46 protein-coding genes and 1 other RNA gene (1 of these 47 running past the window's edge) are annotated in these 57671 nt (G+C 48.0%); 23 read left to right on the top strand and 24 right to left on the bottom strand.

Annotation, left to right across the window (positions count from 1 at the left end; all coding sequences use genetic code 11):
* Positions 1-177, top strand: partial view of a hypothetical protein gene (locus tag H6F50_RS17590; protein ID WP_190429684.1) — the 3' end only. It extends 705 nt beyond the left edge of the window; the window shows 177 of its 882 coding nt (coding positions 706-882); its start codon lies beyond the left edge, outside the window; it ends in the stop codon at positions 175-177.
* 176 nt (positions 178-353) lie between these two features.
* Here the strand turns inward: H6F50_RS17590 and H6F50_RS17585 are convergent, their stop codons facing one another.
* Positions 354-959 carry a thioredoxin family protein gene (locus H6F50_RS17585; RefSeq protein ID WP_190429693.1) on the bottom strand — a complete coding sequence of 202 codons (606 nt, stop codon included), beginning with the start codon at positions 957-959 and terminating at the stop codon, positions 354-356.
* Between the two features lie 72 nt (positions 960-1031).
* Between H6F50_RS17585 and H6F50_RS17580 the strand changes: the two genes are divergently transcribed.
* Positions 1032-1436 carry an NIL domain-containing protein gene (locus tag H6F50_RS17580; protein ID WP_190412776.1) on the top strand — a complete coding sequence of 135 codons (405 nt, stop codon included), beginning with the start codon at positions 1032-1034 and terminating at the stop codon, positions 1434-1436.
* Between the two features lie 37 nt (positions 1437-1473).
* Here the strand turns inward: H6F50_RS17580 and H6F50_RS17575 are convergent, their stop codons facing one another.
* Positions 1474-3627, bottom strand: a complete 2154-nt coding sequence (locus H6F50_RS17575; RefSeq protein WP_190429683.1) for a HEAT repeat domain-containing protein — start codon at positions 3625-3627, stop codon at positions 1474-1476.
* Between the two features lie 78 nt (positions 3628-3705).
* Here H6F50_RS17575 and surE point away from each other — a divergent pair, with 78 nt between their 5' ends.
* From surE to H6F50_RS17555, 4 genes are all read left to right on the top strand, one after another.
* Positions 3706-4383, top strand: coding sequence for a 5'/3'-nucleotidase SurE (gene surE, locus H6F50_RS17570; protein WP_190429682.1), 678 nt, complete (start codon positions 3706-3708; stop codon positions 4381-4383).
* 100 nt (positions 4384-4483) lie between these two features.
* Positions 4484-4669, top strand: coding sequence for a hypothetical protein (locus tag H6F50_RS17565; RefSeq protein ID WP_190412893.1), 186 nt, complete (start codon positions 4484-4486; stop codon positions 4667-4669).
* A complete protein-coding gene (locus H6F50_RS17560) occupies positions 4666-4923 on the top strand; it encodes a hypothetical protein (RefSeq protein ID WP_190412779.1) in 258 nt (85 codons plus the stop codon). The genes H6F50_RS17565 and H6F50_RS17560 overlap by 4 nt, the downstream gene beginning before the upstream one ends.
* 11 nt (positions 4924-4934) lie before the next feature.
* Positions 4935-5870, top strand: coding sequence for an NAD-dependent epimerase/dehydratase family protein (locus H6F50_RS17555; RefSeq protein ID WP_190412780.1), 936 nt, complete (start codon positions 4935-4937; stop codon positions 5868-5870).
* 68 nt (positions 5871-5938) lie between these two features.
* On the opposite strand, the gene pgsA is transcribed toward H6F50_RS17555, so the two are convergent.
* From pgsA to H6F50_RS17535, 4 genes are all read right to left on the bottom strand, one after another.
* On the bottom strand, positions 5939-6466 hold the full coding sequence (gene pgsA, locus H6F50_RS17550) for a CDP-diacylglycerol--glycerol-3-phosphate 3-phosphatidyltransferase (protein ID WP_190412894.1): 528 nt from the start codon (positions 6464-6466) through the stop codon (positions 5939-5941).
* A 111-nt stretch (positions 6467-6577) separates the two neighbouring features.
* The gene (locus H6F50_RS17545; protein ID WP_347276560.1) at positions 6578-7216 is read right to left on the bottom strand and encodes a sugar transferase; all 639 of its coding nucleotides are present in this window, start codon (positions 7214-7216) and stop codon (positions 6578-6580) included.
* Between the two features lie 467 nt (positions 7217-7683).
* Complete coding sequence (locus H6F50_RS17540; RefSeq protein WP_190429681.1) at positions 7684-9600, bottom strand: hypothetical protein; 1917 nt, start codon at positions 9598-9600, stop codon at positions 7684-7686.
* A gap of 74 nt (positions 9601-9674) precedes the next feature.
* Positions 9675-13313 (bottom strand): hypothetical protein, encoded by a 3639-nt coding sequence (locus tag H6F50_RS17535; RefSeq protein WP_190429680.1) that lies wholly within the window; start codon positions 13311-13313, stop codon positions 9675-9677.
* A gap of 530 nt (positions 13314-13843) precedes the next feature.
* Here H6F50_RS17535 and H6F50_RS17530 point away from each other — a divergent pair.
* The 4 genes from H6F50_RS17530 (at position 13844) to cobT (ending at position 17196) form a co-directional block, all read left to right on the top strand.
* Positions 13844-14551, top strand: a complete 708-nt coding sequence (locus H6F50_RS17530; RefSeq protein ID WP_190412784.1) for a Crp/Fnr family transcriptional regulator — start codon at positions 13844-13846, stop codon at positions 14549-14551.
* A 58-nt stretch (positions 14552-14609) separates the two neighbouring features.
* Positions 14610-15137: a universal stress protein gene (locus H6F50_RS17525; protein WP_190412785.1), complete on the top strand. Its 528-nt coding sequence runs from the start codon at positions 14610-14612 to the stop codon at positions 15135-15137.
* A 114-nt stretch (positions 15138-15251) separates the two neighbouring features.
* Positions 15252-16007, top strand: coding sequence for a DUF2232 domain-containing protein (locus H6F50_RS17520; protein ID WP_190412786.1), 756 nt, complete (start codon positions 15252-15254; stop codon positions 16005-16007).
* 88 nt (positions 16008-16095) lie between these two features.
* Entirely contained in the window at positions 16096-17196 is a 1101-nt protein-coding gene (cobT, locus tag H6F50_RS17515; protein ID WP_190429679.1) for a nicotinate mononucleotide-dependent phosphoribosyltransferase CobT, read from the top strand.
* A 92-nt stretch (positions 17197-17288) separates the two neighbouring features.
* Here cobT and H6F50_RS17510 read toward each other — a convergent pair whose 3' ends face one another.
* Positions 17289-17702, bottom strand: a complete 414-nt coding sequence (locus tag H6F50_RS17510) for a hypothetical protein (protein WP_242029081.1) — start codon at positions 17700-17702, stop codon at positions 17289-17291.
* 454 nt (positions 17703-18156) lie between these two features.
* On the opposite strand from H6F50_RS17510, the gene H6F50_RS17505 reads away from it, so the two are divergent.
* Together H6F50_RS17505 and H6F50_RS17500 are read left to right on the top strand one after the other, a co-directional pair.
* Entirely contained in the window at positions 18157-18792 is a 636-nt protein-coding gene (locus H6F50_RS17505) for a phycobiliprotein lyase (protein WP_190429678.1), read from the top strand.
* A gap of 49 nt (positions 18793-18841) precedes the next feature.
* Positions 18842-19996, top strand: coding sequence for an extracellular solute-binding protein (locus tag H6F50_RS17500; RefSeq protein ID WP_190429677.1), 1155 nt, complete (start codon positions 18842-18844; stop codon positions 19994-19996).
* Here H6F50_RS17500 and H6F50_RS17495 read toward each other — a convergent pair.
* From H6F50_RS17495 to H6F50_RS17460, 5 genes are all read right to left on the bottom strand, one after another.
* A complete protein-coding gene (locus tag H6F50_RS17495; protein WP_242029080.1) occupies positions 19944-20618 on the bottom strand; it encodes a hypothetical protein in 675 nt (224 codons plus the stop codon). The genes H6F50_RS17500 and H6F50_RS17495 overlap by 53 nt on opposite strands.
* Before the next feature lie 99 nt (positions 20619-20717).
* Positions 20718-22517, bottom strand: coding sequence for an EAL domain-containing protein (locus tag H6F50_RS17490; protein WP_190429676.1), 1800 nt, complete (start codon positions 22515-22517; stop codon positions 20718-20720).
* Positions 22518-23036: 519 nt separating this feature from the next.
* Complete coding sequence (locus tag H6F50_RS27200; protein WP_242029079.1) at positions 23037-27269, bottom strand: PAS domain S-box protein; 4233 nt, start codon at positions 27267-27269, stop codon at positions 23037-23039.
* Positions 27270-27585: 316 nt separating this feature from the next.
* Entirely contained in the window at positions 27586-28713 is a 1128-nt protein-coding gene (locus H6F50_RS17465; RefSeq protein WP_190429675.1) for an aldo/keto reductase, read from the bottom strand.
* Positions 28714-28814: 101 nt separating this feature from the next.
* Positions 28815-29315: a bifunctional nuclease family protein gene (locus H6F50_RS17460; RefSeq protein WP_190412793.1), complete on the bottom strand. Its 501-nt coding sequence runs from the start codon at positions 29313-29315 to the stop codon at positions 28815-28817.
* 132 nt (positions 29316-29447) lie between these two features.
* On the opposite strand from H6F50_RS17460, the gene H6F50_RS17455 reads away from it, so the two are divergent.
* Together H6F50_RS17455 and H6F50_RS17450 are read left to right on the top strand one after the other, a co-directional pair.
* On the top strand, positions 29448-29618 hold the full coding sequence (locus tag H6F50_RS17455) for a hypothetical protein (protein WP_190412794.1): 171 nt from the start codon (positions 29448-29450) through the stop codon (positions 29616-29618).
* An 88-nt stretch (positions 29619-29706) separates the two neighbouring features.
* Positions 29707-30414 (top strand): riboflavin synthase, encoded by a 708-nt coding sequence (locus H6F50_RS17450; protein WP_190429674.1) that lies wholly within the window; start codon positions 29707-29709, stop codon positions 30412-30414.
* Between the two features lie 33 nt (positions 30415-30447).
* Here the strand turns inward: H6F50_RS17450 and H6F50_RS17445 are convergent, their stop codons facing one another.
* Positions 30448-32115, bottom strand: a complete 1668-nt coding sequence (locus H6F50_RS17445) for a M23 family metallopeptidase (RefSeq protein WP_190429673.1) — start codon at positions 32113-32115, stop codon at positions 30448-30450.
* A 119-nt stretch (positions 32116-32234) separates the two neighbouring features.
* On the bottom strand, positions 32235-33062 hold the full coding sequence (locus H6F50_RS17440; RefSeq protein WP_190429672.1) for a biotin--[acetyl-CoA-carboxylase] ligase: 828 nt from the start codon (positions 33060-33062) through the stop codon (positions 32235-32237).
* Between the two features lie 95 nt (positions 33063-33157).
* Between H6F50_RS17440 and pgeF the strand changes: the two genes are divergently transcribed.
* Entirely contained in the window at positions 33158-33949 is a 792-nt protein-coding gene (gene pgeF, locus H6F50_RS17435; RefSeq protein ID WP_190429690.1) for a peptidoglycan editing factor PgeF, read from the top strand.
* Positions 33950-34179: 230 nt separating this feature from the next.
* Here the strand turns inward: pgeF and H6F50_RS17430 are convergent, their stop codons facing one another.
* From H6F50_RS17430 to H6F50_RS17420, 3 genes are all read right to left on the bottom strand, one after another.
* The gene (locus tag H6F50_RS17430) at positions 34180-36759 is read right to left on the bottom strand and encodes a hypothetical protein (RefSeq protein ID WP_190429671.1); all 2580 of its coding nucleotides are present in this window, start codon (positions 36757-36759) and stop codon (positions 34180-34182) included.
* Between the two features lie 468 nt (positions 36760-37227).
* Entirely contained in the window at positions 37228-39381 is a 2154-nt protein-coding gene (locus H6F50_RS17425) for an iron uptake porin (RefSeq protein WP_347277177.1), read from the bottom strand.
* 444 nt (positions 39382-39825) lie between these two features.
* Complete coding sequence (locus H6F50_RS17420; RefSeq protein ID WP_190429670.1) at positions 39826-40518, bottom strand: RibD family protein; 693 nt, start codon at positions 40516-40518, stop codon at positions 39826-39828.
* Between the two features lie 263 nt (positions 40519-40781).
* Between H6F50_RS17420 and H6F50_RS17415 the strand changes: the two genes are divergently transcribed.
* The gene (locus tag H6F50_RS17415) at positions 40782-42953 is read left to right on the top strand and encodes an ATP-binding protein (RefSeq protein ID WP_190429669.1); all 2172 of its coding nucleotides are present in this window, start codon (positions 40782-40784) and stop codon (positions 42951-42953) included.
* A 178-nt stretch (positions 42954-43131) separates the two neighbouring features.
* Here the strand turns inward: H6F50_RS17415 and H6F50_RS17410 are convergent, their stop codons facing one another.
* The 4 genes from H6F50_RS17410 to rnpB form a co-directional block, all read right to left on the bottom strand.
* Positions 43132-44214 carry a Gfo/Idh/MocA family oxidoreductase gene (locus tag H6F50_RS17410; protein ID WP_190429668.1) on the bottom strand — a complete coding sequence of 361 codons (1083 nt, stop codon included), beginning with the start codon at positions 44212-44214 and terminating at the stop codon, positions 43132-43134.
* An 89-nt stretch (positions 44215-44303) separates the two neighbouring features.
* Complete coding sequence (gene rnc / locus H6F50_RS17405; RefSeq protein ID WP_190429694.1) at positions 44304-44933, bottom strand: ribonuclease III; 630 nt, start codon at positions 44931-44933, stop codon at positions 44304-44306.
* Positions 44869-46278, bottom strand: a complete 1410-nt coding sequence (locus tag H6F50_RS17400) for a DICT sensory domain-containing protein (protein ID WP_190429667.1) — start codon at positions 46276-46278, stop codon at positions 44869-44871. The genes rnc and H6F50_RS17400 overlap by 65 nt, the downstream gene beginning before the upstream one ends.
* A 414-nt stretch (positions 46279-46692) precedes the next feature.
* Positions 46693-47108: RNase P RNA component class A (gene rnpB, locus H6F50_RS17395), an RNA gene on the bottom strand.
* 175 nt (positions 47109-47283) lie between these two features.
* Between rnpB and H6F50_RS17390 the strand changes: the two genes are divergently transcribed.
* The 3 genes from H6F50_RS17390 to H6F50_RS17380 all read left to right on the top strand — a co-directional run bounded on the left by H6F50_RS17390 (position 47284) and on the right by H6F50_RS17380 (position 50293).
* The gene (locus H6F50_RS17390) at positions 47284-48162 is read left to right on the top strand and encodes a 6-carboxytetrahydropterin synthase (protein ID WP_190412802.1); all 879 of its coding nucleotides are present in this window, start codon (positions 47284-47286) and stop codon (positions 48160-48162) included.
* A gap of 264 nt (positions 48163-48426) precedes the next feature.
* The gene (locus tag H6F50_RS17385) at positions 48427-49485 is read left to right on the top strand and encodes a tetratricopeptide repeat protein (RefSeq protein WP_190412803.1); all 1059 of its coding nucleotides are present in this window, start codon (positions 48427-48429) and stop codon (positions 49483-49485) included.
* A gap of 421 nt (positions 49486-49906) precedes the next feature.
* Positions 49907-50293: a CAAD domain-containing protein gene (locus tag H6F50_RS17380; RefSeq protein WP_347275920.1), complete on the top strand. Its 387-nt coding sequence runs from the start codon at positions 49907-49909 to the stop codon at positions 50291-50293.
* A 293-nt stretch (positions 50294-50586) separates the two neighbouring features.
* Here H6F50_RS17380 and H6F50_RS17375 read toward each other — a convergent pair whose 3' ends face one another.
* The 3 genes from H6F50_RS17375 to H6F50_RS17365 form a co-directional block, all read right to left on the bottom strand.
* The gene (locus H6F50_RS17375; RefSeq protein ID WP_190412805.1) at positions 50587-51183 is read right to left on the bottom strand and encodes a pentapeptide repeat-containing protein; all 597 of its coding nucleotides are present in this window, start codon (positions 51181-51183) and stop codon (positions 50587-50589) included.
* Between the two features lie 168 nt (positions 51184-51351).
* Positions 51352-52188, bottom strand: a complete 837-nt coding sequence (locus H6F50_RS17370) for a pentapeptide repeat-containing protein (RefSeq protein ID WP_190412806.1) — start codon at positions 52186-52188, stop codon at positions 51352-51354.
* Complete coding sequence (locus H6F50_RS17365) at positions 52175-52366, bottom strand: hypothetical protein (protein WP_190412807.1); 192 nt, start codon at positions 52364-52366, stop codon at positions 52175-52177. The genes H6F50_RS17370 and H6F50_RS17365 overlap by 14 nt, the downstream gene beginning before the upstream one ends.
* 662 nt (positions 52367-53028) lie before the next feature.
* Here H6F50_RS17365 and ilvD point away from each other — a divergent pair.
* From ilvD to H6F50_RS17345, 4 genes are all read left to right on the top strand, one after another.
* Entirely contained in the window at positions 53029-54714 is a 1686-nt protein-coding gene (gene ilvD, locus H6F50_RS17360; RefSeq protein ID WP_190429666.1) for a dihydroxy-acid dehydratase, read from the top strand.
* 109 nt (positions 54715-54823) lie between these two features.
* Positions 54824-56155: a cytochrome P450 gene (locus tag H6F50_RS17355; protein WP_190429665.1), complete on the top strand. Its 1332-nt coding sequence runs from the start codon at positions 54824-54826 to the stop codon at positions 56153-56155.
* A 106-nt stretch (positions 56156-56261) separates the two neighbouring features.
* Complete coding sequence (locus H6F50_RS17350) at positions 56262-56750, top strand: hypothetical protein (RefSeq protein ID WP_190429664.1); 489 nt, start codon at positions 56262-56264, stop codon at positions 56748-56750.
* A 332-nt stretch (positions 56751-57082) separates the two neighbouring features.
* Positions 57083-57671: IS1634 family transposase (locus tag H6F50_RS17345; RefSeq protein WP_190429663.1), on the top strand; the 589-nt coding region annotated here is incomplete at its 3' end.

The raw sequence follows: 57671 nt of genomic DNA, 5'->3' as shown, positions 1-57671 counted from the left end.
ACTCCTAAGAACAAAGATCGTCCTACTTCGGAAAAATCTTCAGGATCGTTTTGGTGGTGGCTACCAATATTCCTCATTTTTTCCCTGTTCGGAAGTCGCGGCAATAACAGTGGTGGTGGTAGTAGTAGTGGTAGTAATGATAGTACGAACAACGGCTGCGGCTGTGGCTGTATGTGATCGGGCATCTGTTCAAGACTGGACAAGAAACATACAACTAGAGAAACCCTGTCCAAAACCCTTGCGTGGGCGTCATTTTTGGCGTTACCTTCAGCAATCAGATATCACCAGGATGGATTTCTGATTGATCAGTGCAAACCCCAAAAATCTTCTAACAGCGACTGTTCTCGTAATTCTTAATTGCTTTTTACTTGGCTACCGTGGCTGCGAGGATCATCCTGACTAACTTTGGCGGGTGTAACGGGTGATTGGAAGGCAGAAACCTGTCCCCCAGCTTGGGCGTAAGGCAGAGGTACAGAAGCAACAAGGGCGTCAATGTTTGCCTGCATGACGGGACGAGGTACCTCACCGATGGTTTGAGCGATCGCGTCTCCGTTATTGCCGAAATATACAAAATGGGGAATCCCATCAACGCGGTAGCGCGTCATCTCTGGCAACCACTTATTGTTATCCACATTCAGCATGACAAAATTCATCGAATCAGCATACTGCTCTTTGAGTTCGCCCAGATCCTTTGCCATCGCCTGACAGCTGGTACACCAGTTCGCATAAAATTCCATCAACGTCGGCTTGCCATTGCTCAAAGCCACTTCTAACGGTGTAGATTGCTCAGCTTGGGTGTCCAGGGAAACTGAACTTGTCTCAGTTTGCAGTCCCAAGAATAGGAAAACGCTGAGGACAATCGCTACTAAAGCAATCAAGAAGTTTGTGACACGTTTCGCGCCGGTTCCTGGCGACGGCGGCTGGGAGGTTGCAGTTGATTCAGATGAATTCACAGCCATCGAAGATTTTTTCACGATTGTTATAGATGAGCTACCTTTAGTGTACCAACTCCCTCCAGAGCTACCTTTGCCGTGAAAAAACGAGTAACGTTGACTTTTCCTAAACGAGCAATTCAGATGCCAGTGACTTATCGACTGGCGAAGGATTTTAATGTAGCGGCGAATATTATTCGTGCCCAAGTGGCACCCAATCAAATTGGGAAGCTAGTGGTGGAACTTTTGGGCGATATTGATGCAATAGATGCGGGAATCGAATGGATGCGATCGCAAGACATCAGCGTTTCTTTTGCCAGTCGCGAGATCGCGATCGATGAAGACGTTTGCGTTCACTGCGGGTTATGCACTGGCGTTTGCCCCACAGAAGCTTTGACGTTAGAACCGCAGACATTTCGACTTAATTTTACGCGATCGCGCTGTATTGTCTGCGAACAGTGCATTCCCACCTGTCCCGTAGAGGCAATTTCTACTAATTTTTGAATTGAAAATGCCTCTTTTTGGCGAATTGAGTCCAAGACTAGGCGATCGCATAATTGTAGTAACCGCACCGCTCTTGAATGGCAGCGATCGCATCAAGGATCGTGCTAAGAGCAACGCTATTCTCTGATTTAAATAGCATCTGGCGCAGATAAGGCAATGCTCCAGCGCTGCCGATTTTCCCTAGACTATAGGCAGCCTTCTCCCGAACGCTAACGTCTTCGTGGTTAACAGCTTGCCTGAGCGCCCCTACAGCCGACGGGCTATTGATTTGACCTAATGCCCAAGCAGCACTCCCTCGAACGCTAGCGTCTGGGTGGTTGAGAGCTTGTCGCAGTGCTGCTACCGCCGCTGGAGTGCCGATTTGACCTAATGCCCAAGCAGCGCTTCCACCCACAGTCGCGTCTTCATCGTTCAACGCCCCCAACAGCCCCACCACCGCAGCCGGAGAACCGATTTCCCCTAAAGCCTCCGCAGCCTTCTCGCGCACCCGATAGTCGGTATCGTGCAAAGCCTCCAGCAGCCCGGTTACGGCAATCTGGCAGCCAGTGCTACCTAAAGCAGAGGCAGCATTTTCGCGCACCCGATAGTCTGTATCGTGCAAAGCTTCTAGAAGTCCAGCTACCGCCGCCGGGGAGCCTATTTTTTCTAACGCAGCGGCAGCACTTTGACGAACTCCAAAGTCTTCATCATGTAACGCTTGTCGCAGTCCGACAACGCTGACTTCACTGCCGATTTTCCCTAAAGCCTCAGCAGCTTTTTCTCGAACATCAAAGTTTGGATGGTTTAAAGCTTTCAGTAGCGCCGCTACGCCTTCCTCCTTGCCCATAGAACCCAGGGCATAGGCAGCCATCCAACCCACCCACGAATCATCATCGTCCAAAGCTTCTAAAAGGCCAGCGACCGCCGCTTGGGCAGGTGCAGGATCGATGCCCTTTCTGCCGATTTTCCTTAAAGCATAGGCAGCACCCCTGCGAACATAAAAGTCACGATCCTTTAAAGCTTCTAGCAACCCTGACATTGCCGCCGGAGAGCCGACTAAACCTAACCCATAGGCAGCACAACTGCGAACCTCATAATCTTCATCTTTCAGAGCCTTCAGCAGCCCCGATACTGCCAACGGATTGCGGGTAAGACCTAAGCCGAATGCAGCCCTCTCGCGCACCCGATAGTCTCGATCCTGCAAAACTTCCAGCAGTGTCGCCACCGCCTCCTCGCTGCCAATTTTTCCTAAAGCATAGGCAGCTCTTCGGCGAACATCAAAGTCGTCATCGTTCAACGCTTGCCGTAGCGCCATCACCGTTTCTTGCGTGCCAATCGAACCTAATGCTTCGGCTGCTTTTTGACGCACCCGATAGTTTTCATCATTTAACGCTTGCAGTAGCGCTGATACCGCCTGCTGAGTGGGAATTTGACCTAAAGCATAGGCAGCATTGTAACGCACCCGAAAATCTGCATCGTTCAAAGCTTCCAGTAGCGCCGACACTGCTTCCTCGGTGGGGGTTTGACCTAAAGCGTAGGCAGCTCTCCCACGCACATCAAAGTCCTCGTCGTTCAATGCTTGCCGCAGCACCCCTACGGCTGCCTGGGTACCAATCGCGCCTAAGGCATAAGCTGCACTCTCGCGCACCTGAAAATCTTCATCGTTCAACGCTTGCCGCAACCCCATCACTGCGGCATCGGTGCCGATAGAACCTAATCCATAGGCTGCACTCAAGCGAACACCAGAGTCGTCATCGTTCAATACTTCCAGTAGCGCTGTCACGACTGCATCGGTGCCGATGGAAGCTAAGCCATAAGCTGCACTTTCACGCACCTTAGCGTCAGGGTGGTGAAGCGCTGGGAGTAGGCTGGGGATTGCACTATCAGAGCCAGTGATGCCTAAAAGTTGAAATTTCAACTCTTGAGGAACTTCTAAAGAAGCAACTAAACCGACGGTTGCGGCTTGAAACTCCGGTTTAACGGCTCCTGCCATCTGTGCGCCTAACCTCAAATCCACTTCTAAGGCTAACTTCACGACTCGCACTACCTGAGCTTTTTCCTCCAAGCGCTGTAACATCTGCACTATGGGGTCTGTCCATTTCAGATAATTTAAATACTCCTGTTTGAGCTGGTCATCACTCAGTGAGAGTACCTGTTGGAGGAGGTTTTCGGCGGTGTAAGATTCCTGAATCGGTTGGTGATGCAATTCCATCTAGTTGCCTTCTCACATTTGAATCAATGGGTGCTTGAGCAAACCGTCTAGGCTACGTCCGACTCAGCAAAAAAATATATGACTTTGATTTTAACGAACGACGACGGAATAGACGCTCCTGGAATCCGAGCGCTGCACAAGGCGATGAATGGCAAGGGGGTGATTGTGGCTCCTAAAGACCATTTATCCGGATGCGGTCATCAGGTGACGACGACTCAAGCGATTCATGTCCGGCGTCGCTCGGATTTTGAATATGCGATCGCGGGTACTCCCGCTGATTGCGTTCGCATTGCGCTTACGCATCTTTGCCCTACTGTCAAGTTTGTCCTTTCTGGCATCAACGCCGGTGGCAACTTAGGAGCCGATGTTTACATTTCAGGGACTGTCGCCGCTGTGCGCGAAGCAGCCTTTCATGGCATTCCGGGGATTGCCGTTTCCCACTATCGCAAAGGCAAACTGAATGTTGATTGGGATGTGGCGGCGAGGTGGACGGCTGGAATTTTAGCCGATCTACTCAACCGTACCATTGAACCGGGAACGTTTTGGAATGTAAATTTGCCGCATTTGTTACCCGGAGATCCCGATCCGGAAGTGGTGTTTTGCGAACCTTCTCGGCAACCCTTACCAGTTAACTATCGCGTTGAAGGCGATAATTTTTACTACGTCGGAGAATATGCCAAACGCGATCGCACGCCCGGTAGCGATGTTGATGTCTGCTTTTCCGGCAAAATTGCTGTAACTCAGCTGCGACTTTAAAAAAGGTGAGGTAAGATACCGCTCCCATAAGAGTTAGCGAAAATCCCTTAATGCAGTCCCTTCGTGTAAGATAGCCAAGGTTAAATTGAACTCAATAGTGGTGGAACCATCCGAAGCACAATACCTAATTCTCAACGCCTTAGATACCTTAGAGCTACTTAGCAATGCGGTGTATGATGAAGACACAGGAATTTGGGTAATTGAAACCCCTAGCAATGTCTTACCCTATGCTCGACTCCTGCAAAATAGCGATATTGTTCCTATCAAATGGGTATCGGAACGATGACAAAACCTACTGAGATTGAAAAGCAACAGTATGCAAGAATAAAAGAACTTTTTGCTTTATCTCGACAGCGCTACTTGGATGCAGGAGGCGATCCTCGAAAGCGCCCAAGTGGTCTTAAAGGTGATGATTACTTGACCGATGAAGAAAGGCAAGAACTATTTGCGATCGCTCGCGGTGGAGTTAAAATCATCGGGGACGAAGTTCACTGTGAAGGGCGGTCTTGGAAAATATCCGCAAAAGATATAAATAATTAGAATTAATCAAAATGCGAATTTTAATCATGGGCGGAACCCGTTTTATCGGGGTTTATCTAACAAAAATTTTGGCAGAACAAGGACATGAAGTGGTGCTGTTCAATCGGGGAAATAAACCAGCGCCCGTTGAAGGTATCAAACAAATTCAGGGCGATCGCACGGATGCTTCGCAACTAAAAGAAAAGTTATCTCAAGAAAAATTTGACGCAATTTTTGATAATAATGGTCGGGAATTGAGCGACACCCAACCTTTAGTAGAAATTTTTAAGGATCGGGTGCAGCATTTTATCTACATGAGTTCTGCGGGTGTGTATCAAAAGTCAGATCAGATGCCTCATGTAGAAGGGGATGCCGTCGATCCAAAAAGTCGTCACAAAGGTAAGCATGAAACGGAAGCTTACCTAGCACAACAGAAAGTGCCTTTTACGTCGATTCGTCCTACCTATATTTACGGCCCACAGAATTATAACGATCTGGAAGCTTGGTTTTTCGACCGGATTGTGCGCGATCGCCCAATTCTCATGCCCGGACATGGCTTCCATCTCACCCAACTCGGTCATGTAAAAGACTTAGCGGTGGCAATGGCAGCAGTTTTGGGCAATTCTCAGGCAGTGGGACAGATTTATAATGTGTCGGGCGATCGCTATGTTACTTTTGATGGTCTAGCGCGTGCTTGTGCGATTGCAGCCGGGAAGTCCCCTGAGAATTTACAAATTCTCCACTACGAACCCAAAAAGTTTGACTTTGGCAAACGTAAAGCTTTTCCTTTCCGACTTCAGCACTTCTTCGCCTCAGTAAATAAAGCCAAGACTGAACTAAGATGGCAACCAGAATATGACTTAATTTCTGGCCTAAAAAACTCGTTCCAGAAAGATTATCTTGCCTCTGGTCGGAACAAAGCCGAGATAGATTTCTCAATTGATAACGAAATTCTAGAAGCAGGCTAAATCAATCACAAACACCCGAAGACCCAAAAGAGCGATTAGTAGTAGAGATACGATTCATCGTGTCTCTACTAGCTAACCGCTGAGGGTTGCTCGGTTTTTTGGGGGAGAAGGTAAATAACTCCAGAAATCAAAGTAAAGGCAACGGAAATCCAGAAAGCAATTATGGCGGGAATTTCCCAAGAGACAGGCAGGGGTGCGATCAAAAGCGCGATCGCAATAATTTGACTGACTGTTTTTAACTTGCCCCAAATATTCGCTCCACTAATGGTCGTTTTGTTAACGCGCCAACCAGCGATCGCTAACTCTCTTGCCAAAATTAGAAATACGCCCCATGCCGGTACTTGACCGAGTTGAATGAGCGGCAATAGGGGAGCCAACACCAGTAATTTATCAACTAACGGGTCAAGAAATTTACCCAAATCTGTAACTTGATTCAATTTACGAGCCAAGTAGCCATCTAACCAATCCGTAGCCGCCGCAACCAGAAAAATTACCAATCCCACAGTGCGAGTTTCAGTTGTTGGGGTGTCCAGGCAATAAAGCAGAACTGGCAAGGCCAGTAAGCGAGATAAAGTAATCCAGTTGGGTAGCGTCATAACAAGCATCGATCTGATAAGTTAAAAAGACTGTAGACTCCGGACGGTTTCGCGTCCAGAGTCTACAGCCTGAAATTCTAAGTTTACAGTTAGGGATTCGCGATTCGCTTTTTAACAAGCACCTTTCTTCTTCACAACTGCCATCACTGTCTTGAAAATCAAGCTGAGGTCGTAAGCAACAGACCACTTTTGCTGGTAGTCAATATCCATGCGGACAATGTCTTCAAAGTCTTGGACGCTAGAACGACCATTCGCTTGCCACTCGCCAGTAATTCCCGGCTTAACATTCAATCTTTCCCAGTGATGAGCATCGTAGCGCATGACTTCATCAACGGTCGGCGGACGGGTTCCTACTAAGCTCATGTCTCCCATTAGAACGTTCCAAAACTGCGGGAATTCATCTAAGCTGGTGCGACGTAAGAACTTACCGATGCGGGTAATTCGGGGGTCATTTTCGTTTTTAAAAATATGCCCTTTCGCTTGGTTATCGACCAGATGCTTGAGCTTCTCTGCACCAACAACCATCGAACGGAATTTCCAGATGCGGAACTTGCGTCCATTCAAACCGCAGCGAATCTGACTGTAAAAGACAGGACCTGGGTTATCCAGTTGCATTGCGATCGCAACTGGAATTGTAATTGTCGCTGCGATCGCTAACCCCACGACGCCTCCCAAGATATCAATCAGGCGCTTCTCTTTGCTAGTGACAGATGGATGACAGCTTGGCTTTGCAACATCAACCAGGTAGATTTCATCAAACGCCGACGAAGCAACGTCGAGGGATTCGGGGAGGTGGGAAGTAGTAATCACTGTTTTTAAGTTGGCTTCTAGAATCAGGTTGCTCTTATGTCAATATAGGCAACACCCCTTACAGATGAATCGTTGAAAGCCCTTACTTTACCGAATCTTTAAGGGAATCGGTATTTTTTTAAGTTTTGTTAGAAGTACGGTTGACAAGCTACAGATTTCAATTATTTAATCCTCTGCCTGTAGGAGGATTGAGAATGGATAATTCTTTTTACCTGAAAGTACGTCGTTACGCGTCTCTTGCGGGTCAGAACTTACCCGGCAAGGATTGAGAAGGATAATTTTTCACCTTGAAGTACTCCTCCCCAGTCTTTTGCAAACAAAGATTTTTCCCGATTTTCCTCCGCACGTAGGGGGAATTGCGGAGGGATGTTCTTGTGACTGAATACAAGCAGTCTCGGATCTCATCGCTAAACTGTTGCCGGTACTAACAAGTCAAAAACTAATGGTTCTTCTAGTTTTTGATAAGTGCTTGTCAGGATAGTGTTTAAATAGCGAAGATAGCGATCGCCCTGCTGAGCATTCAGTCGATACATCTGCGTCGCTTCTTTCTCAAAAAGTGGAGCCTCTGCGATCGCTTGATAGTCAGGATTTTGCTCGGAGGTGGAACTCAGCAGTCCAAACTCGGCTTCCGACGGCACGATACCCGCAGGCAGCTTTCCTTCCAAGAGCGCCATGACGCGAGAATAACAAACCCGCGTATTAATGCCGCGATACTCTAATAACTGCATAATTTCATTCAGCGGCAGCGGTTCTTCTGGTAAAGCGCGTAAAAGTTCCAAAAGCAGAAAATAATCGCTGTACTGCTGCGTTTGTTGCTCCAACAGTTGAGGATACAGCGGTAACGTAGCCAAACCGTAAGCCACTGGACTACAGTTTAGGGTTGAGTCGTTTGCGCCAGTATCCCGAATCAGGACTGCTTTTGGGAGTTTTTGTCGCAGCCATTGAGCGATTTCTCCGACGGCTGCGGTTCCGCCAGTACAGATAATTTGATGAATTCCCGATGCGGGTATCCCTGCCTGAGTTAGCAGCGCATTCAATTCTTGATTCAGTTTTTCAAGAAACGGTTTGTACACGCGGTTTTCTAAATCTCGGCGTGTCACCAAACAGGACTTTCCGCCCAATTCCACGGTATAGCTGTCTTGCTGTTGCAGAATTCGTTTGACAGAATTGGCAGCTTCCAGAAGCGCTTGTCCCAGGGGAGAACTTTGCAATAACGATGCCAAGCGATCGCGCGTCGCTAAATCGGGTTCCCCGGCTTTGGGAAGGCTCAAGGATGAAGAATGCAGGATGAAGGATGACTCGAATTCATCTTTCATTTTGCCTTCTTCATCGTTCAAGAGTAATTGACCGATGATGTCTTGATCGATAGCGTTACCTGCATAGGCAAGACTCCGACAAGCAAACTGAGAATACGTTAAGTCTTTAAGATTTTCGGGCAAATTCACCACAGCGAGTTCGATGGTCGTGGCACCCGCGTCGATCACCAGAGTCCCGCCTTGCCAGGGGACTCCCGGTAAGGTTGCACCTTCAATTCCTGCCAACAAAGTAGCGATCGCATCTTCAAGAAAGAAGATTTCCTCCGGATTTTCCACCAGATGGGCACCCAGTACGGCTTCGCGGATGTTGAAGCGGTAGGTATCCCCCCATTTAGCAGGACAACCGACAATCACACCACTCAAGCAACTCATCGCTGCATTTAGCGTAGAGGGCTTTAAACCAGCGGCACCCACTAAATTAGGTCTCGATTGTTCTGTGGGGGATAGCGGGTTTCCCTGCCTTCCTAGAGGTCTTAGAGTGGCAAATAACGCTTGCAATGACCGCCCCAGCCAGTAAAGGGAAATTGGCTGGTCGAGCGACCACTGCAATATCGGCTCCCATTTTTTGGCAGATGAATAGTAAGGAATTCCCACCTTCAAGTACGGTTTAAAGCCTTGAATAAAGACTCCTTCTTTACGATTGGCAAGAGAAGACGCCAGAACACCCACTGCGATCGCCGCTGGCGTATGCGCGTAAGTGTTACTCGCGGCTGGTGTATCGGCGTAAGCGCTACTCGCACCCCCCGATGACTGCTCTGAATTGCTCCAGGCTGGCCCCGTGTAAGTTACTGCGGGTAAACGAAAGCTGGTTTGGGTAGATTCTGTCTGTCCTTGGCTTATCCAATAGATGGGATATCGTTCACCCGTCGAACCATTTAACAAAACCGCAGACACGCCAGTTGTGCCAAAGTCAATCCCTAAGTACCAGGCATACTTGCTGACATTCTCCGCAGGTGATGGTTTTGCAGACTCAAGGACAGTGGAAGAATGTATTGAATTTGGATTCATTATCCCGATCGGGAGCAATTTTGTACTTTCTAAAACGAATGGGGATTCAAGGGTAATTTTCTGAGTGGGTATCCCTACAGAGTTTTTTTTTCCGGGTTCGATGAGTCTGAAAATATATCCAGATCCAGATCAAAATCATCAGTTTGAGGCAGCGTCGGCTCAGAAACGGCTTCTTCCTCGGTTGCCATCGGTGGATTATTAGGGAACTGAGCGATCGCATCGTCTGGTGGAGCGATCAGTTCTTCCAATCGCAATAATTCTTCCTGCCAATCCGATTCCCCTAGGTGTGTTATTTCCACTTGAGAAATTTCTGGCATTTCCTCAAATTCCCAGTCGCCTAAATCTTCTTCCTGCAACCCAGTTAGCGCATCAATATCGGCATCAGACGCGATCGCCCTTTCTCTGGGTGTTTCTAGACTCTGTTCCTCATCGGCAAATAATTCCCACGATTCATCGAACTCAATCGATACTGCTGTCTCCTCACCAGTAATTTCTGGCGTCTGTTGTGCTTCCGAGTCAGAGAAGTATTCTTGCTCTAGCGCCGCCGTTTCAGTAGGTAGTAGATTGACTTCTTCGGGGAAGAATGACAACGATTCATCGAAATCAATGGTGGCTGGTGCCTCCCTTGACGGATTGGCTGACTCCTCCCACTCCCAGTCGGCAACGTATTCTTGTTCTAACGCCGCCGTTTCGATTGGTGGTAGCTCTAAATCGACTTCTTCTTCGGGGAATACCAACGATTCGTCGAAATCGATGGCGGCTGGTGCCTCCCTTGACGGATTGGCTGGCGGTGGCATTTCTTCCCACTCCCAGTCAGCAACATATTCGTGTTCCAGCGCCGCCGTTTCTGTAGGTAGTAGATCGACTTCTTCGGGGAATACCAACGATTCATCGAAATCGATGGTTTCTGGCATCTCTTCTGGCGTTTCTGCTGACGTGATTCCTAACGTCTGTTGCTGGGAATCGGCTATGTATTCTCGATCCTCCTGTATTCCTACTTCTGCTTCTGTTATCGAACTTAGCGAGGGCGATACTTCCGACGATTCATCAAGATTAGCGGGGGGAAGAAAAGCGATCGCTTTGTCTGGCGCTGGGTCTAAGGGTTCTACAGGGAACAAGGAAGCCAAATTCCAATCCGCTCTTTCATCGGCTGTTGTCGTGTTCGCCGTTTCCGGTTGCTCCTGATGGGAATTTTGTGGATGGTGAGCGATCGCGTTTTGTGTTTCTGCTAAATTGAATTCCTCAGACGGCAATCTTTGGGACTCCTCATCTGTTCCAGGAACAGAATCCTCCTCCACAAAGCTATCTAGGGCGAGATCATCCCAATCTTCCATCAACAACTCATCCAGTTCCGTCACTGGCAAAGCTTCCTGGTGTCTCGTCCTCTGGGTTATTTCTGACGCTTCTGCTTGTGTTTCAACAGCATCAACCGTCCCTTCTGGTATCTCCGTCCCAAAAAGCTCTTCCTCCTCTGCGAACCAGTCATCTTGAGTCTGGATCTCTATAGCGTTATCGCTAAAATCCGCCTCTATATCCCTTCTCTGCTCCTCTGATGGCGGGAATACGCCCCCCTGCGGTGCCTCAAAGCTAGACAGATCTTCGCTCAGCAGTTGCAGTGTATCTCTATCCAGCCAAAAAAATTCGTCTTGGTCAACTGAGAAAGTATCCATCGCCAGCAGATTCTCGTCTGGCGAAGCTGGAATGTAGATATCTTCTTCCAGACTTGCAGCTTCCTCGGTTGCAGGTTGCTCTGTATCCTGGATTTGAGTGTCCTGGATTTGAGCATTCTGGATTTGAGTATTCTTGATTTGAGTGATTTCCTCCACACTCGGAGGTGTGACGATTGGCAAGGGAGATTCTGGTGGCAGTACTTCTTGCTCCTGGAACAGATCCTCCTGCAACAGATCGGTTAGTGCCGAAATGACCAGATCCCCTTCTTCCACTGTTTCAGGATTGAAGGCTTCATTGGTTTCGACATTTTGATCTTCACTGGCAATCGTCGGAGCGATCGCCCACTTCTCAACTTGGATAACCGTCTTTTCCCAATCTTCGGGAAATAAGACATTTTCCCAAGAGTCCTCAACTTGCTCGACTCTCGCAGGTGGTTGCGCGATCGCGGCATCTTCAGCGGGGTCTTCCAAACCTGCAAACAGGGCATCCTCTAAAGAGTCCTGACTGCTATGAGAGCGAGGGTTCCTCTCTCCGGCTGAATCTTGAGGAATGATTGGATTTATACTTTCTGCTTGAGTTTGGGTATCTCCGGCGGGATTATTCTCCGGTTGTTTCTCAACTTTTTGAGCTTGTTGTTCGGGACTCTGTGGGATTGGCGGCGTCCCAAACAAGCTTTCAAAAAAATCGTCGATTTCGTCGCGCTTCCTGTCGGGAATCGTGGGAAGGATAGGCTCCGTCTGGAAGATAGTTTTCATATCATCGTCATCCAGCGATGCCATCTCCAGATTGCCCAAGTTCTCTAGATTCAAGTCTTCCAGACCGCTACTCTGGGCACCAGAGGTAGGGTTCGATGGAGTGCTAGCAGACGATGCTGTCCCAAAAAGATTATCCTTTGAGGAGGCTTGCCTTTGTACCGACTCGCCTAAGCGGTCCGTTGGCAGATTGAACTGGTGACTTTGCGGCTGCTCCTGTTCCACCGAGCGGAGGGGCAATTCAACCCCCGGATACGGCAATGGCTGTCTGGCGACAGGAACATCATTCGGCGAGAAATTGAATTCGTTGCGATTAGAAGGTGGCGAGGGGGGTTGATCCAGCGTTTGGGGTTCCCTCTGGGGATAGGGCAGTTGCAGAGCGCCGATCCCTGGTGTTGTCGCAGCCGTACTCGCGCTACTTGCATCTACTTGTGACTGCCGAGATGATTGCAAAATTGCTGAGGCTTCTTGCTGGAACTGCTCGGTGAGCTGATTTACCAACTCTGTAAACATCACCTCGCTTTGCTGCCCCAAGTTGTGCATTTTATCAAGTCCTTGGGCCAAGGACTCTTGATAGCTAACAAGATTGCGTTGCAGTGCCTCGAAGACTGTACGAATGGTTGAATCCAGCGTTGCTAGCAGTTGATCGGATTTTGCCTGTAACGTTTGCAGTTGTTCCAGGCGCTCTCGTGGATGTAAAGGTAAAGAGTTGCTAGATATTGCGTCTGAATAGCTAGGTGAGAAATTATACGGTTGTTTTTGACCTTCTGGAGGGAGTACCTCAGCACTCAAAAACTGAGTTTCCAAATTTCTCAGGGTTTGAGCCATCTGTTGCGTGAGAGTTTCCTGCAAGCGACTAGAAAGTACCTGCAAAAATTCGGAAATTAGTTGCTGCTGTGCCGCTTGTTGCTGAGCAAGCGTTCGATGGTGCAGCCGATAACTCTCCATCTGTCGAATCTCTAGAACCAGAGATTCCCGCTGTTGGCGAAGACTCTCCAGATCCCCCTGCAAGGACTGCATCAAGCTGGTTCGCACCGCTTCCATGTCTTGCTCAACCGCTTGCACAATCTGTCGTGCTGTTGTCTGCGGTTGATAGTTTTCCTGATGCCGAGCTTCATCTCCAGCGCCTGATTGTTGCCGTGAGACTAAATAGGTACGAACCTGCTCCAGAAGCCGACGCTGCTCTTGGACATCAACTGACCTGAGCCAAGGCCGACGGGAGCTGGCCTTGTGGAGGATGCTGTCAATATTAGCGATTAGTGTAGAAATCGCATCCGTCTCGTGAGTCACAATGGAATCCCTGGCTAGAACGATTGCACAGTTATCAGAAGTTACTATACTGCCACTGCCTATAATGTTAGACTGCCCAACAAGAACAACTTATATTAAACAGGGTGTTGCATCTACCGGGTGAATTATTTCAAGACTGGTAATTCTAAATGTAGATAGAATTTTGGGTTGTAGCGTTTTGTCACCCAATGGGTACAAAGAAAGCGATCGCCCAAAATCAAAGCGTTTTGGATTAAGATGTGAGTTTTGCTAGATGCGTCAGCAGCGAGTCGCGGGTTTCCTCTATGAGGATAATAAAGATAGGGTCACTGGCTCAATGGGTGCCTCCTAACTCTGATTGGTACGCTGCCAAGAGCCTCCTGTTCAGCCTAATTATCTTCGAGAGCGTAAACACCATATTCGGGAGATGCCGACCTGATTGCTGAAAGTTTCCGGCTCAACGGTTGCTCTTGATTCAAACGCTACCAGCTAGCCCCACTCCAGTGGGCCACTCTTTATCAGTTCTTAGCTTTTTCATTTGTGTTGGCCCGATGGAAGACCGATACACCCCCCGCGAACCGAACTCTAACATGAATGCGTTGATTCGCTCCACACCTTTGTTTACCGGCTTACCAGAGACCGTTGTGGAGAAAGCCACTTCCCATGTCGTCACTCGTACCCATCCTGCAAATCAGGTGATTTTGCTGGAAAATGACTGGGGCGGCTCTGTCTACTTTATTCTGGAGGGTTGGGCGAAAATTCGCACCTACAACCTTGATGGTAAAGAGGTAACGCTGAATATTCTTGGCAAAGGAGAACTTTTTGGCGAAATGGCAGCGTTGGATGAGGTTCCTCGTTCAACGGATGTAATTACGCTAACTCCTACGACGATTGGCAGTATGCCTGCTCAAGATTTTGTTCAGTTAATTCATAACGAACCACTAGCAGGCGTTCGCTTGGCTCAGTTGATGGCAAAACGCCTGCGTCAAGTCAACCGTCGCCTCCGATTGCGAGAATCAGATAGTATGTCCCGCGTTGCCGACACGTTATTATTCTTAGCAGAAGGACAGGGAAAAACTGCCCAAAAAGGAACGATGATCCCCAATTTACCCCATCGTGAGTTAAGCAGCCTCAGCGGTCTGGCGCGAGAAACGGTGACACGGGTTTTAACAAAGCTGGAAAAAAAGGCGCTGATTATGCGCGACCACGATATCTTGTGCATTCCCGATTTGGCGGCTTTGGAACGGCTAATCGTCTAATAAATACACGGCAGCGGCACTCTGGGTGCCCAACTGCCATTTATCTGGGTGCCTAGTCATGGGTTTTCAGAAAATATTGGTTGCTATCGACGACTCTTCTTTATGTCAGGCTGTCTTCGCTCAAGCGCTGGAATTGGCGCAGGCGAATCGTGGAGCAATGATGCTGCTACATTGCCTCAATAGCGAGATACTCGATGAAATAACGCCACGGCTCTCTGGTGAGATGGGTTTGTATCCTCAGATGATGACATCCTATGAGAATCACCACCTCACGCTCGAAAGGCGAATCCAGCAGGTGCAAGATTTGCTCCGAAGTTACTGCGAAAAATCTACCCGTCAGAAAGTGCCGACGGAGTTTGATTACAAAGTAGGCGAGGCTGGGCAAATGTTATGTCAAGCAGCTGAGAATTGGGGTGCCGATTTGATTGTGATGGGACGTCGGGGGCACAAGGGATTGACAGAAGCTTTGCTGGGGAGTGTGAGTAATTATGTGCTGCACCACGCTCCCTGTTCGGTGTTGGTAATTCAGGGCATAGATACGGAGCATCCTGAATCACTGGCGACTGGGGAAATAGCGGATGGATAAAGGGATACTGGAAATTGGTAATGGGTCTTGTAATTCTCTCCTGAAGCTGCTGAAGCTCGGCTCAAAACGGGAATAGAGGTTAAATTTAGGATCTGGCTTTGTTTTTTAATCTGCATGAGCGATCCTTTTGAAGACGGTCAAGCTTCTGGTCTGGGGAATTCTCAGAAAATCGAAGATGAGGCGAATCTAAGCGAAACGCCCCCGGCAACCAGTGCCCAAGGGAACAATTATTCCGAACCCCAGGTGAAAGCAGTTGCTCCCCTGATCATGGTGGAAACTGCCTTTCTGGCTAGTACTTGTAGTCTGATTTGGCTGATTAATTATTACTTTCCAATGGGACCGCTGCTGCGGATGTTTTTCCCAATCCCGATTGCCCTCGTATACCTGCGATGGGGACACCGGGCGGCTTGGATGGCAGCGTTGGTTTCTGGGTTGCTGTTGTCCGTCCTAATGGGACCAACTCGCAGCATTCTGTTTCTGATCCCCTACGGTCTCATGGGTGTCCAACTGGGGGCTTTGTGGCGGCGCAGGAGCAGCTGGCTGTTCTCGATTGGTACGGGGACAATTATTGGTACGTTTGGATTCTTTTTTCGGTTTTGGCTGCTGTCGATTTTATTGGGGGAAGACCTCTGGGTTTACATGACTAGCCAGGTGACGGAACTGGCAGAGTGGGTATTTGTCAAGATCGGGTTACTGCAAGAGCCGAGTCTATCTTTGATTCAAGCGATCGCATTCGGCATGATTATTCTCAATAACGTTATCTATCTGTTTGTCGTACATTTGGTGGCTTTGCTGCTACTCGATCGTTTGGGCAACCCGATTCCCCGTCCCCCTCATTGGGTGCAAGTGCTGCTGGATTATGAAGAATGAGGGTGAAAAGTTAAAGGTTGATTTCGCCTTTTTCCAGTTGCTTTGAGCCTTACCACGACTCAACCCTCAATCCAAAATCCAAAACTCGATGATTCATGTCTACACTCAGATAGAACAGGGACATCGATGGCTCCAGCGATATCGGGGACGTCCATCGGTGTTTGCTTGTCTTTTGGGCTTTACCGCCACCGGGCTGATCCCCGGTATTTCAGCAGCTGGAGCAACGCCAGAGGATCGACAATATACAGCGATCGCAGATGCGGAATTTTTGTATAAAGGCCCTCAGCCGCAGCCTCAATATCCTCTGCCTCCTCTGCAAGCGGGTGCCTCTCCAGTGCTAATCTCCCGCGCGGTGGTTGAAGCACTTGGTATTCCCGTTTATTTATTCAATGCTGGATTGCCCCAGCCGCCAACTGTTCCAGTCATTGATTTGGAAGGTGCCCCTGCCCAGTGTCTCAGCGGCGGAAATGCTTTGCCTCTCGCGACAGTGAAACATCTGTGGGAACAAGGACTGATTTGGGGGCAAAAACTAGCGGCAAGTATCCCGGATGGATATTTAATTCTGGGAGAGTGCGTGGTAGGGGGAACGACAACGGCTTTGGCAATTTTAACGGGCTTGGGTGTCCCCGCTGCCGGTAAGGTCAACAGCAGCCATCCTAGCTGCAATCACGCGCAAAAGTGGGCGGTGGTGGAAGCTGGGCTGAAAGCCTTTAGGAGCAGAGGAGACGAGGAACATCCTTTTCAAGACCCGTTACATCTGGTTGCGGCAATTGGCGATCCGATGCAAATTGCGGTTGCGGGGATGGCGATCGCTGCAAGTCGCACTTGCGGTGTCATGCTGGCGGGTGGAACGCAAATGCTGGCTGTCTATGCCTTGATGCAAGCGCTTGGGCGTCAATATTCCCTATCTTGGGAACCCGATCAAGTTGTGGTGGGAACGACTCGCTGGGTGGCAGAAGATCCGACTGGCGATACGGTCGGCTTAGCAGAAACAATTAGCCCAGTCCCCTTATTGGGGACTGGGCTAAGTTTTGCGCCCTCTCGTTATCCTCAACTGCGGGCTTATGAGCAGGGATACGTTAAAGAAGGCATGGGTGCGGGCGGATGTGCGATCGCGGCTCATTTAACTCAGGGTTGGCACCAGGAGCAATTACTCCAAGCCATTGAAATGTTAATCGAGCGTTGTTGAAGTCTGAAATATGAAGTGTGAAGCATAAAGCCAGTGTTTATTCTTTCTTCTCTATCTGCAAGCCTTCTAGCTGTATCCCGCCTGCTGATTGTTTAAGAGTGAATTCTCTGAGAGAGTAACTGTTCTTCTAAAGCAGCAATGCGATTATAGGCAGCGGTGAGCTGTGCCGTTAGCCGTTGGATTTGAATGGTCGGTGACAAATCTTTCTCGCTGCTATGAGAGTTACTATCTACAGAGTTTGTATCAACTAAGACATCTTTGTGCTCCATTACTGGAGACTGATTGCTGTAGCTTTTATAGGCATAGCGGCTATTACTGACTCCTAAAGGTGCGGGTGTACCTCCTTGGATAGCCGCTGCTTTGCTTTTAGACAAAGCTTCAGAGACTTTTTCGCTCAACTGGTCAATCATTTCGTAAAGGACATCAACTTTATGATTTAAAGTGATGACTTGCTTTTGAAGTGAATCCATGCAATTCCCACTAGGCGTTAACTTGATTTCTTTCATGTTATAAAAAAATAGTTAAAAAACTGTTTTACTTACAAATTATTTAACTATTGAGCAAGATGAATTTATGAAGCTGGAGTTGGGATCGATTGAGCCTTTTTAGGTCAAGGCTGAATAAACATGAAAAGCGGTTTTTATAGCAGGATTTATGATGTAGAAATATTAAATTCTCAATTCTGAAGATTTATTGGAAATTTTCGCGATTCTAGCCCTATATTCCGTTTATTTTGATTTTCAGCCCTAAGAAGTTCCTCTATCAAAAGGAGGAACAGAAAATATACTTATCCAATATACTTATCGAATAGATAAAGAAGATGGCAAGGGCGATCGCAGTGCAAAAAACTGTAGCAACGGCTAGAACCTTTATCAGCACCGAAGAACACGGACGTATGTTAAGTTAATCAAGCAAGCTAATCACCTTTTACTTGCGTTAAATATTGCTTTTTTGGAAAAAATGCTCAGCATCAGAGAGTTTTTTACCGCTTGCACCGGGGTATGGACAACAGAAAGAATGTATCATTCTGTCCTTAGTGGTCAGATTGAACGCTCTCATACGGAATATTCGGTAAAAGCCCTGACATGGGAACAAAAGCAGCAAATTTTGTCCTTTTCTTCGTCAAATGGCATAAAGGTAAATCTTGCCCAAGCAACCGAAGAAGAAAATGCCTGTCCTGGGTTTGCGATCGCCTTTGATACCGTCTCGGAAACGGGCGAACGAGTATCCATGAGTTTGAAGGCTTTATTTGTGCCGGATGCCTACGTGGTGCCTGGGGAATCGCCCGCCGAAATCCCCGCTCCACCGATCGTGGCGGAAGTTGTAGATGGGGAAGCGATTAAAGGTTTTTATCTGCGGGATGAGGGATACTCAGAAGCGGGAGCGATCGCGGGGCGCTTTACCTATCAGCCCACTCGCCAAACGCTGGAAATGATCACCTATTATCGACGTTCTGTTGCGGTCGATCAAATGCGGATTGTAGCGCCGGATACGCGGATCAGAACAATTATTACTTACCAACGACCCGAACCCGGAGAACAACCAACGGTAATCGATTTGGTCGGCTTTGGTGTCGAGCGCCGACAAGCGCTATAAACAGCGAATAGCGAATTGCTAATCAGAAGGATTGCTAGTTGCTACAACTATGAAGAGACGGTCTTTTCTGCTGGGTGCTGGAACGCTGACCTTGAGTCAGATGCTTGCAGGGTGTGGAAATTCCCAAAACCCCACACTAAGAGTTAGACTTCTGAAAAATTCCATTCCCGCTCAGCTGTTAACTAAATTTCGCCAGAGCCTCAAGCAATCGGCAACTCTAGATTTTACGCCAGCCACACAGTTAAAAGATTTATTTGCGAGTCTAGAAACTTGGCAGAATCCCGGTAAAGCGAACCAGGGCTGGGGTCGGAACTTACCGCTGATTACCCCGAAAAAACCCGTCATTGCCGATCTAGTGACTTTGGGAGATTTCTGGTTAGCACAGGCAATTGAGCAGAAACTCATTCAACCCCTCGAACTCACACAGGCGGGAGGGTGGAATCAATTGCCAATCCGATGGCAAGAACTTGTGAAACGCAATAGTCAAGGTCAATCTGACCCCGCTGGAAAAATTTGGGGTGCGCCCTATCGCTGGGGAAGCACAGTAATTATCTATCGCCGCGACAAATTCAAATCTTTGGGATGGACACCGACGGATTGGCAAGATTTGTGGCGAGAAGAACTGCGCGATCGCATTTCACTTTTAGATCAACCGCGAGAAGTGATTGGTCTAACCTTAAAACGGTTGGGTCATTCTTACAACACGGAACGGATAGACAGAATTCCTGAGTTGAAAAATACCCTGCAAAAGTTGCACCAGCAGGTGAAATTTTACAGTTCCGATACCTATCTGCAACCGTTATTGCTAGGAGACACCTGGCTGGCGGTGGGTTGGTCAACAGATGTATTGTCGGTGATGAAGCGCGATCGCAACATTGCTGCGGTGGTTCCTATGTCTGGAACCGCCTTGTGGTCAGACTTATGGGTGCAACCTGCTGGTGCTGCGGCGAATCCTCTGTTGCAAGATTGGATTAATTTTTGTTGGGAATCCAAACCTGCTACGGAAATTTCTCTGTTCAGCCGCGCCGCCTCACCAATTGTTGCTGGCATGAACCCAGCAGAGTTACCTGAATTTTTAAAAACGAACTCGATCTTGCTGCCAGATACTCAGATACTGGACAAGAGTGAATTTCTGTTTCCGCTTCCCCAGTCTACGGCGCTTGCGTATCGTTCCCTGTGGCAGGAAATCCGCCCAACGGTTTAGAACGAACTCGCAGACTATCTTGACCAGAGGAGACAATATCCAGATCGCAGACGACTGGAGTGGTACTGAAATTACAAGTGTAGGTTGCTAGCGGTTCTTGTGGTTGATTGGCAATAAACACCCTGGTGTTATAGCCATAATCTCTGGCAACCGTCCCAAAGCTGTTGACAAAGCTATAGCGTCCTATATAGTTCAGAAGGCTCCAGAGTTGTCGGTTTACAACCAAATCCACCCGCTGGCGATCCGGGTACGCTAGCCAGTTCTCTAGTAATTTGCCACCAAACTGTTCCTCCGCCCACCAAAGGCTGGGAACCGTTGGTTTAGCTTGGGACATACTATCGGCTCTAATGACTTGACTTCTCGGTGGGCGAGACTCTGGATCGAGTAGTTTTAAGTCTAAAGGTTCGGGAGAAGGCAGCAGTGTGGGTGGTGTTTGTGCCTGCGTTAACAAAGGGAAAACACACGAAGTAAGAATTGCTAAAGCTGATAACAGCAAGGAAGAAGCAATCTTTTTCCCTGTTTGATGGATCTGACTTCTCGCAGCATTGTCATCTGCCGTGTACGCCTGCCTAAATTGTTTAAGTTTCGCTCCAGATTTGGTTGGTTCCTGTAGAGGTTCCATGTTTACTCGCGCTAATTCATGCAGTTATTGTCTGGTAAGAATTGCTAATGGTTCCAGTGATTGATTCAGCGAACGGTTTGTAAATAAACGTAGATTAATTCATACAACTTGCATCGGCAACCGTTTACCGGCACTTAACAAGGTTTCAAATTCTGCTGCGGGTACGGGACGGCTAAATAGATAGCCTTGCATGGCATCGCAATGCTGCTGGCTTAAGAAAGCCAGTTCAGCGCGAGTTTCTACCCCCTCAGCCGTAACTTTCAAATTCAGATTGTGAGCGAGTTGAATCACGGCGGTCATAATCGCTCGGTTTTGGGTATCGCTAGTAACATCCTGAACAAAGCATCGGTCAATTTTCAAAGTGTCAAAGGGAAATTGTTTGAGATAGCTTAAGGAAGCATAGCCAGTACCAAAATCATCAATTGCAATGTGAATCCCCAACTGTTTCAGTTCATTTAAAGTAGCGATCGCCATCGAAGCATTTTGCACGAGGATACTTTCAGTCAGCTCTAATTCCAAAGCATCTGGGTTCAAACCTGTAGTTTCCAATACTCGGACAATTCGCTGGCTTAAATCAGCTTGGCTAAATTGACGCCCCGACAAGTTCACTGACACGCGGAACGATATAAATCCAGCGTCTCGCCATTTTTGCGTTTGGGCACTGGCAGTTTGCAATACCCACTCGCCAAGCGGGACAATTAAACCCGTTTCTTCTGCCATAGGAATAAATTCAGCCGGTGAAACCAGCCCCCGCGTCGGGTGCTGCCAACGCACTAAGGCTTCTGCACCGCTAATTTCTCCGGTTTGGAGATTTACTTGGGGCTGATAGTACACTTGAAATTCACTTTGTTCTAAGGCACGGCGCAGACTCGCTTCTAGCACCAGCGCTTCGCCATAATCAGCCTTGATGTCCGTCGCATAAAACTGATAGTGATTTCCTCCCAGCTTTTGGGTGTAGGACATCGCCGCTGCTGTCATCTTCATCAGGGTGTCTAAATCTTGCCCGTCGTTGGGATAGAAGGTAATGCCAATGCTGGCAGTGAGGAAGATTTGACCGTCTTCTAAGGAGAAGGGTTCATTCAGCGATGACAAAATCGCTTGGGCGACACTGGCAACCGTTTGTCTTTGACTTAAGGTTGCCAGAATAATTGCAAATTGATCTAAATTCAATCGCGCAATCGTGTCCTGTCGGCTGAGACAGGTGGTGATTCGTTCGACAATTAGTTTAATTAATCGGTCACTCCCTTGATTTCCCAAGATGTCACTAATCCGTTGAAACCGATCTAATCCTAGAAACAGCAGCGGGACAGGTTGAACGTTGAGTGGCTGCTGGGCAGAGGCAAGAGGCGATTCGTTCTCCTGGGTTTTGGAATCGCTTTTGTGTTCATCTTGTCGCTTACTGATAACTTGATTAAACCGCTCTCGCAATAGCAAGCGATTGGGAAGGTTTGTCACGCTATCGTAATGAACTAAGTGATTGAGTCTTTCTGCTGCTTGCCTGAGCGCTAAGGTATAGGGTTGAGTAATGGCTCTTTGTCTTTCGAGGCGGGCAGCGATCGCTTTGAGTATTTCCTCAGGCGTACAAGGCTTGGTTAAATAGTCGTCTGCCCCTAATTCCATCGCTTGACGCAAATCGGCTTTTTCAGCTTTGGCAGTCAGAAAAATGAAGGGAATTGTTGCGGTGACAGGATCTTGACGCAGCGCCATCAAAACACCAAAACCATCTAAATCGGGCATCATGACATCGCAAATAATTAAATCTGGGCGAATCGTTCTTGCTATCTGTACGCCAGCAAGACCATTTTCTGCACCTGTCGCCTCGAACTCTTCTGCCTCCAATAGTTCTAATATGTTTTCGCGGATTGCTTCTTCATCTTCAATAACTAGAATTTTTGCCATTTCTCTAAATTTCCTTTAATTTATGGTTTTTCTTACAAAATCAAACTTTTTATTTCCCCGATGTTGTGCAAACTATTTAATTTATAAAGGTTGTCCTGCTTCCTGAATTTAGATTTTATCAATCTGTAATAACATTTATTTAAGTGAAATTATGCACCCTCTCACTGGACAAAAGTCTATTTTTATACTTTTTAAAAGCCAAATATACCAGCAATATTTATGGGGTTATCCATAAATATTAGACAATTAATTCATTATAATTTCACTCGTGAGGGAAAGTAAAATAATTGAATTTAAAATTTTATATTTAATGCTTATCAAAAATAAATATAAGAAGTTCTTACCTTCCTATAGTAACTAACCTTATTAATCGAACCTAGGTAACGGTCAAGCTGCCTAGAATGAAAAAATCAGCGAAGACAGGAAAAGAATGTAGAGGAAGATTTTTCCCAAGTTTGGTATATAAAGATACCGTTATTAAAATCCTTGCTATAACGGGTTAAAACTAGCCCCTGAAGCTTAACAATCCCCGCTCAACGGTAACTTAATCGTAAAGGTTGTACCCACTCCGACTTCACTTTCTACGGTGATTTTGCCTTTGTGTAAGTCTACAAAGTTTTTAATAATCGCTAATCCTAAGCCAGTTCCAGGAATATTGCCAACATTAGAAGCTCTATGGAAGGTTTCAAACAATCGTTGCCGATCTTGTGGAGGAATGCCAATTCCTCGATCTTTAATTTGGAAGATGGCTTCCCCATTGTGGCAGCTAAGTTCGCATTTTATAATACCCCCCCCTGGGGTATATTTGATAGCATTTGAGAGTAAATTGCTGAGGATGTGGCGCAGCAGTTTTTCATCAATGCAAGCTGCGAGACATTCTCCCTGACTTGAGAAAATTAGGGAATGGCGATCGCCTGCTGTTAGTTGCATTTCTGCTACAAGGTCTTGGCAGAATGTTTCTAGCTCTATCGCGGCAGGGTTAAACTCTGTCTTGCCAGCTTCATTTTTGCCAATAAGCAACACTTCATCTAACATCCCGTCCATCCGTTGAACAGCAGTTTTAATTCGATGCAGATGAATCCTTTTCTTCTCTTCTGTCCATTTAAAGCCGTAATTTTCAAGCAATCCAGCCGAAAACAAAATAGTCGATAACGGGGTACGAAATTCGTGAGAAGTCATAGAAACAAAACGGGATTTTAGTTCGTGCAGTTCCTTTTCTTTTTCCAAAGCATTGCGAATTTCTTCTTCTGCTCGCTTGCGCTGCATGAATAATCCCAATTCAGTTGAAGCGGAAATCAGTTCGATGAGTCGTTCGTCTTGTTCGCAAGATTCAAACATATAAAACACAAGGACAGCCAAAACAGTATCATCAGCAATAATTGGAATTCCTAAAGCGGCTTTTAATCCAATGTTCATTGCCAAATTTACCCTGAAATAAACTTGATGCGACTCACCGGAAACATCTCGTTGCCACTCTGGTTGTTTTGAGACCCAGACACGACCGGGTAACCCAATCCCTGGTGCAAAGGTCAAGTTCTCGCCTCCTTGCCGGAATTCCTCTAGACAAGTGGCACGGCTATACCAACCTCGACTGCATTCGAGAACGCTGTTGTCGGATTGTGGAATCCAGGCTTCCCCAAAATCCCAGCCAGTGGCTTCACACACTTTCTGGAGCGCTACGAATAGCGCTGAGTGAAAGTCTGGAGACTCAAAAATAGCTTGGGTCATGGTTTGCAGAAAATAAACCTCCTCCTCCGTTCGCTTGCGATCGCTAATATCCTCTGCAATTCCGGCAATTCGATAGACTTGCCCTGTCTCGTCCCGAACTGGAAAGGAGCGATCGCGTATCCAGCGAATCGTCCCATCCGGGCGGATAATCCGATATTCGTAGTCGTCCACTTCTTGCTGGCGTTTTTCAAGCCCATCTATCACCGACTGCCGATCTTCTGGATAAATAGAATCCAGCCAAGATTCAGGCTGCTGATAAAGGCTTTCGCAAGTTTGCCCCCATACATGCTCGTAAGGGGGACTGATATAGAGCATTTGTTTCTCATCGGGAGTCGTCATCCAGAAAACTTGCGGAATATTTTTCGCTAATTGGCGGAAACGCTCTTCCGATTCCCGTAGCGCTGCTTCTATCTGCTTGCGTTCGGTAATGTCTTGAATGGTGGCAGTGCTAAATTGAGGGGCACCACCGGGACTGCGAATCAAAGAAACGGTCAAGTAGCCCCAAGCCACATGACCATCCTTGCAGATATAGCGCTTTTCCAAATGGTAAGAATCCTGCTTTCCAGCCATTAACTCTTGGTAAAGTTCCCGGTCTTGCATGGCGTCATCTGGATGCGCCAACTCACTGAAAAGCATCCCTTGTAGTTCTTGTTCGCTATAACCTAAAATTTCCCGAAACTTGGGATTACTTGCCAAAAGCCGCCCCTCTAAAGTGGTCAGGACGACACCCATCGCTTCTCTTTCAAAAATTGTTCGGAATCGCTCTTCACTTTCCCTCAGAGCTTCTTCAGATTGTTTGCGTTCGGTAATGTCCCGATCTATACCGCGATAGCCACAAAATTTCCCAGAGCTATCAAAAACTGGGACGCCACTGGTTTCTAGAACAACTCGATGACCGTTTTTGTGGATGTTGATATTTTCTAGGCAAGAGAATGGTATTGCTTGGGCAGCAATTGGCCCAAAAGTGTTCGCAATCCGGAAGGCTTCTTCCGGCGGCATTAAGTCAAAGGGCGTTTTTCCCAAAACTTCTTCAGGTTCGTAACCTAAGATGTCGTGCACTTTGGGACTTGTGTAAATATAAACAGCATTCTCATCTACCTCCCATACCCAATCGCTGGTAGTTTCCAGCAAATTGCGGAACCGTTCCTCGCTTTTTTGCAATGCCTCCTCTGCCAGTTTGCGTAGCGTGACGTGCCGGAGGCTTTCGCTGATATCCCGAATAATACTTAATAAAACTCTTTGATTGTCAATTACCCAGCTTTGGGAACTGACTTCCACTGGAAAAGTGCTGCCATCTTTGCGGCGGTGAGTGGTAGTAAATAAGATGCCTCGCTGTTCTGCTTGCTCCAGTTGTTGAGCGATCGCTGTATGAGTTGGAGGATCTCGCAAGTCCTGAATGTTTAAGGCAACAATCTCTTCGCGTTCGTAACCGTATGTCTGAATTGCCGCCTGATTCGCTTCGATAATTTGCCCTTGATTCCCAATAAACAAAACAATGTCACGGGCATGTTCCGATAGCAATTGATAATGCTTTAAGGTTTCTTGAGCGAGCTTGCGTTCGGCAATCTCTCCTTGGAGTGCCTGGACAACATCTTCTAGCTCAACGGTACGCTCTTGGACTCGGATTTCTAACGCCTCATTTGCCTGCCGTAAGGCTGTTTCTGCCTGCTTGCATAACATCGTCTGCCGCTGCCTTTCGCTGATATCTGCGGTACTGCCGTAGTAATAGAGAACGCCATCCTCTATGGCAGGTCTCGCTGTAATTTCAAACCAGCGATCGCCTCTATGAAGAGTGTGAAAAAGATAAACAACCCGATAGGGTTCGCCATTGGTAATCGCTTCCCAAGCTATCCGAATTGCTTCTAGGGATTCATGCCCTAAATCGACTCGATCGTCCCAAACTTGATAATTCTCAAAAAATGCCTGTGTAGAAATGCCACTGAGTTCGGTTAAAATATCGCTGGCATAGATAAACTGGGTGGTTGCAGGGCAGAACTTCCAGACAAAACTGGGCAGCATATTAAAAATTTGATTAATCTCGCCAGCACTTCGCTGAAGTAACGCTTCAGCGGCTTTGCAGTCTGTGATATCTTGCAATTCCCCCAAAATCCGAATAACTCTTTGTTTTTGCTCATCCCATTGCGATCGCGCATAATTTCGTAACCATCGAACTTCACCGCTACGGGTCACGATCCGGTGTTCGCTAATCTCAGAGTGGCCAGAAACCAAGTTGAGAAAATTTTGCTGAACTTTTAACCAGTCGTCGGGATGAATAAGCCGCCGCCAGCCATCAAGAGTGATAATTTCCGCGAACGTGTAACCGCTCACTCGCAAAAAGGTCTCTGACACCCATTCGGTTGTCATTTGACCGTCAGGGGCTACTGTTAGGCAATAGGTATCAGAGGTCAGTTCTGAGATAACGCGATATTGTTCCTTACTGTCGAACAGTGCTTGCTCTGTCCGCCTACGGCTGGTAATGTCTTCAACGGTGCCTTCGTAGTAAAGTAGCTTGCCACTGCGATCGCGCACAGCACGGGCATTAGAAGAAATCCAAATGCAACTGCCGTCGGGGCGATTAACCTGAGATTCAAATCCCGTTACGGCATCAGTTTTTTGGAGTAATTGGTACAACTCCAAATTGCTTGCGTGCCAATGAAGATTGCCAATAAGTTCATTTGGTGAGTTGTAGCCATAAATGCGTGCCAGCGCTGGATTCGCATTCATATAGCGTCCATCATCCGTAACTTGATAAATTCCCTCAACGGTGTTCTCAAAGATACGGCGATAATTATGCTCGGATTGTTGCAATTGTAAGCCAGCGCGAATTAGAACATACAACAACCCGCTAATAGATAGAATAAATCCCCACTCTTTCAGCATCTCTAACTGGATTAAAAACGCTAAATTCTTGCTCAGTAAATTAAGTATTTCATTCCCAGAAACAATATAAATAATGCTAATTAATATATAAATAGATACAATTCTGCGAACTAGATTTTCTGTGGAGGTAAGCTGATTTTTCATGACTACCAAATATAGTTATGGAATATTCAAAGCCCACCTTCTCAAAGTCAAACTTTAAACCAACCTTAACCAATGGATTAGCAAAATTCTTTTTTAAGCTATTTTACATAAATCAATGTGTCGGTAATCCAGATCACTAAACATCTTAACAAGAATATATCTTTAGATAGGTGTAAAACTTAAACCAATAAGCTAAAGATACTGTTCATCGTCGGAGTGATAACAGCATCAGGCAAGGGCACAAATACCCTGTCCCTACATCCTGGTTGCCTTAAAATCTGTTCACGCAACTATCTTTACGCAACTACCGTTACGATTATTCCCAAAGCCGACGCCTAGGTTGTCCATTCAGACGCTGGTGAGAATCTCGCAAAAGGGCTGGAATGTCTAAATGTTGAGGGCATCGGGGCAGACAGTCACCACAGTCAGTGCAGCGATCGCCTTTCATCCCCGGAAACCAGTGACCGGCATTTTCAAACATTCGGTAGCGGTATTGACCATACGCTGTCATGTCATAGGCAACCGCTAAATTACGCAGGCGCAATATTTCTGGAATATTGATATTTTCTGGGCAGGGCAAACAAGCGTAGCATTGACTACATAAATCTGGAGAAATTACTCCTAAATGAGCTTGTAAGCGGTCGAAAACTGCAATTTCCTCCGGTTTGAGCGGTTCATCGCGCTCAGCAACCGCCAAACATTCCGTCAATTCGCTGGGGTTCGCTGGGCCAACACTGAGCGTGGTAACGCGGCGATCGCTCAACAGAAACCGATAATTTAGTTCTAGGGGTGAAAAGGGATGGCACAGATGTTGAAGCGTTTCCGGTGGCGTGTAGAGTAGCCCCCCCTTATCCGCTGGTGAAATAATAAAAATTCCCATATCCTTTTGGTTGGCTAACTCAACCGCCGGGGCATGGCGCTGGAAAAAGTAATAATAATGCAGGTTGACGAATTCAAATAAATTGGTGTTAATCGCCGCTAGAATCACATCCAGCGGTCCGTGGGTAGAGAAGCCAACGTGTCGAACTCTGCCATCTGCTACGGCTTCCTGCACCGCCTGCATACAGCCTCCATCCGCTTGCACCCAGTTTAAATGTTCCCTGGTGTTAAGGCCATGAATCGCCAGACAATCCACAAAATCAGTCTGTAAGTTCAAGAGCGACTCATCAATCCACCGACGCATCGTATCGGCGTCACTGCTTGGGGGAAGTTTGGTAGTGATATAAAGCTGTTCTCGCGACTGGGGCAATCCTGCGGCTAAAGCGGCACCGAGATATTCTTCGCTTTTGCCGTAACCCCTCGCGGTTTCTAAGTGATTAATTCCACAAGCAACGGCTTGATGCACCGTCTGGTAGGCATCTTCAAAGGAAGCCAGACAGCGCATCGTCCCGCAAGAAAACACTGAAAGCGGTAAATTTGTTTTTCCAAACCGCCGATAACGCATAAAAAGTAAAAAGAAAGAGCAAGAGACAGCCGCGATCGCCCAAGTAAAAAGTTCATTTTCTTGCTTTTGGCTTTTGCCTTTTTACGTTTGCCCTTGGTGTGCTATGATTCCGTGCTGGAGCCTCCTCGCTGGATCAAATCTTCCGGTCGAAGCTTCGATACAAAATCACGGAAGGCTCGGCGTTCTGCCTCATCGGCATCGCGATCGACAGGGATAGAAGCATCAGCAATGACTTCTTCCATTACCCAAATGGGGCTGCCAGTGCGGATGGCGATCGCGATCGCATCACTAGGCCGAGCATCAATCTCCTTTTTTACCTCACCCTGCCGGACACTCAAGATCGCATAAAAGGTATTGTCCTGAAGCGAGTGAATAATGATCCGCTCTAAGGTCATATTCCAAACGTCCAGGATATTAACCAGGAGGTCATGAGTCAGGGGACGGGGAGGGGTTTGTTTTTCCAAAGCGCTGATAATTGCCTTTGCCTGATCTTGCCCAATATAAATTGGCAAGGCTCGTCGCTCCGAGGCATCTTTGAGCAACACAATCGGGCTGCGCGTCACGGCATCTAATGCAATTCCAGCGACTTTCATTTCAATCATCAGCTTGGCCTCTAGAACACGGTAGGCGTCGGGGGGGATAAAGCAAAGCTATAAACTGGTACTGGAGGTAGTGGGGTTTAACAAACACGCTTGCGGTTCTAATCACCTTACCAAGCGAAGGCACAACCAGCTATGAAGACTTGGTTAAGTTGGGATCAACAAAGCTGTATCTCCCAGTATGCCTCAGTCTTAGGACGATTCGCTGGAGATTTTACTAAAAAATATAGACCGATTGCCTTCATCCCTTCGCTGGTTGTTCGCTATCAGTTATCAGTAGGTCGAAATCCGATTAATTACATCTAAAAACAAGTTGTTTTTCGGTTTTTTCACTGAATCATGAGCAACGATCGTTTGCCAATGACCGTTATTTACCTAATTTCACTTAAAAACAGTGTTTACCGGATTAATTCAAGCTCTAGGAACTATTAATTCTCTGGGAGAAGACCGTTTTGGGCTTTCCTGCGTGGGAGATACTTGTCAGCTGATACTGTCAGATTTAGCGATTGGCGATAGTGTGGCGGTGGATGGCGTTTGTCTGACGGTAGAGGAAATTTCGCCTCAAGGCTTTGTGGCAACCGCTTCTCCGGAAACTCTTAGTCGCACCACCTTAGGACAGCGAGAACAAGCCGCCGCCTACGTGAATTTAGAAACCTCTCTCCGGGTTGGCAGCAAGCTAGGAGGACATTTTGTGACAGGGCACATAGACGGAATAGGCTGTCTGCAAGAGTCGGTACAAACTGCTACTTCCTGGGAAATGCGCTTTGAAATACCGGCAGCAGAGGATGGGGAGCAGCGCCAGATTGCTCGGTACATCATTCCCAAAGGCAGTATTGCGGTCAATGGTGTGAGTCTGACGGTGGCAGATTGCGACCCTGATGGAAGTTGGTTTACGGTAGCGGTGATTCCTCATACTTATGCCGAGACAAACCTACCTTATTTACAGACTGGCAGTTTGGTGAATTTGGAAGGAGATATTCTGGGCAAGTACGTGGAAAAATTTCTGCGTTATCCAGCACGAACATCTGAGCAGAATGCACCCGCTACGATCGGGATGGATGGAATTACACCCGCTTTCTTGGTAGAACACGGGTATTCTTAGAAATCAAAATTCAAAAAGATGAATTTTTAATTCTTAGCTACCTGGTTGCGGGGTTAACGGAGCCGATGACGTTGCTGGAGCTGCGGGAGCAGAATGGGCGGTTTGCAAAGCTTTAATCATTTGCGCCAGACCATATTCCAAGTAGGCATCTGAGTCCACCGCCATCCAGCCTTCTTGCGTTAGCTGGCGGATTTCAAAGTGAAGGTGGGGACCTGTAGAATTGCCGGTACTACCAACCCGCCCAATCACGGTTCCTTGTTCGATCTGTTGACCGGGTTGAACCAAAATTTCCGACAGGTGAGCATAGAGAGTTTCTTGGGTTTCGTTGTGTTTGAGGACAACAGCTTGACCATAGCCGCCCATCCAGTCAGCGATCGCAACCTTCCCCGCAAAAGCTGCCAGAACGGGTGTACCCAGAGGTGCCCCTAAGTCAGTACCTGCATGGAACCGGCGAGTGCCGGAAATTGGATGCGTCCGCCAACCGAAAAGCGAGGTAATTGGCGCAGGAATCGCCAGTGGGAAAATTAAACTGGTATTGCCGTTAGCCAAGCCCCGGAAAATGGTGGGAATCGGGGCTTTGTATTCGGGCACATTGAATGGAATAGAGCTTTGGCTGCTGCCAACGTTATTAGAAGCGATCGCCGTCGATCGAGTAACGGCAGAGGAACCCAAAGACCTAGATCGACGACGGTTAATTGAACGAATGCCTTGAGGGCGATCGCTTCTTGGGCTAATTGCGACAGGACTTGCAGAGGCAACCAAGATTTGCTGACGGATCTCCCGTTCTGGCTGGTTTACCGCCAAACGGGCGCGGCTGACTCTACGATTCGCCAAGCCAGAGGTCCGTAATGCTTCCGGTACGTCTGTGTCACTTGCGTACTCCCTACGGCTTCTGGTCGGGTAGGTTAATCTAGCAGTTTCCCTTAGACGGTTGGTGTTCCTAGAAGGGATCCGTGCAACACCACAGCTTCCACCAGATAAACCTTGCCCGCTCTGCAAGACTCTTTGACATCCTGTTGACCGTTCCGACAGCACAACGGCAGGTGGTTCATCGTAAGAACGAATCGGCTCCTTGCCTCGACTCGTTGCACCAACACTATAGTCAGTCGGATCGATATAACTATTGTTGTAATCGCTGGAACTTATCCCGCTCTTTTCAGCTTTGCTCGGTCTAAGCTTGGGAGGCTTTACATAAGAAATCGTGTTTGGCTCCACCAACCTGGGAGGAGAAAGCTTTGCTTTTCTTGGAACAGCGACCGAAGTCTCTGGTGCTGATACTGGAAGCGAGCGACGACGGACAACTGCGGGTTCTGGAGCAGAACGGCGACGGCGACGGACAGATGTTGTCTCTAACGCACGCTGACGAGCCAATTGGCGACGACGGACACCCGATGAAGCGTTCTCTGCTGCTGGAGCCGAGCGACGGCGTACAACATTTGGCTCTGGTTCTGGCGCTGAAACTGAACGGCGACGAACAACCGTCGGCTCAGTTCTTCGCGGGGAGTGGGTCTCCATTTTTACAGTAGGCGGTGCCTCTTGAGTGGTAGGCGTGCCTATTGTATCTACGCTTGGATCGCTTTGTGCCCAAACTAAGCCGCTGCTGAGGACACCGATACCTCCAATCCAACTAAGTCCCTGCACCAGGGGACGGCGGCAAAACAGACCAAACTGAGTACAACTAGGGTGGTTTCGCTGGCTCATTTCCGAATCACTCCTCATCTCACTCACTCTATAGGGTCATACTGGTTAGTGTTTTTGGTGTAAAGACATGGTTATTGTCGTTTACCCCATCTATTTTCACTCCCAGAGCTTGTGGAAAATTACCCATCATAGCCAAGACTGATTGTACCGGGCTTGAGGCAGATTTCCTCGGCAGCTGCTAAAGAGTTCAAGCGGACTTGAAGTTCGCCGGTGGATGCGACACCCACAATGACTCCAGAGCGTCCGTCTACGATGACAGAACGCCCCCTGCAACTGAGAAGCTCTACGTAAGCGGGAAGTAGGGCGTCTATTCCTTCTAGGGAAACGTGTCGATATCCGGATAAAATACCCTGCAAAGTTATTGCCGCTAATCTTTCCAAGGCGTTAGCGAACCGTGCGTGTAAGGCATTCGCTTCGATTGGCTGCTGCTGCAAAAAGGATTCCAGATTGATGCCAGTTTCCGGGACTGGATTCGCCCAGTTAATTCCCACACCCACAACGGCTTTGGTAATCCGTCCTTGTTGCACTCTAGTTTCGGTGAGAATGCCCCCTAATTTGCGTTTGCACAAGATTAGGTCATTTGGCCATTTAATCAACGCTGGGATGCCGTAACTCCGCAATGTGGTAGCAATTCCCCAAGCGCTGCATAGGGTCAAATGAGCGCTATTGGTTGCAACTAAATCGGGAGCTAGCGCGATAGATAGGTAAAGTCCGCCTGTACTGGATTGCCACTGGCGTCCCCACTGACCCCGCCCAGCGGTTTGCTGAAGGGCAATGACAACGGTTCCCGGTGTTGCTCCTCGATCGAGCAGTTCCCAAAGGGTTTGATTTGTGGAAGGTAAAGTCTCAAAGATATGGAAAGAAAGCGGTAGAGAAACATCCCCTAAAAAGGCTTCCAGACAATGCCGATCGAATGCCACGGTTGCTAACAAATTGATTCGTAGCATAAGTTAGCATAATGTCACCGATATTTCAGGAGTTCCGAATGGCGATGCTTTCCCGCACCAATTTGAACCTGGGCGCAGGAGAATCACAAACTTCTATAAATACCTGGCACTGGCGGACTTGGGAAGGATTGCCCTATCTAACTTGTAGCTTGCTAGAACGCTGGTCTCACGGATTTTTTACTCAACAATTTTCGCCCCGTTCTCCGGCAGAATTAGTCAGCGTTTTACAGCCGGATGCTAAGGTGTATCGCGTGAAACAGGTGCATGGCAATAGGGTGATGACGCCCTCCGAAATAGAAGCGGCAACCCGTGAGGGTCAAGAGGGGGACTCCCTACCCCCCGCTGATGGGATTGTCAGCGAGCAGGTTCAGCAGGCAGCATGGGTGTGCAGTGCCGATTGCACGCCGGTTTTAATTGCCGACCCCCAGACGGGACAGGTGGCAGCGATTCATGCGGGTTGGCGCGGGACTGCTACCCGAATTGTCCCCCAAGCGATCGCCCGTTTCCTAGCTTCCGGCAGTCAACTCCAAAATCTGCTGATTGCGATGGGTCCCGCGATCGCAGGTGATGTCTATCAGGTGTCTGTGAATGTGGCATCTGAAGTAGGAGCCAGCATCTTACCAGATAAAGATCCGCACAAAGATACAGAATCCATTCTTGATGCCTTGCAGCAGTTGCCACATTCACCGTTATTAGAAGATTCGCAACCAGGACGGGTGCGACTAGATGTGCGGCGAGTCAACCAGCTGCAACTGAAACAACTGGGAATTTCTAACGAACAGATCGCGATCGCGCCTCACTGTACCTACCAGGAACCAGACCGTTTCTTCTCTTACCGGCGGGACAAGCTCAAAAAAGTCCAGTGGTCGGGAATTGTAAGTAAATAAGCTGTTTTATTGTTTAGAAACGGGGCGCACGTTGAACGTGCGCCCCGTTTGTTGTTTGTGGATATACGTGCCAAAAAAATCGCCTCCAGTCCATGACTTGGAGGCGATCGCTACACAATTGGTCTAACTCAAACTAGAACACCTTGCTGTTTGTCTATTTTCCTGTTTTCAGGAGCATGAGCTAAACGTTTGTCTTCAAACAGATAGCGCGCTATCTGTTTGAGTTGTGACTATTGTTGAGTAGCAGGGGCTGTTGTATCGCTGGATGGGGCAGCATTTAAGCCTTCTGTACCACCTGTGGTTGGAGTAGTAGTCGATGTGCTGGCGTCATCATCATCATCATCATCATCATCGCCATCATCATCGCCCTCGTCATCGGCTTCAGGAGTCGATGTGTTCGCATCATCGTCATCGCCATCGTCATCACCATCATCATCGCCATCGTCATCACCATTGTCATTGGTGTTGGTGTTGGTGTTGGTGTTGTCGTTAGTGTTGGTGTTGGTGTTGGTGTTGTCGTTAGTGTTGGTGTTGGTGTTGTCGTTAGTGTTGGTGTTGGTGTTGTCGTTAGTGTTGGTGTTGTCGTTGGTGTTGGTGTTGGTGTTGTCGTTGGTTTCAGCGCCAGCGTCACCTTCCACGTTAGTAACCTGCTCGGTTGAAACCTGACGCAGACCGACCAACCCAAAACCTAGACGGCTTTCTGGTCCCACTGACTGATAGGCTGCGACTGCCCGACCTTTCTTCTGTTTGTAGGTACCGAGAGCCAGACCTCGGCTATTTTGGCGCACAACCAGCAATCTTTGCTTGCCACGACCTTTCTCTACAAAGACGCCAACAGGGCCACCAGACGTGGAAGCAACGTTGTAGACCTTATTAGAACTCTGGACGAAGGAATTAGACAGAGAAATCAGATTGAAAGTTGTGCTGTTGTAAATGGTGATAAGCGATCCGCCGTTCCCCTCGGCGCTAGTGCTGGTGCCACCACTTGTGCTGCCGCCTGTGCTACCAGTGCTGGTGCCGCCACCTGTGCTACCACCTGTGCTACCACCTGTGCTACCACCTGTGCTGCCACCTGTGCTACCGCCGAAGCTACCACCGCCGCTGGTGCCGCCGCTGGTACCTGTGCCTGTGCTACCACCACCGAAGCTGCCGCTAGAGTTGTTGATAACGGTGTTAAAGTTACCACCATTTTGGAAGATGAGGTTGTAGCTCAAGCTTGTTTTAGAACCAAAGCCTGTGTTCTGGCCTGTAGCTGCACCTGCACCAGTCGAGTAGGAGCTGCTGCTGCTCTGGTAAGAGGTATTGCTTGTAGAAACATCATATCCACTCGTTCCACCCAATTGGCTGGCAACTGCACCAACAGTGAACTGGGTACGGCCTTGACTTTCACCTTTGAGTTTGAAGGCACTCCCTCCTTCTTGCCCAAATTCAAACTGTGTTTTGCTGTTATCGCTTAGATAGCCAACCGTGCTGTTGCCATTAATTGTGGTGATGCCATTCCCTTCGCCTGTAACTTTGAACTTGATTGCAGAATTACTAAAACTGCTGGGATTTGTCAGCTCAAGCTTAGTAGTACCACCGAGTTTAATATCTGTGCCAACTCCGGTGCCCTCAATCTTGAATTTTTCGCCTTCAACTTTGAATTTGGTTTGAGCATTATTGCTGCTGAAGGCTACCTTGTTAGTGCTGCTAAAGGTTTGTGCGTCGGCAGTGCCGGTGCCACTAGCGGTTGTAATTTGACTACTTGTTTGTGAGTCGTCGCTATCGGTTGTAGTTGCGGTGTCAGTATCGCAACCGCAGGGAGTTTGAGTACCAGATTGCGTGCCGGTTGCGGTCGTAGTTCCGCTGGTTGTGCCGGTGCCGGTTGCGGTTGTGGTGCCACCTGTTGTGGTGCCGCCTGTTGTGGTGCCGCCTGTTGTGGTGCCGCCTGTTGTGGTGCCACCTGTTGTGGTGCCACCTGTTGTGGTGCCGCCTGTTGTGGTGCCGCCTGTTGTACTAGGTTGATCGGAAAAAGTGCTGCTTAAGGTGCCGAATCCTTGACCTTCTAGCTCAAATTTTGTCTTTTGCCCCAAGCTAGTAGATGGAGGAAGAGGAACAGAGCTGCCGCCATTGAACTTCAGGGATGTCGGCAAACCAATATTGCCCGCAGTGAGTTTACCTTCAAAATTACCAACTTCTAAAACCCCAGATTTGGCAGTGTAGTTAGCCTGAGACTGAGTAGATAGTTGGACGTTTGTAACGGGCAGGAAAACCAGCGGAGCCGAACCTGTCTCCTTAGGAGCAATCAGCGAACCGCCCAAAAAGGCGCTGCTGGCAAAAGAATTCAGAGTAAAGTCTAGTTTCGTGGGGATGTTCGAGAAGGGAACAGCTGCGCCACCAGAAGTGAAGGCTAGACCGGATAGGGTACCGACTAAGCTACCTTTGTCATCTTTTCCAGGACGACCAACGTTGCCAGCACCGACGTCTTTGAAGTCTGCTGCCTGGGGTACGAAGCGAGCAGAGCTGGTGTTACCGGAAGTTGTTTGCAGTTGCAGCGTGGTGACGGCAGCGTCAAACAAAACTGGGCTACTTGTACCACCAGTAGTCCCAGTAGTAGTCTGTGACTGTAAAGGTGAAAAGAAGGCAGCTTGCCCTCCTAACAGACCGCCTGTGATCGAAATCGACTGAGATTGAGTGCTTGTAGCGGAAGTAGAAGTCGTAGTAGGAGCAGCAGTCGTAGTCGTCTGAGCGTGAGCTGTGGGAGCCAGAGCGATCGCCAAGCCTCCAGCGATACCGAAACAAACAGCATACTTAGTTGATTTCGCAATCATGTTAGGACTCCATCAGTGAGTATAAGAGGACAGGGTGAATAGCAGAATCTAGCTCAATTCGATAGTCAACAGGGGATCATAAGTTTCTTCAGCATTCATCCTGAGCAAGCTCAGAACTACAAGTATTAGAAGAGAGTAATAACAGCATCCTGATTGAATAAGCATTAGGGCAAGTGTGACTAGCATTAAGTAGAACTAGGTCATACTTGCTTGGCTTTGCTTGTGCCCGTGTTTGGATAAATGACTGTTTGGTTTCTCAACGAGTTCCCAGTTTTTTGCAAAGTTTTTGTAAAGTTATTTACCCGTTTTATATACGTAAATACACTTAAAAAATTGTTCTATTTTCGGCTGTTGCGAGGTTTGCGTTGAAATTACTTACGAAGTTATTTGTAATGTTTTTATAAAATTATCAGGGAGATCCTTGAATGAATCTCCCTGACAAAGCGATCGCTATTTTTCAGCCCACTTTTAGAAAGTAAAAGTGGTTCGGATGGCACCGATTGTGATTGTGTCGTTGTCCTGGTTGTGAAGCGGATTAAATAATACGATCACCCCTGGCGTGACCGTAATATTGTCAGAAACCCGGAAGCGGTAGAAAGCTTCTATGTGAGTTGTACTTCCTGGCTGACCGCCTTCATCTCCAAAGCCACCCTCACTAATAAAATCAGGGTAGTTTCTTCCAATTGGCAGGTCACTACTGGTAATTTTGGGCGGCTGACCGACATAAATACCGCCGAGGTTGCCTTCACCAAGCAGATCGGGGAAATTGAGGTAAGCCATCCAATTGAATGTCTCTACATTTCCTGATATTCCTTGCGGGTCAGAAGTCGTGTAGCCGCCCCAACCGCCAATTGTAATGTTGGGCGTTGCTCGGAATTCTAAACTGGCACCAAAAGCATTCGTATTAATCGGCCCTCTGCCTGCCGGAGTCGGGAGGAGAACCAAATCGTCGCCAACGCCAGTCCCCAATCTTCCAAACGGAGAGTAGGAGTTGACGTATTGCAGAGCAATATCAAGCGTATTCAGCGGCGATACGACTAACTGCAAGCCAGCTGCGGTTTCTCCATCTTGTCCACCGCCGATACCCCCACGAAAAGCATCTGCGGGTCTGCTGGCAGAGTAGACGCCTTGTAAACTGATCCGTGGATTGACTTGCCAGTCAAAGCCTAAGCCTCCACGTCCCCCGGTATTAATAATTGGGTTGCGTTGAGCAAAGCGGGAAAGCGGCCCTTGACCGGCACTTTCTACGCGGTTTGCTCCCCGGAAAACGTTCACTGGGTTGACCCCTTCCGGACCGATGATGAAGGCAAAATTATTACCGATTAACTGACGATAAGTGAGGTCGCTCAGTACAATGTCGTTCCCAGTGTCTCCTTCATATCCCAAGAAGACCATGTCGTTGTTGAGCAAACGAGGTCCCGAATTTCCAGAACCCGCTTGCAATCCAGTCAGCAGCAGGCTGCGAGGACTGAACTGGGTGAACAAACTTAACTGGACGTTGCTAATGACGTTGGGATTTGTATTCTGGTCTTCTAATCGGTTCCCAGTTGATTTTCGGTTCAGGAACAACTCAAATTCATTCTCATTGCGTCCCTGAACGCCGACGACTGCCTGTCCAAATAGCTTCGTCGTGGTTGAGAACTGATGGCTTTCCAAGAAGGCGGTACGACCTTCCAGGTTATCTACCCGCGTCCGTAGGGTCGCCAGTTCCGGTCCAAACTCATCAACGAGTCGTCGCAGGGTTTCTAAATCCGCTTCGGTAGCTGCATCAGCCGAACTAGCAGCAATTAATTTCTCAATTTGCTGAAGACAGGCATTTACCCCTGCGGCAAATTCATAGCGACTGAGTGCCCGGTTGCCGCGAAAAGTGCCATCAGGATAGCCTGCAATACAGCCGTAACGCTCTACAAGACTTCGCAATGCTTCGTAAGCCCAGTCGCTTGGTTCCACATCGCTCAACTGGGACACATTGGTGACTTGATCCAATGGGTTGGCTTCCATGTCCTCTGGGTTTCCCATTTCCAAAGGATCGCCCGCTGGAAGCACTTGTTCGCTAGCCTCTTCAGAGGGCAGCGCTTGAGCTTGCAGGGTGTTAGGATTGCTAACAGTTGCTGCGTCTACAAGAGTGCGAGCCTCTTTTGTTGTTGCAGAGGCAGTGGAAGATGCATCCAAGCTGCGACCGCTAGCGGACAAAATAGGAGACTTTGTAGTCGAAAATTTTGGTAAACTAGCTGCCGGTTGCAACTGGCTTGTTTCAGTTGGGGGGGTTAAATTTACCGCAGTGGCAGATTCTTGAGTTGCCGCGAAACTAGGCGAACTTGCTGCCGATTCCGTCTGCGATGCTTTTAGTTCTGGCAGTACATTCGCCGATGCGAGTGTTCCCTCGGATGCAGCTGCCGCCAGCGAATTTGCTGTCGTTTTTGCCTCGGTTACATCCGTTCCTGTCGCTAAATCTGTAGATGTCGAGAATCCCTGAGTTGAAGACTGGACTGCCTCAGCAGCTGTGGTTGGGTCGATATCGGTGGCTGCAATCGCCGGGGAGAGGCTAACTGCTAGTAAGCCAAAGGCTGTAAACACTAGCGCTGAGGATGCTGTTTTCTCTATTCTCCACTGGGATTTCACGGGTCTAAAACTCCTCAAAACACACCATACTTGCTGGAATTCTACAACAATATTGTGTCAGTCGCTACTAACGCTTTGGATTCCTTTTCATTCGCTAGGGATTGAGGTTGGCAGGTGACGTTTACCCAAAAGGAAAGTTCCTGGCTGAGTTTCTTTTTTTTTATGATCGCTGACAAAAAATTGCTCCTAGGGATTAACGGAGAAGCAATTTTTCTACACGGAGGTTTGATACTCCCCGCCTAATTACTCAATGTCATGTGAGACAAAGTGTGCGATCTCAGATGAACACAGCCGAAACAGGCGCGATCGCTTCTTCTGGGTCAAATTAGTTTATAAATCCTAACAATGAGTCTCCGAGCGATTTTCAACATCATTTCTGTTTCGTTCGTGCAATAGAGATTGTGCAAATAATTGTCAACTTTCATCTACAATTACCAAATTCAACTAACGCTGCCGCCGGTAGTGTAGAAAAACTTCTTGCTCAATCGACTCGACTGACAAGAGTTCCAGCCTAGGTGCAAAATCTGCCAAAAATCCAGAACCTTCTACTGGCGTCGGTGCTGTCGCTCCTCCTAAAATTAACGGACAAACCGTGAACCAGAATTCATCGATTAAATCAGCCGCCACTAAAGCACCTACGAGTTCCCCACCTCCTAGGACAGCGAGATGTTCCAAGCCTAGCTCCCAGAGCTGTTGAAAAGCAGCAATCCAGCTAATTCCATCGGTCGTTGCCTCCACTTCTAGAACCCGCTCAAATTCTGAGCATCCTTGCCAGCGCTTGGCACCTGCCTCTCCTGTAAGTAACCACCGAGGTATGGGTTGACGAAAAAAGCGCCATTGCGGATCTAGATTGGCTGATTGAGAGCAAACAATTTGGACTGGTTGGAGCGATCGCCCTCTCTGTTGTCGCCAGCGGAGCAAATCGGGATTCGTGACGCTCAGCGTCGTACCGTAAGCGCGGAGAGTCCCTGCGCCAAATAAAACTCCGTCCGCTTGGGCAATCTGTTTTTCCAGGTGCGCCAGATCCGCTGGAGACGAAAATCGGGCGCGATCGCGACGAATATCCGCAATCTTGCCATCGGCACTCATTGCCAAAACAACTGTCGTAGAAGGGCGTTTCCAGACAAATCCCGTCATCGCTGCTGGTCGCTCAAATATTTAATTAAAGTTTAAGAATTGCTTATATTACGGGAATTAGTGTAGAGATTCCACAAAGTCAACCTTTCCAGAGTATACGAGGATCTGGAACCGTTCTAGGATGGAATGGATCTGTCAAACAGTATCGCTCTACCAACACGATTAACCCAGAAAAAAGTAGGCTAATCAATACCCCCATTCTGATGGGGTGATTTTTGAGAATTCTTGCTATTGGGTTTTACACCTCAAATTAGAGAAGTCCTATGGCTAAGCCGGGTCAATCCTCCTTCCGTCGCATCCTGCTGTCACGCATTTTGCTTTTGAGCGTCCCGGTACTGCTGATGGGGGTGTATGTAACCTACAGAAAAGCACGATCTAGCATACTGGAAACCGCTCGCCAAAATCTTACCGAAAGTGCAGTGAGAAAAGGAGAGAGCATGAGCGAGTCAATTAAAGCGCTCTCTGCCAACTTAGTGACTGCAAGTGAAGCAGTCGTACTGCAATCGCGATCGCCAGAAGCGCATCAAAAATTTTTAAACCAACTCGCCCAACAATTGCCAACGCAAGTCCAGTGCATTCAACTCATCAACGTTGAGACGGGAAACATTGCTGCCAGCACTTGTGGGGAGAAACCCATCAGTACGCTAGATGCAAGTCACTGGCCCCAGCAGCAACAGGAATTACTGTTAGATACTTCCAAGGTGCAGGTGAAATCGCTGCTTCCAGGCATCTCCCCCCTGAATTCAACTGTTAAAGAAAATCAACCCAGCCCAAAAAGCCAACTAAGATTGATTTTCAGTGCGCCTGTTTATGACAGCACGGGTTCTCTGCGTTATGCCCTGAGTGTCCAATCAGCTCTACTGAAACAAGAGCGTGCCAAACCAGGGTCTCTGAGTGGCTATCCAGTGGTGATTGACCAGGATGGAACCATTTTGGCGCATCCGATTACCCAGCGAGTTGGAAGAAATATTAAGCAGGAGGCAGATGGGGAAAGGCTCGAAACGGTCATGAAAAACGCGATCGCGGGTAGAAATGATTTTCTGCACTTGTTTTCTTTCGAGAAAAACGGTGTGGAATTACTCGCAGGGTATACCCCGATTCCCAGTCCGATTAGCAACCAGCTGGATCGCCAGTGGGTTATCTTAGCCGTCACTCGCTTAGATAGTGCCTTATCGGGTCTAAAAGAAATTCAACAGGTGCTGGTGATTCTGACATTTGGCTTAATCGCCGCTAGCCTGCTGGCAACGCTGTATATCTCTCGCGAACTGGCGCTGCCATTGGAGCAATTGAGAGACTACGCTGGGTCGAAAGGGCACTTTCACTCTACAGATCGAGTTCCTCAAAACTTCAAAATCCGGGAATTCAATCAATTATCGGAAGCCCTCGATAATATGGTGGAGCGACTGAAAGCATGGGCAGAAGAAATCGAAACAGCCTGGAAAGAAGCACAAGCAGCGAATCAGCTGAAAAATGAGTTTCTAGCGAATACTTCTCACGAACTAAGAACTCCCTTGAATGCGATCATTGGTTGCATTCGCCTGGTACGCGATGACTGCTGCGATGACCGCGAAGAAGAGATGGATTTCTTACAGCGAGCGGATGATGCAGCGATTCACCTCCTGGGAATCATCAATGACGTTCTGGATATTGCCAAAATTGAAGCGGGTAAGCTTTCCGTCGTTATGGAGGCAGTCGATCTGCGAAAGTTGCTTAAGGAAGTGATTGATTTACAGGCTGTTCCGATTCAGCAAAAAGGTTTGCAGTTTAATACGCCAGATTTGCCAGAATCGATTCCTGTTCGTACTGACCCCGCAAAACTCAAGCAGGTGCTGCTAAATGTGGTTGGCAATGCGACTAAATTTACTGAAAAAGGCAGCGTTACGATTACCACCCGGATAGAGACTAGTTATGGCAAAGAACAGGCAGTGGGGAATTCTGTCCCTCCTAGCTCTCATTTATCGAATGGGGTCGCTCAAGCCGCGACAGTGAGTCATGAAGAACAAACAAAAATCCAGGCGGCGGCATCTGTGGGCAATGGGCAAGAAGTTAGAGGAGAAGATGCCTCTAGCATCTCGAATGGAGCTTCTAACATTTCTCGAAGCCTTCTAACAGGAACTACGAACTCTCTCAAAGAGCGTCTCGTCCCTTCTGCGCGTGTTGTTGTAACAGTTCACGATACAGGGATTGGTATTGATCCGAATCAACAGCATAAGCTCTTTCGCCCCTTTGTCATGATTGATGGCACGACGACTCGGAAATTTGGCGGCACAGGTCTGGGACTCGCAATTTCTCGGAACTTAATGGAACTGATGGGAGGTAGCATCACGCTATCAAGTGCAGGAGCTGGTCTGGGCACAACTGTGGAGATTGCCGTGCCCATGATTGATACTTCAGTGTTGCCAACTCTTGAGTCTACGAATGCGGCAAAAAATTAAGAATTCAGCTATCTGTTTGACTGCGGAATGAAACCCACTCCTCGTTAACGAGGAGGGGTTTATAGAAGGCATCTCAATGGTGAAAATTTCCCTCAGACTCTTTCTCAATCTCTCTGTTTACATACAGGGAAACGTAAGATTTCGCGATCGCCTTGAAAGAGGAAAAATTGAAGAAGCTTTAATTTTTCACGGACAGGGGAACTGTAACCGTCAGTCCTCCCTGTTGTAAAGATTCGCTCAGACATCGAAGAATCTGTACCAGCTGGGCACCCACCCATCCCGAAGAAATCTCTGAAGATTGGTTCTGGTGGATACAGCTCAAAAAGCGATCGCAAACTCGCCCTAAAGGTTCGCCCGGTTCTATGCTCAATACTTCCCGGCTTTGATTGGCTGGCGTATAAGGGCCAGCACTGGTATTTTCAAAGCGTCCATGCTGAATGCTTAGCGGTGCCTCTGCTTGTAACTCATCAAAAATCAAAGTTCCCTCACTCCCCACCACACACAGGCGACGCTGTTTATCAGGATTCAGCCAGCACAGATGAATGAAGGCTTGAAAGCCGCTAGGGTAGGTGAGTGTCGCCCAAACAAGGTCTCTTAAAGGATGAAGAATCTGGGGTGAGGGAGGAGTGTCAGAATTGACTCCATCTTTCATTCCGGCTTCTTGGTGCAAAAAAACGGTGCCATTGGCTTGCACCTGAGTTGGCGTTGCCTGAAGCCAGTTGTTGAAAATATTAATATCGTGGATGGCTAAGTCCCAGAGTGCATCAACATCCTGGCGCACAGGGCCTAGATGGGTACGGGTGGCGTAGCCATAGCGCAAATCTCCGAGAATTCCAGATTGGATTGCGGTTTTACCGCGTTCAACTGCTGGGTGAAACAAATAGGTGTGGTCTACGAAGAGTTGTCGGTGCTGTTGTTCTGCTAATCGGCACAGTTCTATGGATTCAGACGGATCGAGGGTAAGTGGTTTTTCTGATAAGACGTGATAGCCTTGCCGGAGAGCATCAGCGATCAAGGTGTAGTGCGTCGTGGCTGGGGTTGCGATCGCAACTGCCTCGACTTCCGGCATCTGCTGCACCTGGGACCATTCGGTTGTTAGCAGCACGCTGTCATCTAACTTAAACCGTTCTCGAAGTGCTTCCAGGCGCTCCTGCTTCGGGTCTAATACCGCGACCAAGCGGGATTGAGGATGCTCTAGGAAATTCCGCACGAGATGTACACCCCAGCGTCCAGCCCCCAACACAGCAATTCCAGTTTTCATCGTTGTTTATTGTTCGTTGTTCATTAAAGACTGGCTAATTGTTCTTTGTCATTCCCCATTAACCAGTCTTCAATTAGCCATGAACTAGGCTAATTGCTAATGGCTAAAAAAGCTTCCCTCGCCGCAGCTTGTTCGGCAGCTTTTTTAGAATGTCCCTTGCCTTGACCCAATCGACGCCCTTGCAGCCAAACCTCGGCAGTAAAACGCTCTGGATCGCCGTGAATTCGTCTGGTTTCCTCGACTCGATATTCTGGCAGTATTTGGTAATGACCTTGCGTCCATTCCTGGAGGGCGTCCTTGTAGTTTTGATAGGCTGGGTCTGTCCGAATTTCGGATGCCAGTTGTTTAAAATGAGAATCTAGCCACGGACGCACCAGCTCTAATGTATGCGTACTCAGGTACAGGGCACCCAACACCGCTTCAAAGGCGTCTGCCAACCGCGAGGTAAGACCTGCTTTGTCACCTGCTGCACTTTCAGAAATTAACAGGTAGCGATCTAGTCCGTAACTATCTGCAATACCGGCTAAGGTGCGATCGCTCACCAGTACCTTGCGAATTGCCGAAAATTCACCCACAGAACAATCAGGATAAACTTCCCATAAAAATTCAGACGCTGCCATCCGCACTACCGCATCCCCCAAGAACTCCAATTGCTCATAGTTCGCCGTTGTCGAAATTGTGGGGTGGGTGAGCGCTAAGTTGAGGAGCGACCACTGCACTGGTACCTGCGGTGGAAGCCCTAACTTTTGGATCAGACTTTGCAGCTGCTTTTGACGAGGAGGATAGCTGAGATTCATGGGAATGCGTTGGACTTAGGGGAACCCCAATCATTTTTGCAACATCACTGAACAGCGCCTCAACCTGAGCCATCAGTTCTCGTTGAATTGGTAAGAGGTGGACTTCTTCCCGGAGTTTTTGCTGCAAATCGCGCAGGCGGGCGATGGGTTGACGCAACTTGGAGATTGTCTGCTCTAAGTGTTTGGCACGTCTGAGTTGTAACACGACATCCCCGCTGAGCTGGGTCTTCTGTTCGATGAGTACCGCCAGCATTTTAGCGATCGCCATCACAGTCTGACCGTCTTCCTCATTCCATTGCTTTGGTTCTCTACCACCAACCGTCACCACACCGTAAACGCGACGACGACCTTGCAGCGGCGCTGCCATTAGCGTTTGAGCCGTGGGCATCAGGGGTTCCATCAAACCATTCTGGCGCACATCTTCAACATAAATCAATCTACCCTCACTGATTGCTTTACCGCTAGCTCCATCGCTAATTCCGACAATTGGTTTGTTGGTACTGATGTTGCCTGCTGCGGAAACTACCATAAAATTGTCATTGTTCAAGTTGAGGGCGATGACGGCATCGGCGGCACCAAAATTGGTAAATAATATCTGCACCGCATCTCGCAATATACAAGGCAAAGGCTGATACTGCGATAGAGCGGTGGAAAATTTATGCAAGGTAGAAAGCTGCACCCAACGGCGGTGACTCGTGAGTTCGGCTTCTTTAAGCCGTCCCAGCAAGCGTCCATTAATTTCGGCAATGTGGGCACTTTGCTGAACGTAGTTTCGCGTTCGGATCGGCTGGTAAAACGTCCCCATAACTTGGGACATCAGCAACGAAACCCGCGCCACTACCTCTTCATCGTAAGACCACAGCCCATCAAAGCTTTGACTACTGCTGTTGCGTTCTGGCCCTTCCACGGCTTGAGTCAATACCGCCGTCCAGAAATCGGGGGTATCAACCAGCCAAAACCGCTCCCTGGACAAGGCTGAGTTAGGCTCAAGCCCAATAAATTCGATTCCCGGAATTTCGGGGGGATGAACGTCGGGAACACCAAATATAAAGACCCGCCGACATACCTCACCTAAGTAACTATATCGACGGAGATGTTCAAGGAAGTGAGAGAAACGCTGGAAGCCAGCAAACAAATCAACCGGAAGTTTGTGGTTGAGCAACTGATCTTCGAGGAGATCGCCGATAACGTTCATCGTTGCGATCGTGTGAATACCGCGCAATTCTTGGTATTGGTTCGCAATCGAGCGGAACAATGATATGTCCACTAAGCCACCCTGATTAACAAGAGTTCAAAATCGTGTAAATATCGCTTCTGGCAGACAGATTACCGCTAAATGCTACGGGTGGCTATGCAAAATTTCTTGAAGTCTTGACTTTTGTGACTGCATCAAGAGAAAAACAAGCTCATTTTTACATGAAGCTTCACTGAATTTATTAATTAAATTGATTTAGCCTGAGAAAAGGATTACTTTTCCGACCGCTCGTCCTTGCAGCCTCTACTAGCGCGATCGCGATCGCCAATCAACACTGGGCTTTGCTCGTCCTGTTTTGCCGGGAAGACTCGATAGGCGATCGCTCAATTTACCCAATTTTTCAAATGCCTGTTGAGCCGGAGAGTTTCTCGATCTAGACTCACCCTCGCCTCTCTAGCTCTTGTTCACAACAGTAAAGCAATTTAAGGGAGAGAGTCGGTCATAAGCCGGGTTCTGTTCTCCACAGCAGCAGTGCCGCTGGAAGGGCGGTTATCTATCTGGGACGCCTGTTACCAGACGCCTCAAGCGGTTTTAAAACGGAATCGGAAAAAGACCAACCGTGATTCCCTACCTTGCTCCCAACCGGGGTTTACCGAGCCAGCGCCTCTCGACGCTGCTGGTGCGCTCTTACCGCACCTTTGCACCCTTACCGGGATAATTAAACATTAAAAATTCTTCATTTTGCATTTTTAATGTTTAATTATCCCGGCGGTATCTTTCTGTGGCACTATCCTCACGGTCGCCCGCACTGGGCGTTACCCAGCAAGTTTGGTCTTTCGGGAGCCCGGACTTTCCTCAGACTCGCACAAACGGCAAATCTGCAACCACCTGCGCCTACTCTCTCCCGTTCTTCAGTGTGGCATATTCAAGAGCTTTAGAGAGCGAATTCTCGCTTTTGAATTCTCACTTTGCCGATGGAGTTTTCAGGAAAAATTGAAGCCCCCCGCCTGAATTTCGATTATCCTGAATAAAGGGAATGATTTACGTAACTTAATAATTCTGCTGGTTACTGGACTTATGAGATGCATCATCAACCGCCGCGCTCAGTTTTCGGCGAGCCACCGTTATTGGCTGCCAGAACTGAGTCAAGCGGAGAATATACAAGCGTTTGGTCGCTGCACTCAGTCGCCCGGACACGGTCACAACTACGTTTTGTTTGTCTCCCTTGCCGGGGATCTGGATGAGTATGGCATGGTGCAAAACTTGTCTGAAGTCAAACGGGTGATCAAACAGGAAGTCACCAGTCAGCTAGACTTCTGTTATCTCAACGATGTGTGGTCGGAATTTCAACAAACCCTACCCACTACAGAAAACATCGCGCGAACCATTTGGCAGCGTCTAGCACCTCACTTACCGTTGGTAAATATTCAACTATTTGAACATCCCGAACTCTGGGCTGACTATCAAGGAAACGGAATGGAAGCTTATCTGACAATTGGTACCCACTTTAGCGCCGCTCACAGACTGGCTCATCCGAACCTCAGTTACGAAGAGAACTGCGAGATTTATGGCAAATGCGCTCGTCCCAACGGTCACGGGCACAACTACCACATGGAAGTAACAGTTCAAGGCGAAATTGATCCGCGCACAGGGATGATTGTGGATTTAGGAGCCTTAAACAAGGTAGTAGAAGATTATGTGGTTGAGCCGTTTGACCATACTTTCCTGAACAAGGATATCGCCTACTTTGCCCAAGTTGTTCCCACCGCTGAGAATATTGCCATTCATATCCGGAATCTTCTGCAAGAGCCTATCCGGGAATTAGGGGCAAAGTTGCATAAGGTAAAACTGGTTGAAAGTCCGAATAATTCGTGTGAAGTATACTGTAGCGAAACCGCTCAAAACTTAGCGGGAATTCAACAGAGCGATCGCTCTCTAACGCCTGTATCTACTTGATGTTTTAGCCGGGAGGCGCAAATTTTTAGAAAATTTCGGGAACAAACCCGCTATCGATTTGCGTCTACCGAATCCTAAGCAGCGTTCGTCCAGTGGCAAGCAAGGGTTGCATTCCAACGCCTACAGCGATAAATTGTAAGGTTTTTTGAAAAATTTGTTCAAAGCATGAGAGCTTAACCAGCCGATCCGGGAACACTAAAAAGAGACGACCTAGCCTTATACCGCAAGTCGGTGCTAAGCGAATCAAGGTGTTGAGAAAAATATATGGATCGCCGCGTTAACCATCACAACAGCCAACAAGAGGGCGACCTACCTGAGGAGGAACGCATCACTGTTGTTCCTCCTACAGATATTAGCGCTCATAGCCAGCATCAGCCAAAAACCGATAATTACACCAAGGGAGAAGCCGATCGACTGCTGGAGCAAGGTGCCCAGCAGCACCAAAACGGTCATTTCGAGGCGTCACGACTATCCTTTCATCAAGCACTCACGGTCTACGGCGAACTTCAAGACCAGCGAGGACAAGGAAGAACGCTCGGCAATTTGGGGCTAGTGTACTATGCCTTGGGAAATTTTGCCAAAGCGGTTGAGTATTCTGGGCAAAGTTTAGCGATCGCCCAAAGTATCAACGATCAGCGATTGGAAAGTCAAGCGCTGGGAAATATCGGCAATGCCTACCGTCACTTAGGCAACCATGCCAAAGCCATTGAGTTTCAGCAACAAAGTCTGCTAGTCGTGCGGGAACTGAAAGACTTGAGTGCAGAAGTGGCGGCGCTGAATAATCTCGGACTAGCTTACAAGGCACTGGGAGACTACTCAGCCGCCATTGAATACCAGCATCAAAGTTTGATAGTGGCGCGGGAACTCCAAGACCAAGAGGCAGAAGGCCAGATCCTGAGAAATTTGGGAAATGCTTGCTACGCTTTGGGAGACTATGTCAAAGCGATCGCCTACTATAAGCAGCGTTTAGCACTCGTGCAGCAGACTGGAGATCACCGTATTGAGGTACAGATTCTGAGAAATCTGGGGAACGCCTGCTACGCAATCGGGGACTACTCTGCGGCGATTGACTATGGAGAGCAACGCCTAGCGATCGCTTCGGCAACGGATGACCTCCGCTCCCAAGAGCAGGCACTTTCGCATTTAGGAGTGGCTTACGAGGCATTGAGCAACTACGCTAAAGCAATTGACTACTATGAACAACGCTTAAGGATAGCGCGAATCCTCCAAGACAGCCGAGTCGAAGGGCAGGCTCTGGGAAGCCTCCGAGTTGCTTGCTATGCTTTGGGCGATTACGCCAAAGTGATGGAATACGACCAATAGCATTTAATTAAAAATAAAAATTTATAAGGCAATCTATGTATTGCCGAGAGCTTAGTTGCGCCCGAAAAGCTTACTAGGTATGTTTTTCAGCTTTAGTTTATAATCTATATCCGTACAGCGTAGATTGAGCTAAAAAGTTTCTTGATTTTTAATTTTTTATTTTCTCTAGCTACGTCCCGCTTTTGGGAGATGCATGGAGACCGCCCGCCCGATTATCACTAAGTTTTAACCGGAAAATTCTGGACTCAGCGAAGTGGTCTTGGGGTGTCTGATAATATGAGCAAGAGGAATTCACCCCGCAATTGTACCCAGCTATCTTGCCTAAACGATACACAATCGTACCTAAAACAACGATATGGAGGATATGGACACCATGCAAACTGATTATTCCGCTCCAGAGACCGAAAAAACCCAGGTAGAAATGAGAGTTGACGCCCCAGGCGAATTGGCAGCTCTACCCCCAGCCACCCAATCAACTGAAAAGTGGCAGCAAATTGGAGAACAAATTTCCGCATTTTTCGCAGAACTACCCGAATACTTAGGTGAGTTCTTCTCAGAGTACCAGCGCCCCTTGACCACTCTAGGTCTAATATTAGCTGGCATCATTACCGTGAAGGTGACACTGGCGGTTCTGGATGCGCTTAATGATATTCCTCTGCTAGCGCCGACCTTTGAACTGGTAGGAATTGGCTACTCAGCCTGGTTTGTATACCGCTACTTACTCCGAGCTTCTAATCGTCAGGAGTTGTCCGAGGAGTTTAAAGCTCTCAAGTCGCAAGTTGTCGGCGGGGATTCCAATAACTCGTAAATTTCTCATTTCCGCATAGCTCATTTCCGCACAGCATTGTTGCCCTGCGTCTCTGATTTTCTGACTTAGGGGTAGCACACTAGTGACTGCCCCTAATAATTTTAGTTGTAAATTTCTTAATACTGGTAGAAAGCGCGTGTGCCCATCACGTGATATTTTTAAGCGAGTCGAATCCAAAATATCATTTTGGATTTTAGCTTCTAGATTGTAGAAGACTGGCAGGAATTGCATCTCTACCACTAAGTTTGGCGCGATCGTGGGATTTGATCGTTGAATTTACCACCGCTCGCGGCTCATTTGCTCTCGCTGGGTGTAAAGTGTTCCACTGGCATAATTGTCCCGCTCAATTCCGCTCCACTTAAATCGGCTCCGTTCAAATCAGTTTCACTTAAGTCGGCTTGACTCAAATTCGCCTTAATTAAGTCAGTTCTATTCAGATTTACTCCAATGAGGAGGGCGCTAGTCAGATTGGCTTCACACAAGATTGCATCGCTGAGGTTGGCGTAGCTCAAGTTTGCCCTTCTCATATCTGCGCCAGTTAGATTTGCGCCTGTTAAGTTCGCTCCAGTTAACTCAGCACCAATCGGTTCGGTTTTAACGAGCCTTGTTCCAATCAGTCTGGCTTTATCAAAATTGGTTCCGATCAAGTCAGCACCCGTGAGATCGGCACCCGTGAGATCAGCACGACTCAAGTTTGCTCCACTCAGATCGGCACCTGTTAGGTTCACCCCCCGCAGGTTGGCTCCGGCTAGGTTAACTCCCTCCAGAATCGTCTCGCTGAAATCGACCTGGCGTAGGTTCGCTCCTTCCAGATTTGCCGCCTTCAAATCTAACTTCTGGAAATCCCGTTCTCCAGCAGCATATCGTGTTAAAACCTCATCCCCATCCATTTCTATTGCCTCTAAATTGCTTCCAGTTAGCGTGGACTTAGGAATTTTGGATTTTAGATTGATTTTCCATGAATTGCCAATCTAAAATCTGGCTGGCGATCGCGTACAGCCCTTTGGGCATGAAAACAGCGAAGCAAGGCGTTAGTTTAGGGCTGACTTGTCACTTCGCTACTCGTGCGTAGCTGCATTAGGCATGATGGCACCAGTCATATCGGCGTCACGGAAATTGACCCGATTTAGGTTAGCGTCAATGAGAACCGCTTCAGTGAGAATTGCCCCAGTCAGGTTTGACCAGCATAGTTTTGACCTGTACAAGTTAGCTCCGGTGAGATTCGCTCCTCGCAGAGTCGCCCAACTTACATTTGCTCCCCTCAGATTGGCTTTAATTAAGATGACATTTGTCAGATTGGTTCCGCTCATCTTGGCGCGGCTCAAGTCTGCTTGCGTGAGATTTGCTCCAATTGCACTGGCTCCATTTAAAACAGCGTTCGCTAAGTTGGCTTTCTCCAGGTTGGCTCCAATTAGAATGGCATTCGTTAAGTTTGCACCTTCCAGCACAGCTCCAATCAACGTAGCATTCGTCAAGTTGCTTCGACTTAAGGGTGCATCAATTAGTTTGGCTCCAGTCAGATTGGCATCGCGGAGAATAGTCTCGCTCAAAAGAGCGTGACTCAGGTTAGCTCCGGCGAGGTTAGCTCCGCTGAGATTGGCAGCTCGTAAACTCGCTTCAGTTAAAATCGCTTCGCTCAGGTTGGCGTCAATCAGGCTAGCGCCGATAAGATTTGCCTCGCTGAGATTGGCGCGGAGAACCGCTCCATTGAGATTTGCCTCCCGTAGGTTGACTCCGATTAGGTATGCCCCAATTAGATTTGCTTCGCGCAGGTCTGCTCCCCGCAGGTTCGCTTCGCTCAGGTCAATTCCCATCAGGTCTGCTCTTCGCAGACTTACCTCTCGAAAATCTCGTTCGCCTGCTGCGTAGAGACGTTTCAGTTCATCGGCATCCATCTAGACCTCCCTTCAGGGTACTGCCGCTACAGTCGTTAGGGATGGGGTTCAACCCCTCTCCTAGAGTGGCAGGAAAATAGCGATCGCAGTCTATGCCAACTGCCCAAGGGTGGGATGACAGACGCTCAAAGCCAAAAATAAAGGTTCTAATCGACGATTGGGATCGACACAGAACCATGACACATTGAAGCAGGAGGCGACACTCCCTAACCCTTGAGTGCGTAAAACCTCCTGGGTACACAGGTAGAGCGAACATTTGTTTAGATCCTTCACTTCGAGCGGGATTCAAAAACGGTAGAACTCGCGTTTGGAGCCTGGGTCAGTTTAATCGTTGGACATTCAGTCAGTGTAGATGCTTGAGCGAGTTTGCCTGTTGGATACTAGAACCAGTAGCCGTGAGGTTGAGAAAGCTTACACTATAACCGTAAGGTTAAGTGTGGGATAAAGTCACTATGCTTCACCGCGCCTAGAATTTTGGCGGAGGGGTGGCAATAGCGTACAGCCCTTTGGGCATGAAAACAGCGAAGCGAGGCGTTAGCCTAGCGCTGACTTGTTAGTTCGCGCATTTTCTATCAAAGATTTACAAGGCTGGAAACTCCTAAATAATCATGAGAACTAGAGGTTAATCTCTAGCTACTGAATCTTATTCCTAACTTGAGCGCTCAACTCCGCTCAATTAACTCTAATTGTTACAAAATAGCTGCCACCTGGTAGCTGTCAGCGGGTAGCTCTTTGACAAGAAGATTCCTGTAATCTAGTTATATGGGGAGACCTTCTCTCAAACACCAAACCTGCAAAGAGAATAGCCGATCCACCGAAAAGCAATCTTAAGGACAGAGAATGCCGGAGAATTTGAGAAGCCAAGTCGTCACCCAAGGCGTACAGCGATCGCCCAACCGGGCTATGTTACGTGCTGTTGGTTTTGGAGATGAGGATTTTACGAAACCCATTGTGGGAATTGCCAATGGGTACAGCACCATTACCCCCTGCAATATGGGGTTAAATGATTTAGCGAAACGGGCTGAAGCTGGAGCCAAGGTGGCTGGGGCGATGCCTCAGATGTTCGGCACGATTACCATCAGCGACGGCATTTCGATGGGCACCGAAGGGATGAAGTATTCCCTGGTGTCGCGGGAAGTCATCGCCGATTCGATTGAGACTGCCTGCAATGGGCAGAGTATGGATGGAGTCCTGGCAATTGGGGGCTGCGATAAGAATATGCCCGGAGCCATGATTGCGATCGCTCGGATGAATATTCCGGCTATTTTCGTGTATGGCGGTACGATTAAACCGGGACATCACAACGGGCGCGATTTGACGGTTGTGAGTGCTTTTGAAGCGGTGGGGCAACACAGTGCCGGAAAAATAGACACGGATGAGTTGCTGCAAGTAGAACGCAAGGCTTGTCCGGGTGCCGGTTCTTGCGGCGGAATGTACACTGCCAATACAATGTCTTCCGCTTTTGAAGCGATGGGGATGAGCTTGCCTTATTCTTCCACAATGGCAGCAGAAGATGCTGAAAAAGCAGAAAGTGCTGAGAAATCTGCTTTTGTCCTAGTAGAGGCAATTAAAAAACAACTTTTACCGCGACAGATTGTTACCCGAAAAGCGTTTGAGAATGCCATTTCTGTAATTATGGCAGTGGGCGGTTCTACGAATGCCGTGCTGCACTTACTCGCGATCGCTCATACGATTGGGGTCGAATTATCCCTGGATGATTTTGAAACCATTCGCGCCCGCGTTCCAGTTTTGTGCGACCTCAAGCCTAGCGGTCAGTATGTCGCCACTGACCTCCACAAAGCCGGTGGAATTCCCCAGGTGATGAAGATGCTCCTGGTACACGATTTGCTACATGGGGACGCCCTGACCATCACCGGACAAACCATTGCTGAAGTCTTGGCAGATGTCCCAGAACAGCCCCGTGCTGACCAAGATGTTATCCGTCCCTGGGATAACCCGATGTATGCTCAAGGGCACCTAGCTATCCTGAGAGGCAATCTGGCAACGGAAGGGGCTGTCGCCAAAATTACCGGCGTCAAAACCCCTTCAATAACCGGCCCAGCGCGGGTGTTCGAATCTGAAGAAGCTTCTTTAGCAGCCATTCTGGCTGGCAAGATCAACCGTGGAGATGTCCTAGTGATTCGCTACGAAGGTCCCAAGGGTGGCCCTGGAATGCGAGAAATGCTGGCTCCCACTTCTGCCCTGATTGGTGCGGGATTAGGGGATGCTGTTGGCTTGATTACCGATGGACGCTTCTCTGGTGGGACTTACGGCATGGTTGTCGGTCACGTAGCCCCAGAGGCGGCTGTAGGAGGCGCGATCGCGCTCGTGGAAGAAGGCGATACGATTACAATTGATGCACGCGATCGCCTGTTACACCTTCATCTACCCGATGAAGAGCTAGAGCGTCGTCGCGCTGCTTGGCAACCGCCTAAACCGCGTTATACAACTGGCGTACTGGCAAAATATGCCAAGTTAGTTTCTTCTAGCAGTGTCGGTGCCGTGACGGATTTAGATTTGGGTTGAAAACAGTCTTTAATTGTTAGATAAACCAAAAAATGAAGTATAAAAGAAGAACCCTGAAGTTTCTCTTTATACTTCATTTTTTTATAGCTTTTAATGCAGATTAACAATAATGAACAGCGATAAACTTCCTCCTGGTAGGATGGGATTGCCGGTGCTTGGCGAAACACTTGCGTTTGTGTTCGACCCCAAATTTATCGAAAAGCGCTATCAGCAATATGGCTCTATCTTTAAGAGTCATGTTATTGGCAAACCTACGGTTTTTATAGTGGGGCCAGAGGCAGCTGAATTTGTTCTCTCCAGCCACATGGATTGTTTCTCGTGGCGCGAAGGGTGGCCCAACAATTTTAAAATGCTGCTGGGCGAATCACTATTTGTGCAAGATGGCGAGGAGCATCGGAGAAATCGCCGCCTGATGATGCCAGCTTTGCATGGCGCAGCGTTAGGAAACTACGTTGCCACAATGGAGTCGATTACGCAAAGCTATCTCGAAAAATGGCAGCAGAAACAGGAATTTACCTGGTTTGATGAGTTCAAACTGCTAACGTTTGATATTGCTAGTCAATTATTGCTGGGTACGAATCCGGGGCCAGAAGCGGTACGGTTGAGCCAGTTGTTTACAAGACTAACGAATGGGCTGTTTGCCATCAATCCGCTGCCTTTACCGTTTACGCAGTTTGGGAAAGCGATCGCGGCTCGTAACGAAATCTTAGAGCATTTGGGCAAGGTGGTGCGCGATCGCCAGCAACATCCGACTAAAGACGTTCTCAGTCTTTTATTACAAGCTAAGGATGAAGACGGTAACGGCATGAGCGAAAAGGAAATCCGCGCCCAAGCAATGCTGTTACTCTTCGCTGGGCATGAAACGACCACTTCGATGCTGACTTGGTTGTGCCTGGAGTTAGCCCATCACCCAGAGGTGCTGCAACGCGCCAGGGAAGAACAGCAGCAGCTTGCGGCTAGGGGAGGGGTGAATTTAGAACAATTGGGGCAAATGCCTTATCTAGATCAAATTCTCTGCGAGACTGAACGACTGCATCAGCCCGTCGGGGGCGGATTTCGCGGCGTCGTCAAACCATTTGAGTTTAATGGCTTTCAAGTTCCATCTGGGTGGCAAGCGGTGTATTCGATTATCGGGACTCATCGACTATCAACGGTTTATTCTGAACCAGAGCGTTTCGATCCAGACCGCTTCAGCCCCCAACGGCAAGAACACAAGCAGCGTCCCTTTAGTTTAATTGGTTTCGGCGGTGGGCCGAGAATTTGTATTGGGATAGCATTTGCGAAAATGGAGATGAAAATTGTAGCCGCCCACTTACTACGCAGTTATCAATGGGAACTATTACCGAATCAACGCCTTGATTCAGTAGAGATTCCTACCAGCCACCCAAGAGATAGGCTGCGGGTTCGGTTTCAACCGTTGCAAGTGCTATGTGAAAAATAGGAGTGACGCGATCGCTCTGGTTCGGGAAAGCGATAACATCACAATTGAGGAACCAAAGGCTCTATAAGAACAAACGCAGCAAAAAGCGTTTAGCTCTGGTGGTGTTATGTCTAATCCAATTCAAACAGCGATCGCTTCTTCTATCAATGAATGGCTGCAAGCTCACCCCTCCGTCTTGCGGCTACTTCAGGTATTCATCTGGGCGACGAATCACCCAATTGTCAGCTTAGTTGTTTTGTTGTTTGCGATAGCGATCGCTGGGAGCTTAATCAAAGCCGTTGGTCGCTTAATTGAAACAACTAGCTTATCAATCTTGAAAGCTCCTTTTAAGCTAATTCAGCTCTTATTTGGAGTTAGTTTTCAATCAATCTCCAAGTTTGGAGGCTTAGCTTTCAAACAGTTAACGGGTGCTAAGAACGCTGAAATCCCAGCTTTACAAAATTCAAACTCTCACTCTATTGAGAAGGATAAACATCAACGGCTGGTAGAGATTTCCTCTAGGCTAGAAGCCATTCAGAAGGAACAAAACGAGCTTTTACAAGAAGTAGCAGTAATCCTCGCTTCAAAGAAAGAAAAAATCGATATAGAAGTTTGAATTTAATTTTAAAATATATACAAATTATTCTGAGATGGCTAATCTAATTAACATAGACAGCTATTTCTCTCCTATCTTAGCTATTGAAACTACAAAAGCTATTCCTTCTGATAGCCTAAAATATAAACAAGAATTTCACGAAAGTTTATAAATCGCTAAATATTGGGTGGTCAATATACAATATCAATTACTTGCTTTTGGGAGCGCTGATGATGGGAATAGGCGGATTATCCACTCTCAACTTTAACCAGGATTTACAAATTCTTCGCTTTAAGAAGCTTTACAGCCCAGATTCCGCAGGTTGCTGGTAGAGTCAGAGGTATTTTTAAGCAATGACTCAACAGCCCACCAACATCCAAGTCAAAGATATCGATCATTTAGGCATCGTGGCAGGCATCATCGACCAGATGAGTTGGGTCGATGAAATTAATCAATTAGTCGGCACACACTCACTTGAACAAGTGAGTACAGGACAAGTCCTCAAAGCAATGATTCTTAATGGTTTAGGCTTCGTGGCTGCTCCGTTGTATCTGTTCGCTCAGTTCTTTGAAGGGAAAGCCACGGAGCATTTGATTGGAGAGGGAGTCAAGCCAGAACACTTAAATGATGACCGATTGGGACGAGCTTTGGACAAATTCTACCAAGTGGGAGCGACTCAAGTGTTCACGACTCTGGCAATGAAAGCGGTAGAACAGTTTGGGGTATCGGTGACAAGCATCCATCTAGACTCCAGCTCATTTCATGTAGATGGAGAGTATGTATCCGAGTGTAGCGAGAACTCTTCGAGCCAGGAGTCTGCCGCCACTAGTAATTCGGAAACCTCAAGCGAGTCAGCTAGTCCTCAAGAGCCGGAAGGGGACGAACCAAAACCGATCACTATTACCCACGGTTACTCAAGAGACCACAGACCTGACCTCAAAC

The organism is Coleofasciculus sp. FACHB-712, assembly GCF_014695635.1.
Classification (GTDB): domain Bacteria; phylum Cyanobacteriota; class Cyanobacteriia; order Cyanobacteriales; family FACHB-T130; genus FACHB-T130.
This window is presented reverse-complemented; position numbering and strand designations above follow the sequence as displayed.

Coding starts and splice junctions, on each gene's coding strand:
- H6F50_RS17585 (WP_190429693.1), bottom strand. CDS start 959: ATGGCTGTGAATTCATCTGAATCAACTGCAACCTCCCAGCCGCCGTCG.
- H6F50_RS17575 (WP_190429683.1), bottom strand. CDS start 3,627: ATGGAATTGCATCACCAACCGATTCAGGAATCTTACACCGCCGAAAAC.
- surE (WP_190429682.1), top strand. CDS start 3,706: ATGACTTTGATTTTAACGAACGACGACGGAATAGACGCTCCTGGAATC.
- H6F50_RS17560 (WP_190412779.1), top strand. CDS start 4,666: ATGACAAAACCTACTGAGATTGAAAAGCAACAGTATGCAAGAATAAAA.
- H6F50_RS17555 (WP_190412780.1), top strand. CDS start 4,935: ATGCGAATTTTAATCATGGGCGGAACCCGTTTTATCGGGGTTTATCTA.
- pgsA (WP_190412894.1), bottom strand. CDS start 6,466: ATGACGCTACCCAACTGGATTACTTTATCTCGCTTACTGGCCTTGCCA.
- H6F50_RS17540 (WP_190429681.1), bottom strand. CDS start 9,600: ATGAATCCAAATTCAATACATTCTTCCACTGTCCTTGAGTCTGCAAAA.
- H6F50_RS17530 (WP_190412784.1), top strand. CDS start 13,844: ATGGAAGACCGATACACCCCCCGCGAACCGAACTCTAACATGAATGCG.
- H6F50_RS17525 (WP_190412785.1), top strand. CDS start 14,610: ATGGGTTTTCAGAAAATATTGGTTGCTATCGACGACTCTTCTTTATGT.
- H6F50_RS17520 (WP_190412786.1), top strand. CDS start 15,252: ATGAGCGATCCTTTTGAAGACGGTCAAGCTTCTGGTCTGGGGAATTCT.
- cobT (WP_190429679.1), top strand. CDS start 16,096: ATGATTCATGTCTACACTCAGATAGAACAGGGACATCGATGGCTCCAG.
- H6F50_RS17510 (WP_242029081.1), bottom strand. CDS start 17,702: ATGAAAGAAATCAAGTTAACGCCTAGTGGGAATTGCATGGATTCACTT.
- H6F50_RS17505 (WP_190429678.1), top strand. CDS start 18,157: ATGCTCAGCATCAGAGAGTTTTTTACCGCTTGCACCGGGGTATGGACA.
- H6F50_RS17500 (WP_190429677.1), top strand. CDS start 18,842: ATGAAGAGACGGTCTTTTCTGCTGGGTGCTGGAACGCTGACCTTGAGT.
- H6F50_RS17495 (WP_242029080.1), bottom strand. CDS start 20,618: ATGGAACCTCTACAGGAACCAACCAAATCTGGAGCGAAACTTAAACAA.
- H6F50_RS17490 (WP_190429676.1), bottom strand. CDS start 22,517: ATGGCAAAAATTCTAGTTATTGAAGATGAAGAAGCAATCCGCGAAAAC.
- H6F50_RS27200 (WP_242029079.1), bottom strand. CDS start 27,269: ATGAAAAATCAGCTTACCTCCACAGAAAATCTAGTTCGCAGAATTGTA.
- H6F50_RS17465 (WP_190429675.1), bottom strand. CDS start 28,713: ATGCGTTATCGGCGGTTTGGAAAAACAAATTTACCGCTTTCAGTGTTT.
- H6F50_RS17460 (WP_190412793.1), bottom strand. CDS start 29,315: ATGATTGAAATGAAAGTCGCTGGAATTGCATTAGATGCCGTGACGCGC.
- H6F50_RS17455 (WP_190412794.1), top strand. CDS start 29,448: ATGAAGACTTGGTTAAGTTGGGATCAACAAAGCTGTATCTCCCAGTAT.
- H6F50_RS17445 (WP_190429673.1), bottom strand. CDS start 32,115: ATGAGCCAGCGAAACCACCCTAGTTGTACTCAGTTTGGTCTGTTTTGC.
- H6F50_RS17440 (WP_190429672.1), bottom strand. CDS start 33,062: ATGCTACGAATCAATTTGTTAGCAACCGTGGCATTCGATCGGCATTGT.
- H6F50_RS17430 (WP_190429671.1), bottom strand. CDS start 36,759: ATGATTGCGAAATCAACTAAGTATGCTGTTTGTTTCGGTATCGCTGGA.
- H6F50_RS17420 (WP_190429670.1), bottom strand. CDS start 40,518: ATGACGGGATTTGTCTGGAAACGCCCTTCTACGACAGTTGTTTTGGCA.
- H6F50_RS17415 (WP_190429669.1), top strand. CDS start 40,782: ATGGCTAAGCCGGGTCAATCCTCCTTCCGTCGCATCCTGCTGTCACGC.
- H6F50_RS17410 (WP_190429668.1), bottom strand. CDS start 44,214: ATGAAAACTGGAATTGCTGTGTTGGGGGCTGGACGCTGGGGTGTACAT.
- H6F50_RS17390 (WP_190412802.1), top strand. CDS start 47,284: ATGAGATGCATCATCAACCGCCGCGCTCAGTTTTCGGCGAGCCACCGT.
- H6F50_RS17385 (WP_190412803.1), top strand. CDS start 48,427: ATGGATCGCCGCGTTAACCATCACAACAGCCAACAAGAGGGCGACCTA.
- H6F50_RS17380 (WP_347275920.1), top strand. CDS start 49,907: ATGAGAGTTGACGCCCCAGGCGAATTGGCAGCTCTACCCCCAGCCACC.
- H6F50_RS17375 (WP_190412805.1), bottom strand. CDS start 51,183: ATGGATGGGGATGAGGTTTTAACACGATATGCTGCTGGAGAACGGGAT.
- H6F50_RS17370 (WP_190412806.1), bottom strand. CDS start 52,188: ATGGATGCCGATGAACTGAAACGTCTCTACGCAGCAGGCGAACGAGAT.
- H6F50_RS17365 (WP_190412807.1), bottom strand. CDS start 52,366: ATGGTTCTGTGTCGATCCCAATCGTCGATTAGAACCTTTATTTTTGGC.
- ilvD (WP_190429666.1), top strand. CDS start 53,029: ATGCCGGAGAATTTGAGAAGCCAAGTCGTCACCCAAGGCGTACAGCGA.
- H6F50_RS17355 (WP_190429665.1), top strand. CDS start 54,824: ATGAACAGCGATAAACTTCCTCCTGGTAGGATGGGATTGCCGGTGCTT.
- H6F50_RS17350 (WP_190429664.1), top strand. CDS start 56,262: ATGTCTAATCCAATTCAAACAGCGATCGCTTCTTCTATCAATGAATGG.